This is a genomic window from Hymenobacter piscis (assembly GCF_018760735.1).
GTDB classification, from domain to species: domain Bacteria; phylum Bacteroidota; class Bacteroidia; order Cytophagales; family Hymenobacteraceae; genus Hymenobacter; species Hymenobacter piscis.
Genome location: NZ_JAHHZN010000027.1, coordinates 1 through 52,548, shown reverse-complemented (window position 1 = coordinate 52,548; position 52,548 = coordinate 1). Strand labels below are relative to the sequence as shown.

General features: G+C 62.1%; 46 protein-coding genes and 2 tRNA genes. 31 read left to right on the top strand and 17 right to left on the bottom strand.

Annotation, left to right across the window (positions count from 1 at the left end; genetic code table 11):
* The first annotated feature begins 249 nt into the window (after positions 1-249).
* The 6 genes from KLP40_RS19255 to KLP40_RS19230 all read left to right on the top strand — a co-directional run bounded on the left by KLP40_RS19255 (position 250) and on the right by KLP40_RS19230 (position 6,449).
* On the top strand, positions 250-669 hold the full coding sequence (locus KLP40_RS19255) for a hypothetical protein (protein WP_215595468.1): 420 nt from the start codon (positions 250-252) through the stop codon (positions 667-669).
* A 45-nt stretch (positions 670-714) separates the two neighbouring features.
* On the top strand, positions 715-2,367 hold the full coding sequence (locus tag KLP40_RS19250; RefSeq protein ID WP_215595467.1) for a S8 family serine peptidase: 1,653 nt from the start codon (positions 715-717) through the stop codon (positions 2,365-2,367).
* A gap of 236 nt (positions 2,368-2,603) precedes the next feature.
* Positions 2,604-3,575 carry a YitT family protein gene (locus KLP40_RS19245; protein WP_215595466.1) on the top strand — a complete coding sequence of 324 codons (972 nt, stop codon included), beginning with the start codon at positions 2,604-2,606 and terminating at the stop codon, positions 3,573-3,575.
* Between the two features lie 237 nt (positions 3,576-3,812).
* A complete protein-coding gene (locus KLP40_RS19240; protein WP_215595465.1) occupies positions 3,813-4,640 on the top strand; it encodes an MOSC domain-containing protein in 828 nt (275 codons plus the stop codon).
* 209 nt (positions 4,641-4,849) lie between these two features.
* Positions 4,850-5,659, top strand: coding sequence for a DUF547 domain-containing protein (locus tag KLP40_RS19235; RefSeq protein WP_215595464.1), 810 nt, complete (start codon positions 4,850-4,852; stop codon positions 5,657-5,659).
* Positions 5,660-5,762: 103 nt separating this feature from the next.
* On the top strand, positions 5,763-6,449 hold the full coding sequence (locus tag KLP40_RS19230) for a DUF2461 domain-containing protein (protein WP_215595463.1): 687 nt from the start codon (positions 5,763-5,765) through the stop codon (positions 6,447-6,449).
* A gap of 303 nt (positions 6,450-6,752) precedes the next feature.
* On the opposite strand, the gene KLP40_RS19225 is transcribed toward KLP40_RS19230, so the two are convergent.
* Positions 6,753-7,376, bottom strand: a complete 624-nt coding sequence (locus KLP40_RS19225) for a deoxynucleoside kinase (RefSeq protein WP_215595462.1) — start codon at positions 7,374-7,376, stop codon at positions 6,753-6,755.
* Positions 7,377-7,504: 128 nt separating this feature from the next.
* Here KLP40_RS19225 and KLP40_RS19220 point away from each other — a divergent pair, with 128 nt between their 5' ends.
* The gene (locus KLP40_RS19220) at positions 7,505-7,981 is read left to right on the top strand and encodes a hypothetical protein (RefSeq protein WP_215595461.1); all 477 of its coding nucleotides are present in this window, start codon (positions 7,505-7,507) and stop codon (positions 7,979-7,981) included.
* A 100-nt stretch (positions 7,982-8,081) separates the two neighbouring features.
* On the opposite strand, the gene KLP40_RS19215 is transcribed toward KLP40_RS19220, so the two are convergent.
* Positions 8,082-8,747: a DUF6565 domain-containing protein gene (locus tag KLP40_RS19215; protein WP_215595460.1), complete on the bottom strand. Its 666-nt coding sequence runs from the start codon at positions 8,745-8,747 to the stop codon at positions 8,082-8,084.
* 159 nt (positions 8,748-8,906) lie between these two features.
* On the opposite strand from KLP40_RS19215, the gene KLP40_RS19210 reads away from it, so the two are divergent.
* Positions 8,907-9,431 (top strand): GNAT family N-acetyltransferase, encoded by a 525-nt coding sequence (locus KLP40_RS19210; protein WP_215595459.1) that lies wholly within the window; start codon positions 8,907-8,909, stop codon positions 9,429-9,431.
* A 235-nt stretch (positions 9,432-9,666) separates the two neighbouring features.
* Positions 9,667-9,942 (top strand): CDGSH iron-sulfur domain-containing protein, encoded by a 276-nt coding sequence (locus KLP40_RS19205; protein WP_215595458.1) that lies wholly within the window; start codon positions 9,667-9,669, stop codon positions 9,940-9,942.
* Positions 9,943-10,044: 102 nt separating this feature from the next.
* Here KLP40_RS19205 and KLP40_RS19200 read toward each other — a convergent pair whose 3' ends face one another.
* Positions 10,045-10,296 carry an acyl-CoA-binding protein gene (locus KLP40_RS19200; RefSeq protein ID WP_215595457.1) on the bottom strand — a complete coding sequence of 84 codons (252 nt, stop codon included), beginning with the start codon at positions 10,294-10,296 and terminating at the stop codon, positions 10,045-10,047.
* 175 nt (positions 10,297-10,471) lie between these two features.
* Between KLP40_RS19200 and KLP40_RS19195 the strand changes: the two genes are divergently transcribed.
* Together KLP40_RS19195 and KLP40_RS19190 are read left to right on the top strand one after the other, a co-directional pair.
* Positions 10,472-11,764, top strand: coding sequence for an amidohydrolase family protein (locus tag KLP40_RS19195; protein ID WP_215595456.1), 1,293 nt, complete (start codon positions 10,472-10,474; stop codon positions 11,762-11,764).
* A gap of 61 nt (positions 11,765-11,825) precedes the next feature.
* Positions 11,826-12,503: a hypothetical protein gene (locus tag KLP40_RS19190; protein ID WP_215595455.1), complete on the top strand. Its 678-nt coding sequence runs from the start codon at positions 11,826-11,828 to the stop codon at positions 12,501-12,503.
* A gap of 99 nt (positions 12,504-12,602) precedes the next feature.
* Here KLP40_RS19190 and KLP40_RS19185 read toward each other — a convergent pair whose 3' ends face one another.
* The gene (locus KLP40_RS19185) at positions 12,603-13,646 is read right to left on the bottom strand and encodes a hypothetical protein (RefSeq protein WP_215595454.1); all 1,044 of its coding nucleotides are present in this window, start codon (positions 13,644-13,646) and stop codon (positions 12,603-12,605) included.
* Positions 13,647-13,832: 186 nt separating this feature from the next.
* Between KLP40_RS19185 and KLP40_RS19180 the strand changes: the two genes are divergently transcribed.
* Positions 13,833-15,086 (top strand): zinc dependent phospholipase C family protein, encoded by a 1,254-nt coding sequence (locus tag KLP40_RS19180; protein WP_215595453.1) that lies wholly within the window; start codon positions 13,833-13,835, stop codon positions 15,084-15,086.
* A gap of 124 nt (positions 15,087-15,210) precedes the next feature.
* A complete protein-coding gene (locus KLP40_RS19175) occupies positions 15,211-15,948 on the top strand; it encodes a peptidylprolyl isomerase (RefSeq protein WP_215595452.1) in 738 nt (245 codons plus the stop codon).
* A 15-nt stretch (positions 15,949-15,963) separates the two neighbouring features.
* Here KLP40_RS19175 and KLP40_RS19170 read toward each other — a convergent pair whose 3' ends face one another.
* Complete coding sequence (locus KLP40_RS19170) at positions 15,964-16,446, bottom strand: hypothetical protein (RefSeq protein WP_215595451.1); 483 nt, start codon at positions 16,444-16,446, stop codon at positions 15,964-15,966.
* Between the two features lie 192 nt (positions 16,447-16,638).
* The gene (locus KLP40_RS19165) at positions 16,639-18,735 is read right to left on the bottom strand and encodes a M13 family metallopeptidase (RefSeq protein ID WP_215595450.1); all 2,097 of its coding nucleotides are present in this window, start codon (positions 18,733-18,735) and stop codon (positions 16,639-16,641) included.
* Positions 18,736-18,904: 169 nt separating this feature from the next.
* On the opposite strand from KLP40_RS19165, the gene xseA reads away from it, so the two are divergent.
* The 7 genes from xseA (at position 18,905) to KLP40_RS19130 (ending at position 24,347) form a co-directional block, all read left to right on the top strand.
* Entirely contained in the window at positions 18,905-20,404 is a 1,500-nt protein-coding gene (xseA, locus tag KLP40_RS19160) for an exodeoxyribonuclease VII large subunit (RefSeq protein WP_215595449.1), read from the top strand.
* A gap of 36 nt (positions 20,405-20,440) precedes the next feature.
* Positions 20,441-20,674 (top strand): exodeoxyribonuclease VII small subunit, encoded by a 234-nt coding sequence (gene xseB, locus KLP40_RS19155; protein WP_215595448.1) that lies wholly within the window; start codon positions 20,441-20,443, stop codon positions 20,672-20,674.
* A 90-nt stretch (positions 20,675-20,764) separates the two neighbouring features.
* The gene (locus tag KLP40_RS19150) at positions 20,765-21,130 is read left to right on the top strand and encodes a hypothetical protein (protein ID WP_215595447.1); all 366 of its coding nucleotides are present in this window, start codon (positions 20,765-20,767) and stop codon (positions 21,128-21,130) included.
* 717 nt (positions 21,131-21,847) lie between these two features.
* Positions 21,848-22,255 carry a hypothetical protein gene (locus KLP40_RS19145; protein WP_215595446.1) on the top strand — a complete coding sequence of 136 codons (408 nt, stop codon included), beginning with the start codon at positions 21,848-21,850 and terminating at the stop codon, positions 22,253-22,255.
* 10 nt (positions 22,256-22,265) lie between these two features.
* Positions 22,266-23,057 carry a hypothetical protein gene (locus KLP40_RS19140; RefSeq protein ID WP_215595445.1) on the top strand — a complete coding sequence of 264 codons (792 nt, stop codon included), beginning with the start codon at positions 22,266-22,268 and terminating at the stop codon, positions 23,055-23,057.
* Positions 23,058-23,142: 85 nt separating this feature from the next.
* Positions 23,143-23,925 (top strand): sensor histidine kinase, encoded by a 783-nt coding sequence (locus KLP40_RS19135; RefSeq protein WP_215595444.1) that lies wholly within the window; start codon positions 23,143-23,145, stop codon positions 23,923-23,925.
* Positions 23,922-24,347 (top strand): response regulator, encoded by a 426-nt coding sequence (locus tag KLP40_RS19130; protein ID WP_215595443.1) that lies wholly within the window; start codon positions 23,922-23,924, stop codon positions 24,345-24,347. The genes KLP40_RS19135 and KLP40_RS19130 overlap by 4 nt, the downstream gene beginning before the upstream one ends.
* A 157-nt stretch (positions 24,348-24,504) precedes the next feature.
* On the opposite strand, the gene KLP40_RS19125 is transcribed toward KLP40_RS19130, so the two are convergent.
* Positions 24,505-24,858, bottom strand: coding sequence for an MGMT family protein (locus KLP40_RS19125; RefSeq protein WP_215595442.1), 354 nt, complete (start codon positions 24,856-24,858; stop codon positions 24,505-24,507).
* Between the two features lie 346 nt (positions 24,859-25,204).
* On the opposite strand from KLP40_RS19125, the gene KLP40_RS19120 reads away from it, so the two are divergent.
* From KLP40_RS19120 to KLP40_RS19110, 3 genes are all read left to right on the top strand, one after another.
* Positions 25,205-26,350: an efflux RND transporter periplasmic adaptor subunit gene (locus KLP40_RS19120; protein WP_215595441.1), complete on the top strand. Its 1,146-nt coding sequence runs from the start codon at positions 25,205-25,207 to the stop codon at positions 26,348-26,350.
* A gap of 77 nt (positions 26,351-26,427) precedes the next feature.
* Complete coding sequence (locus tag KLP40_RS19115; protein WP_215595440.1) at positions 26,428-29,511, top strand: efflux RND transporter permease subunit; 3,084 nt, start codon at positions 26,428-26,430, stop codon at positions 29,509-29,511.
* A 51-nt stretch (positions 29,512-29,562) separates the two neighbouring features.
* Positions 29,563-30,993, top strand: a complete 1,431-nt coding sequence (locus KLP40_RS19110; protein WP_215595439.1) for a TolC family protein — start codon at positions 29,563-29,565, stop codon at positions 30,991-30,993.
* A 69-nt stretch (positions 30,994-31,062) separates the two neighbouring features.
* Here the strand turns inward: KLP40_RS19110 and KLP40_RS19105 are convergent, their stop codons facing one another.
* Positions 31,063-32,319 (bottom strand): zinc dependent phospholipase C family protein, encoded by a 1,257-nt coding sequence (locus KLP40_RS19105; RefSeq protein WP_215595438.1) that lies wholly within the window; start codon positions 32,317-32,319, stop codon positions 31,063-31,065.
* A 300-nt stretch (positions 32,320-32,619) separates the two neighbouring features.
* Here KLP40_RS19105 and KLP40_RS19100 point away from each other — a divergent pair, with 300 nt between their 5' ends.
* The 4 genes from KLP40_RS19100 to KLP40_RS19085 all read left to right on the top strand — a co-directional run bounded on the left by KLP40_RS19100 (position 32,620) and on the right by KLP40_RS19085 (position 39,107).
* Positions 32,620-33,039 (top strand): hypothetical protein, encoded by a 420-nt coding sequence (locus KLP40_RS19100; RefSeq protein WP_215595437.1) that lies wholly within the window; start codon positions 32,620-32,622, stop codon positions 33,037-33,039.
* Between the two features lie 218 nt (positions 33,040-33,257).
* Positions 33,258-36,419 carry an efflux RND transporter permease subunit gene (locus KLP40_RS19095; protein WP_215595436.1) on the top strand — a complete coding sequence of 1,054 codons (3,162 nt, stop codon included), beginning with the start codon at positions 33,258-33,260 and terminating at the stop codon, positions 36,417-36,419.
* 157 nt (positions 36,420-36,576) lie between these two features.
* Entirely contained in the window at positions 36,577-37,821 is a 1,245-nt protein-coding gene (locus tag KLP40_RS19090; RefSeq protein WP_215595435.1) for a TolC family protein, read from the top strand.
* Positions 37,822-37,958: 137 nt separating this feature from the next.
* Positions 37,959-39,107, top strand: coding sequence for an efflux RND transporter periplasmic adaptor subunit (locus KLP40_RS19085; protein ID WP_215595434.1), 1,149 nt, complete (start codon positions 37,959-37,961; stop codon positions 39,105-39,107).
* A 116-nt stretch (positions 39,108-39,223) separates the two neighbouring features.
* Here the strand turns inward: KLP40_RS19085 and KLP40_RS19080 are convergent, their stop codons facing one another.
* From KLP40_RS19080 to mltG, 7 genes are all read right to left on the bottom strand, one after another.
* The gene (locus tag KLP40_RS19080) at positions 39,224-40,465 is read right to left on the bottom strand and encodes a PAS domain-containing protein (RefSeq protein WP_215595433.1); all 1,242 of its coding nucleotides are present in this window, start codon (positions 40,463-40,465) and stop codon (positions 39,224-39,226) included.
* 36 nt (positions 40,466-40,501) lie between these two features.
* Positions 40,502-40,861, bottom strand: coding sequence for a hypothetical protein (locus KLP40_RS19075; protein WP_215595432.1), 360 nt, complete (start codon positions 40,859-40,861; stop codon positions 40,502-40,504).
* Between the two features lie 208 nt (positions 40,862-41,069).
* A tRNA-Ser gene (locus tag KLP40_RS19070) sits at positions 41,070-41,154 on the bottom strand.
* A gap of 77 nt (positions 41,155-41,231) precedes the next feature.
* A tRNA-Ser gene (locus tag KLP40_RS19065) sits at positions 41,232-41,318 on the bottom strand.
* Positions 41,319-41,432: 114 nt separating this feature from the next.
* Positions 41,433-42,419, bottom strand: a complete 987-nt coding sequence (locus tag KLP40_RS19060) for a YihY/virulence factor BrkB family protein (RefSeq protein WP_215595431.1) — start codon at positions 42,417-42,419, stop codon at positions 41,433-41,435.
* Positions 42,420-42,557: 138 nt separating this feature from the next.
* Positions 42,558-43,058, bottom strand: coding sequence for an acyl-CoA thioesterase (locus KLP40_RS19055; RefSeq protein WP_215595430.1), 501 nt, complete (start codon positions 43,056-43,058; stop codon positions 42,558-42,560).
* A gap of 115 nt (positions 43,059-43,173) precedes the next feature.
* Entirely contained in the window at positions 43,174-44,250 is a 1,077-nt protein-coding gene (mltG, locus tag KLP40_RS19050) for an endolytic transglycosylase MltG (RefSeq protein ID WP_215595429.1), read from the bottom strand.
* 134 nt (positions 44,251-44,384) lie between these two features.
* Between mltG and KLP40_RS19045 the strand changes: the two genes are divergently transcribed.
* Both KLP40_RS19045 and KLP40_RS19040 read left to right on the top strand, forming a co-directional pair.
* Entirely contained in the window at positions 44,385-45,368 is a 984-nt protein-coding gene (locus tag KLP40_RS19045) for a T9SS type A sorting domain-containing protein (protein WP_215595428.1), read from the top strand.
* Between the two features lie 208 nt (positions 45,369-45,576).
* The gene (locus KLP40_RS19040) at positions 45,577-46,206 is read left to right on the top strand and encodes an L-threonylcarbamoyladenylate synthase (RefSeq protein WP_215595427.1); all 630 of its coding nucleotides are present in this window, start codon (positions 45,577-45,579) and stop codon (positions 46,204-46,206) included.
* Positions 46,207-46,313: 107 nt separating this feature from the next.
* Here KLP40_RS19040 and KLP40_RS19035 read toward each other — a convergent pair whose 3' ends face one another.
* Both KLP40_RS19035 and KLP40_RS19030 read right to left on the bottom strand, forming a co-directional pair.
* Entirely contained in the window at positions 46,314-47,204 is an 891-nt protein-coding gene (locus tag KLP40_RS19035; protein WP_215595426.1) for a lysophospholipid acyltransferase family protein, read from the bottom strand.
* Complete coding sequence (locus tag KLP40_RS19030; protein ID WP_215595425.1) at positions 47,201-48,235, bottom strand: hypothetical protein; 1,035 nt, start codon at positions 48,233-48,235, stop codon at positions 47,201-47,203. Before KLP40_RS19030 ends, KLP40_RS19035 begins: the two co-directional genes overlap by 4 nt.
* An 86-nt stretch (positions 48,236-48,321) precedes the next feature.
* Here KLP40_RS19030 and KLP40_RS19025 point away from each other — a divergent pair, with 86 nt between their 5' ends.
* Both KLP40_RS19025 and KLP40_RS19020 read left to right on the top strand, forming a co-directional pair.
* Positions 48,322-48,960 (top strand): WbqC family protein, encoded by a 639-nt coding sequence (locus tag KLP40_RS19025; protein ID WP_215595424.1) that lies wholly within the window; start codon positions 48,322-48,324, stop codon positions 48,958-48,960.
* Between the two features lie 122 nt (positions 48,961-49,082).
* Complete coding sequence (locus KLP40_RS19020; protein WP_215595423.1) at positions 49,083-51,695, top strand: ATP-dependent Clp protease ATP-binding subunit; 2,613 nt, start codon at positions 49,083-49,085, stop codon at positions 51,693-51,695.
* Positions 51,696-52,548: the final 853 nt, after the last annotated feature.

The window sequence follows — 52,548 nt, the reverse complement described above, 5'->3', positions numbered from 1 at the left end:
GTTGCAAAAGGGTCGTAAGTTTGGCTTTGAGGCGTTGCTTCACGGGGCGGAACGGATTTGGATGGTGTAGGAACCCCAAAGGTCGACCGCCCCGTTTTAGCCCTCAAAATTTAGTAGGGTAGAGTAGCCCCGGCTTACACTCTGATTATCTTTTTTTTCACAGCAGTTTACCCGCCTTTTCTGCCGGCTCAGCCCGTTTTTTGGCCGGTAGTGCCGGCGCCCGTTCCATCCCTCTGGCTTTTTTCACGCATGACAGACCCTACGGTACCTGCCTTGCCCCCGTCCTCGGTAGTAGACCTGCTCACCCAGCGCATCCGGCAGCGCGAGGAGCCGGCAGTGGTGCTCATGACTCCCGAGGCCATCCGGGAGCGACTGGGCCGGGTGCTGGGCGAGCAGCTGCGCACCCGCGACCCGCGCCGCCGCCGTACTTTGGCGCATTTTGTGTACGCGCTCATGGCCGTTCCGGAGCTTCCCAACGCGGCCCTGGCCGAGGCCGCCGGCATCACGGCCCAGGCCGCCCAGCGCGTGGTCGACGGGCTGGTTCGGGCGGGCCTGCTGCGCGTGCATTACCACAAAAATGTGCGGTATCAGGGCCTGAGTCTGGCCGGAGAGGCGCTGGCGCTGCGCGCGGCCCAGGGACAGCCCGAAAATTCCCGGCACCATTTATGACCGTCGCCGTGTTTCGGGCGTACCATCCGTTTCAGCCTTTTCTGCATGCGTAGTTCTTTCCCTTCCCGGCTCCGGTTGCTGGGCTTAGCGTTGTGTTTTCCTTCTCTGGCCCTGGCCCAGTCGGTGCTGCCCGCCGCCCCCGACCCCGTGACGCCCGCTGCGGCGGCCCTCCAGCAGTGGTATCTGCTCGATCCTGCCACCGACGGGGTGATGGGGGTGAGCGTAAACCGGGCGTACCAGGAGCTGCTGGCCGGCCGGCCCACCACCCCGGTGGTGGTGGCCGTCATCGATGCCGGCATCGACACGGCCCACGCCGATCTGCGGCGCGTGCTCTGGCGCAACCCCCGGGAGGTGGCCGGCAACGGCCTCGACGACGACCACGATGGCTACGTGGACGACGTGCGGGGCTGGAACTATCTGGGCGGGGCCGATGGCCGCAACATCCACCTCGAAACCCTGGAAGAAACCCGCCTGGTGGCCCGGCTCCAGCCCAAGTACAAGGGCAAGAGCCGCACGGCCGTACCCGCCGCCCAGCGCCCCGAGTTCGACCTCTACCAGCGGGTGAAGAAAAGCTACGAGGCCAAGGTGCAGGAAAATACCGAGCGCCTCCAGCAGTACGGCCAGGCCTACGCCGACAACGCCCAGGTGGCCGACCTGCTGAAGCAGACCCTGCAGGTGGAGCGCCTCGATACGGCCGTGCTCCGCAACCCGCCCACCCGCGACCCTAAGCTGCGCGAGCTCACCGGCCAGCTCTACGCCATGCTCCAGCCCACCGGGTTTGCCTCCCTGGAGGATATCCTGGCGGAGATGAAAAACGGCCTCAAGGAAACCCAGAACCAGCTCGACTACGGCCTCAACCTCCAGTACAACCCCCGCCCCCTGGTGGGCGACGAGCCCGACAATGTGCAGCAGCGCCACTACGGCAACCGCGACGTGGCCGGGCCCGACCCGCTGCACGGCACCCACGTGGCCGGCATCATCGGGGCCGACCGTGAGAATAGCCTCGGCATTATGGGCATTGCGCCCAGCGTGCAGCTCATGGCCGTGCGCGCCGTGCCCGACGGCGACGAGCGGGACAAGGACGTAGCCAACGCCATCCGCTACGCCGCCGACCACGGGGCCAGCATCATCAACATGAGCTTCGGCAAGTACTACTCGCCCCAGCGCCCGGCCGTGGAGGAAGCCATCCGCTACGCCGACAGCAAGGGCGTGCTGCTGATTCACTCGGCCGGCAACGAAAACAACAACCTCGACCAGACCCTGCAGTACCCCGCCCCGGTGTTCCAGAGCGGCCAGCGCATCCCGAACCTGATTACGGTGGGCGCCTCCTCCCGCGACAACGACGCGGGCCTGGCCGCCGACTTTTCGAACTACGGCAAAACCCAGGTGGACGTGTTTGCGCCCGGCAACCAGATTTACTCCACCCTGCCGGGGGGGCGCTACGGCAACCTGAGCGGCACCAGCATGGCCGCCCCGGTGGTGACGGGCATGGCCGCCACGCTCAAGGCCTACTTCCCCCAGCTCACGGCCTACGACCTCAAGCGCCTCCTCCTGGCCTCGGCCCAGCCCACCCATACCCAGGTGCGCCAGCCCGGTTCGGGCAAGCTGGTCGATTTCGCCGACCTCTCCAGCACCGGCGGCATCGTGAACCTGTACCGGGCCGTGCAGCTGGCCCAGCAGCCGGCGGCGGTGAAGTGAGAACTTGGAGATTAGAATTTAGAGCGTAGAGATTAGAACTTAAAAGGAACGTCATTCCGAGCGCAGCCGAGGAATCTCGCGTGCTGATGTTGCCAAAGTAACCCTATCATCAGGCTACCGTTGCAACGTCAGCAAGCGAGATTCCTCGGCTGCGCTCGGAATGACGTTCTTTTCGTTGTTCGGTATTTCTGCGCTTCGATAGTACCCCTACTTACCGGCTCCCACAAGTACAAGCTATGCTCTTCTCCCAACTCCTGTTTCTGCGCAAAAGCCAGGCCGCTGACCAGCCGTCGAAAACTCCGCCCCGCTTCCGGCGGCCCCGGCCCGGCCGCCGGCCCATCCGCGACCAGCGCTGGTGGCGGCGGCAGGTAGTGAGCACGCTCTGGCTGGGAGCGGGCGTGCTGGCGGCGGCCTTCGGGCTGGAGAGCTTTCTGCTGCCCGGCGGCTTTCTCGACGGCGGCGTCACGGGCGTCTCGCTGCTGCTGCGGCAGCTGTTCGGGTTTCCCCTGCCGGTGCTCATTGTGGCCCTCAACGTGCCGTTCGTGCTCATGGCCTGGCGCCAGCTCGACCGCACCGTGGCCCTGCGCACTTCCCTGGGGATTCTGGCCCTGGCCCTGGTGCTGGCTACGGTGCATTTTCCCATCGTCACGCAGGATAAGCTGCTGATTTCGGTGTTCGGAGGCTTTTTTCTCGGGGCCGGCATCGGGCTGGCTATGCGCGGGGGCGGCGTGCTCGATGGCACCGAAATCATGGCCATCTACCTGAGCAAAAACTCCAGCCTGACGGTGGGCGACATCATCCTGTTCTTCAACATCCTCATTTTCGGGGTGGCGGCCTACGTGCTCTCCATCGAAACGGCGCTCTATTCCATTCTGGCGTATCTGTCGGCGGCCAAAACCATCGACTTCGTGATTGATGGGGTGGAAGAATACACCGGCGTGACCATCGTATCGGGCCGCTCCGATGCCATCCGCCGCATGATTACCGAGAAGCTGGGCCGCGGAGCCACCGTCTACAACGGCAAGCGCGGCTACGGCACCCACGGCGCCCCGCCCAGCCCCGTCGACATCGTGTTCACCGTCGTCACCCGCCTAGAACTCTCCCAGCTCAAGGCCGAAATCGAGCAGATTGACCGCCAGGCCTTCATCGTCATGCACAGCGTGAAAGACACCAAAGGCGGCATGATCAAGAAGCGCCCGTTGCATTAGGAGTTGTTGGTTGGTTGTTGGTTGTTGGTTGTTGATTGTTAGGGAAAAGGAACGTCATTCCGAGCGCAGCCGAGGAATCTCGCGTGCTGACGTTGCCAAAGTAATTCCGTCATCAGGCTACCGGTGCAACGTCAGCACGCGAGATTCCTCGGCTCCGCTCAGGATGACGTTCCTTTTTCCTGACGCCCAACAACCAACAACTACCGTCCAGCAACCAACAACCGGTATCTTTGCCGCATGGCTGCTCCCCTTCTGCTCTCCGACCTCTACATCTACCCCGTGAAATCCCTGGGCGGCATCCGCCTCACGGAGGCCCGGGTGGAGGCCCGCGGCCTGCGCCACGACCGGCGCTGGCTGATTGTAAACGAGCGTAACCAGTTCATGACCCAGCGGCAGACCGCCGCCATGGCCCACCTGAAAGTAGCGGCCGCCTACAACGGCTTTCTGCTCACCCACCAGCAGCGGCCCGAGCTGCTGCCCCTGTTTGTGCCCTTCGTGGGCACCCCGGAAAAAACGCTGTTCGTGACTATCTGGGACGATATGGTATTCGCCTGGCGGGCCCGTCCCGAGTGCGATGAGTGGCTCACCCAGGCCCTGGGCCAGCCCTGCAAGCTGGTGTACATGTCGGATATGGTGCGCCGCGACGTGGAGCCCGAGCGCAACCCCGAGGGCCAGCTGGTGAGCTTCGCCGACGGCTACCCCTTTCTGCTCGTCGGGCAGGAGTCGCTGGCCGAGCTCAACGGCCGCCTCGTCCAGCCCGTGGTTATGGACCGGTTCCGGCCCAATCTGGTGTTCAGCGGGGGCGAGGCCTTTGCCGAGGATGGCTGGGCCGATTTCCGGGTGGGCGACGTGCTGTTCCGGGCGGTGCGGGCCTGCGGGCGCTGCGTACTCACCACCATCGACCAGCAAACGGCCCAAAAAAGCCCGGCCGGAGAGCCCCTGCGCACCCTGGCCACCTACCGCACCGAGGGCGGCAAGGTCATGTTCGGCCAGAACGTAACCGGCCCCGGCCGGGGCGTGCTGCGCGTGGGCGACGCGCTGACCGCCCTCAGCCGCAAGCCCTGATTTGGCCGCTTTCCGGGAAGCCTGGTTCTGCGGAAGGACGCAGAAGAACTTGTGTTTTGTCAAGCTCCGTTCTTTGCAATACCTTTGAAGGAACAACGTCTTCTTAGGATAGTACACAGAAAGCCACCCGGGTTTGCCAGGAGTATTCGGTGTTATGCCCGGTTACCACCGGATTCCCGTTGTTGCGCCTTTTCTGCTCCTCTTTCTTTATGCGCCCAGCCCTGCTTGCTTTTTTCCGTCCGCTGATTGTGGTATTTGGCCTTACGCTGCTGACAGCGGCCGGGCCGGCCGCGCAGTCCCAGCCGCTGGCGGAATTGCAGCAGCCCTGGGGCGCGCTGCTGCGCCACTACGTGACACCCGACGGCCGCCTGGACTACGAGGGCTTGGTGGAGGAGGAAGAGCAGGTGTATGCCTACCTGCAAAGCCTGCGCAAACTCAAGCCCGCCGAGCAGGGGTGGTCGGCGGATGACACCAAAGCGTTCTGGCTCAATACCTACAACGCCGCCGCTACCAACCTGGTGCTGGAACACTACCCCGTTGCCAGCATCAACGACATCCGCATCAAGGTGGTGGGCGGCTATAAGTCGCCCTGGGATGCGCCGGTAGTCAACGTGGGGGGCCAGCACTACTCGCTCAATCAGATTGAGCGCGAACTGCTGCGCGACCAGTACCACGACCCCCGCACCCACTTCGCCCTGCTGTACGGGGCCGCGTCCCAGGCTCCCCTGCTGGCCGAAGCCTACGACGGGGCCCGCCTCCACCAGCAGCTCGAAGAGCAGACCCGCCGCTTCCTCAACGATGCGGCCTTCAACCAGCTCAGCCCCCAGCGCGTGCAGCTTTCGGCCCTGTTCCAGTCGTACGCCTCCGATTTCGGCACCGAGCCCCAGATTATCGAGTTTATCAACCGCTACGTGAGCGTGCCGGTACTGCCTACGGCCCGGGTAGAATACCTCTCCTTTAGCTGGGCCCTGAACAACCGGACCGGCCTGAGCACCGGCCAGGCCCTGGGCCGCCAGTAGCGGCCCCGCCCAACCCCGGCGCATGCGGCCCCGTACCGACTGGCGGTGCGGGGCCGCATGGGTACTGGAGCCCGCCGCCGCTTCCCCTGCTTCTGCTGCTCCTATGAATCTCACCCTCGTTCTGAACTTTCTCCGCGACCTGGCCGCCAACAACAACAAGGCCTGGATGGACGCCAACCGCGCCACCTACCACCAGGCCCGCGCCGAGTACACCGCCTTCGTGGCCGAGCTGCTGCGTTTGGCTTCCGCCGACCTCGAGCCCGGCCTGCGCGGCCTCTCCCCCTCCGACGTGATGTTCCGCATCAACAAAAACGACCGGTTTCAGCAGAGCACCGAGCCCTACAAGCACCACATGGGCGCGGGTTTCAAGCCCGGGGGGCGGCACAGCGGCCGGGCCGGCTACTTCGTGGCCGTGCAGCCCGGGGGCGAAACCTACGTGGGCGCCGGCCGCTGGATGCCCGAGCCCGAGCAGCTGGCCCGCATCCGCCAGGAAATCCATTACAACGGCCCCGCCTTCCACGCCCTGCGCCAGGATGCCACCCTGCTGCAGCACTTCCCCGCCGGCCTCGACAGGTCGCAGGCCCTCAAAACGGCTCCCAAGGGCTACGACCGCACCGACCCCGACATAGAGTGGCTGCGCCTGAAAAGCTTCTTCGTGTGGCAGGCCTTTCCCGACGCCGCCGTGCGCCGTCCCGATTTCCCGGCCCGCGTGCTCGAAGCCTGGCAGGCCGCCCGCCCTTTCGTGCAGTTCCTCAATGACGCCATGAGCGGGGAGGAAAGTGGGGAATGAGTGAAGTAGTGAATGAGTGAAGTAGTGAATGAGTGAGTTGTTCGGGCATTGTGAGGCACAACTGCTCACAGGCCTTCCTTTTACCTCGGCGCATCCCTCTGCGCATCCTTCTGCAAGAAAACGAATCGGAGGAAGAAGCCCCATGAAACACAACGCCCCTGACGCGTGGACGCCAGGGGCTTTTGCCTTGGTGGAAGTGGTGCGCTTTGTCCGGAACAGTTTACCGGCCCTGTTTTGAAGGTACTGCGGCGGTTTTACTTCGTCACAGGAACACGACATTCACTCATTCACCAACTCACTCACTTAAAACAGCCCGAACAGGGTGCTGTTGATTTTTTCGATGACCACGCTCAGGTCCTCGGGGTTGTTGACGTAGTCGAGGTTGTTCACGTCCACAATGAGCAGCTTGCCGTGGCTGTAGCTGCGGATCCACTCCTCGTAGTGCTCGTTGAGGTGCTTGAGGTAGTCGATTTTGATGTTGTTTTCGTAGTCGCGGTTGCGCTTCTCAATCTGCTGCACCAGCTTGGGCAGGTCGGCCCGCAGGTAAAGCAGCAGGTCCGGCGGATCCACCATGCTGATCATCGACTCGAACAGGCCCAGATAGTTCTGGTAATCGCGCTCCGTCATCAGGCCCGACTGGTTGAGGTTGGCCGCGAAGATGTGGGCGTCCTCGTAAATCGTGCGGTCCTGAATCACGCCCTTGCCCGATTTCTGGAGCTGCTTGATGCGCTGGGTCTGGCGGAAGCGGCTGTTGAGGAAATACACCTGCAGATGGAAGGCCCAGCGCGGCATATCGTCGTAAAAATCCTTCAGATACGGGTTGTGGTCAACATCTTCCAGGAACACTTCCCAGTTGAAGTGGTGGGCCAGTTTGTTGGACAGCGTGGTTTTGCCGGCCCCAATGTTGCCGACGATTGCAATGTGCATGAGCGAGGTGCGAAAAAATGCGGAGCCTCAAAAATAACAGTTCCCCGCCGAACCCAACATCGGCCCGAACTCAGCCGTTACAGCATAGACAAAACGCTATATCATTCCGCTCCCTCTCTTTCTCTCCCATGCCCACAACCAGTATACACCTGGAGCCCCTGGGTTCCCTTACCGATGACAGCGGCAATCCGCTGGTGGAAGTGCAGCATGCCCCTGCCCACGGCCTGCTGTACGTGAAATGGTTCGGCAACCTCACCGGCCGGGAGGTCATCCACGTCGCCCGCCACGACCTCAAGCTCCAGGCCAAGCTGCACCACCCGTTGCTGCTCAACGACAAAAGCCACGCCACCGGCGACTGGAGCGAGGCCATGGAGTGGCTCGAATACGAATGGCTGCCTCAGGCCATGCTGGAGGGCCTGCGGGCCGTGGCCTACGTGTTCTCCCCCGACATGCACAATCAGCTGGCCAGTTTCGAGTTCTTCGAGCGGGTGCGCCAGTACCTGCCCATTCAGATGTTCTACGACGTGCCCACGGCCAGCCAGTGGCTCCAGCGCCAGCCCCGGGCCCACCGTCCCATTCCGCCGCCCCAACCGGAAACCACCTGAATCAGCGGCGGCGGTTTATGCGCCGGCCCGGTTGCTGCGGCACAGTATGTGTGCCGCAGCAACCGGGCCGGCGCAGGTTTACAAGCCACTGTATACGGTGCTATTCGCGGATGACGTCCTTCACGTCGCGGGCTTTTTCCAGGGTCCGGAATTCGCCCTGCAGGGTCCGGATGCGCAGCCGTTCTTCCAGCGAGAGGTCGGTGCGCACCTGCTCGTAACGGGTATTGAGGCGGGTGAGCACGGCGCTGGCGGCACTCCAGTCGGCCTGGGTCCAGTTCTTCTTGTCGGCCCGCATGGTTTCCACCAGCCGGAAGTACAGGTCGGGTAGTTCGCTGGCCCGGGCCCGGCTGATGGTCACGTCTTCGTTGAGCAGGCGACGCTGCGCCTGGTCGGCGGTGGTGGGGCGGCGGGCGGCCGCATCAAGGCTATCCTGGCGGGTGGCCCAGCGCTGGTAGCGCGTCTTCTGGGTGCTGTACTCGCGCTTGCCTTCCACCGTGAGGCTGTCCACGGCCCGGTCGAGGCGGGCGCTCTGCCGATCAAACTCGGCCGATACTTTAGGCAACTCCCGGCGGGCCGTAGTGGCGGCGCGGTCTACTTTCTCATTCACCCAGTTGCTGAAGGCCTGCAGGTCGCGCTCCAGGCCGGCCGTGGTGGCGGTGCCGACGGGCTTCTGGGTGGTTTTGGTGGTCTGGGCCGAAGCCGCCGGGGAAGCCAGCAGACCGGCAGCGGCCAGCAGCAGCGTACGCGAAAAAACAATCGGTTTCATAAGGCAGGGTAGTTAGGGTCGGAGTGGTGGCAGAAGGAAGGCAATCGGGCGGGTGTCGGCCCCGACTTCCCCACGGGCCCCGGCAATTTCCGACCCAAAACGTGGAAAACGAGGTTTGGGGTTCGGTTTTGCGGTGAATAATGCCGTTTTTTGCCGGCTATGTCCGCTTCTGCCTCCTCGTCCGTCCGCATCCGCCCCGCCACCCTGGCCGATGTTCCCCTCATCATGGAACTGGCGGAAGCCACCTGGGAGCCGACGTACCGGTTCATCATTTCGCGGGAGCAGATTGAATACATGTACCGGGTGATTTATACGGCGGCCTCCCTGCAACGGCAGATAACCGAGCAGGGCCACACGTTTCTGCTCGTATACGTGGCTGACCAGGCCTGCGGGTACGCTTCCTTCTCCGCCCAGCCCGAAGACGGCCTCTACAAGCTGCACAAGATTTACGTGCTGCCTTCCCACCAGGGCCAGGGCCTGGGCCAGCAGCTGATTACGGCCGTGCAGCAGGCCGTACGCGCCGCCGGGGGCCAGACCCTGGATCTGAACGTGAACCGCCACAACCCCGCCCTCGCCTTCTACGAGCACCTGGGCTTCCAACGCCACCGCGAAGAGGATATTGCCATTGGCCCCTACTGGATGAACGACTACGTACTGCGGAAGGAGTTAGGAGTTAGGAGTTAGGAGTTAGGAGTTAGGAGTTAGGAGTTAGGAGTTAGGAGTTAGGAGTTAGGAGTTAGGAGTTAGGAGTTAGGAGTTAGGAGTTAGGAGTTAGGAGTTAGGAGCGTACTTGCCCCCGGCCGGTGGGGTTACGGGCTATAACTTCTTTTTCAGCCATTTACCAATCCAGCCATCCGCCAGTTCAGCCGTTCACCAGTCCAACAAGTCAACCATTCACGCATTCAACCGTTCACGTCCCATGGCTACCAAACTCACCGTCCTCAGTAATGGCTCCCTCCGCGTGGAGGGCACCGAAATCGAACTCGTAGATGCCCAGGGCAACGCGTACGGCCTCGGCGGCCGGGAGCGGATCAGCATCTGCCGCTGCGGCCTCTCGGCCAATAAACCCTTCTGCGACGGGTCGCACAAGGGTCACTTTGAGCACGATGCCACCGCTTTCGACCTGCCCGCGCCCGGCACCGCCCCGGCCAAGCCTACCACCCCGCCGGCGGCTCCCGCGCAGCCCCTGGGCTAGGTTACGGGCATCACCCGCACACGCAAAACGCGCCCGTTACATCCGTAACGGGCGCGTTTTGCGTGTGCCAAGGCGTAGTGCCAACAGCTAACAGCCAAAAGCCTAGAACAGAGAGTTTACGAAATCCACGTACTCCTGGCGGGCGTCGTCCTGGCTTTTGCCGCGCAGGCCGGCCCAGGCGTCGTACTTGGCAATGGCTTTGAAATCGAAGCCCCCGGGCCGGTCGCCGGAGATGTCACCCTCGCTACCCTGCTTGTAGAGGGCGTAGAGCTTGAGCAGGGTCATGTTGTCGGGCTTGGCGGGCAGCTCTTTGCTGCGGGCGGCGGCGGCTTCAAATTCTTCGGGCGTGGCCATAAGTGGAATGTGCAGAATGTGGGGAATGGGAGGAAGGTAGCGGCCGGCAGAAATAACCTACTGCCGGTCCCGTTGGCAAAAGGTACGGATTGCGGCGGAATTAGGCGGCATGCAGCGTTTATTTTGCGCGTATCTTCCGCCCTCCCACTCACTTTTGCTTTCTTCTGCCCCGCTTATGTTTCACCGCTACCTGCCCCTGCTGCTCGGCAGCTTCCTGCTTTCGGCCCCCGCGGCCCTGGCCCAGAAAACCTACCTGCACTGCGGCCGCCTGCTCGACATGCGCTCCGACCGTGCCCAGACCGCCGTGACGCTGGTGGTGGAAAACGGCCGGGTGCTGGCCGTGGAACCGGGCTACTCCGCCCCCGCCTCGGCCCGGGATAAGGTCATCGACCTGAAGAACCGCACCGTGCTGCCCGGCCTCATCGACTGCCACGTGCACCTGGAGGGCGAAACCAGCAAAGACAACTTCCTGCGTGAATTCACCGAAAACCCCGCCGACGTGGCCTTCGGCTCCCTCGACCACGCCCGCAAAACCCTGCTGGCCGGCTTCACCACGGTGCGCGATCTGGGCGGCTCGGGCGTGAACGTGGCCCTGCGCAACGCCATTAATCAGGGCAAGGTGGTGGGCCCGCGCATTTTCACGGCCCGCAAAGCCATTTCCGGCACCGGCGGCCACATGGACCCCACCAACGGCTACCGCCTGGATCTAATGGGCACGGCCGGCCCGGCCGACGGGGTAATCAACAGCCCCGACGAGGCCCGGCAGGCCGTGCGCGAGCAGTACAAGCGCGGGGCCGACCTCATCAAGATTGCCAGCACCGGCGGCGTGCTCAGCGTGGCCAAGGACGGCTCGGCGGCCCAGATGACGGAGGCCGAAATCCGGGCCGTGGTGGAAACGGCCCGGGATCTGGGCCTGAGCGTGGCCTGCCACGCCCACGGGGCCGAGGGCATGAAGCGGGCCATCCGGGCGGGCGTAACCAGCATCGAGCACGGCACGCTCATGGACGACGAGACGATGAAGCTGATGGCAAAAAACGGCACCTGGTACGTGCCCACCATCACGGCCGGCAAGTCGGTAGCCGACTCAGCCAGAATCCCGAACTACTACCCGCCGCTGGTAACGCCCAAGGCCCTGGCTATTGGTCCCAGGCTGCAAGGCACCTTTGGCCGGGCTTACAAGGCGGGTGTTAAGATTGCCTTCGGCACCGACGCGGCCGTGTTCCGCCACGGCGTGAATGCCCTGGAATTCCGCTACATGGTAGAGGCCGGGATGCCGGCCGCCCAGGCCCTGCGCTCGGCTACGGTATCGGCGGCGGAGCTGCTGGGCCAGACCGCCAACCTGGGCACTCTGGAGCCCGGTAAGCTCGCCGACGTGGTGGCCGTTGAGGGCGACCCGGTGCAGGACATCAACGCCATGCAGCAGGTGCGCTTCGTGATGAAGCAGGGGGTAGTATATCGGCAGGATTAGGCATGGTGTTTGAAGAACTGTTTTTAGTTCCATCTTTGGCAAAAAAATTATTCCTTATTCCATGGTTAACATCTCTACGCTTGCGCTGGCCGGTGGCCTCGCCCTCGCCGCCACGGGCCAGGCCCTGGCCCAGACCGAACTGAACTCCGCCCCGCAGCCCGGCAGCACGACGGCCCCGGCCACCATGGCCGCCCCGACGCCCGCGGCCGCTCCGGCCGGGTATCGCCCCGCCCCCGACACGGCCCCGCGCTACCGCTCCAGTCTGATGCTGGAGCTGGGCTGGGGCGCCCCCTACGGCGGCCTCGGCATCTCGTACGCCGGCCACCTGACGCCCAGCTTCGAGCTGAATGGCGGCATAGGGTTTGGCGTGGGCGGTAAAATCGGGGTGGGCGCGCGTTACTATATCACGCCCGAAAAGCCGTTCACGCCCTACGTGGGCGTAAACCTGGTGCGCACCGGCCGCATTGACGATGCCACGGTAGAACTCGACGGGGAAGAGGCCCGCTTTACCTTGTCGCCGAGTGGGGTGCTGCACCTGCGCGGGGGCCTGCGCTGGCAGCCCGGCCGGGTGGGTCTGCTCGGTACGCTGGGCTACGGGGCCCGCTTTACCGGCGACCCGGTGACGTACGACAACTTCGTTAACCCCAACCCTTCCGACCGCCTCCGCGACCTAGTGCAGACCATCAGCCCCGGCGGCGTGGAGTTTTCCGTGGGCTTGGTCATCGGCCTGGGCCGGTAAACCGGTGCTTGCTCCCGGTACCCGGCTCCGGCAGTAAAAAATATGCCCGCTCACCGGTTTGGTGAGCGGGCATATTTTTTACTGCCGGAGCCGGCGCGCTTAGCCTTCCAGGGCCTTGTTGGGGGCCAGCAGCATGAGTTTGAGGTTGAGGCGTACCACGTCGCCCATGCTGCGGCAGCGGCTGAACTGCCGGGTAGCGTGGTGGCGGTTGAGCTCCGTTTTGAGCTGCTCCACCTTCTCGCGGGGCGAGACTTCGTCGCGGCGCAGGCAGTCGATCAGGTCCTTGAGGCGGCGACGCTCCGAGCGGACCCGGCGGGCCATGAGGGTGCGCTCCTCGGCCTGGTACTGGCGGATGGTTTCGGGTTCGAGCAGGCGCCCGCACAGCTGCACGATGGCCCGGTTATCCTTGAAGAACTGGGGCAGGTACATGTTCTTCTTGCCCTCGTAGCACTGCTGGTCGAAGTCGATGGCCCGTACCCGGTACTGCTCGTCCTCAAAGTCCAGGGTCACGTCGATGACATAATTATAGGCCCGCATATCGCCCAATAAACGGGCAAAACACCGCTCGTTGAACTTGACGAACTCCTTGGCAATGCGGACCTGGTTGAGGTGGGGCCGCTGCAGGTGTTTCTGGATGAAGTCGTCGCCGGGGATACCGGCAATGTGCTCCTCCAGGAGGGTTTCGCCGCTGAGCAGGTAGTTCATGCTGTTGGGCGAAAGCAGGTGTTCCAACTCCAGGCCGTACACGCGGGAGGCATCGGCCCGCTTCACGTAAAAATAATCGTAGTTGTCGTTGAGCTGATTAACGATGCGCACCCGGAAGGGCTGGCTGTTGCCAAAGCGGCAGTAATCGATGCGGTCGGCAATAAGGTGGTCGGTAAACGACAAGTCGCCGGCCGTTTTGAGTAGGGCGTACACCTGCGTCAGGCCCAGGCTGAGCTCGCGCAGGGCATTGGGCTCGTAGTACACGGTTTCCCAGAGCGTGTCGCGGCCCTGACGGTCGAGTAGCGGGAAGGCGCCGGTGAAGCGGGCCAGGTCGCGGTAGGTAACCGGCAGCTGGGCCTCGCGGTCGTAGGCGTGCAGGTACTCGCGCAGGGGCGGGCTGATGGCGTAAATAATTTTCTTGCGGGAGATGAGCGTCACGGGCGGGCGGGCAGGCAGGTGGATGGGGGCGGGCCGGCCCCCACGGGCCGGCTGTGCATAATACGCAGATGGCCCCGGTTTCGCCCGCCTCCCAGGCTGACCCGGCCCGAAACCGGCAAAAAATGAGCGTATCTTTCTGTTGAATTGTATCTTCGCTATCCGCCGACTCACTGCCGGGTTCTCGTCATGAAAAAACTGCTAGTCACCCTCTTTATTGTGCTGTTGTGCCCGGTACTCTCGCCGGGCTGGGGCTTTTTCGGACACCGCACCATCACGCAGCTGGCCGTGTACTCGCTGCCCGCGGGCATGCGCCCCTTCTACTACCGCCACATGCTGCGGCTGGTGAAGCTGAGCACCGACGCCGATGAGCGCCGCGACCAGGACCCGGGCGAAGCCAGCAAGCACTTCATCGATATCGACCACTACGGCGACGACCCCTTCGGACTCATGCCCAAGGCCTGGGACAAGGCCGTGGCCAAGTACACCGTGGACACCCTGCGCAAGTACGGCACCCTGCCCTGGGCCGTCATCGAAACCAAGGAGAAGCTCACCAAGGCTTTCCGCGAACAGGACACTACCGCCATTCTGGCTCTCTCGGCCGACCTGGGCCACTACGTGGCCGACGCCTACGTGCCCCTGCACACCACCGAAAACTACGACGGGCAGCTCTCCAAGCAGGAAGGCATTCACGCCCTGTGGGAAAGCAAGCTGCCCGAGCGCAACATCGCCAAGTACAAACTCAAGAACGACCCCGGCCGCTACCAGAAGGACCCGCTCAAGGACATCTGGCAGGTGATTCAGGAATCATACGGCTTCCTGGGAGCCACTTTTGACCTGGAAGAGGAAGTAACCCGCAAGTACACGCCCGAAACCAAGTACGTATTCAGCCACCGCTACGGCAAAACCCGCCGCGCCTACTCCGACGCCTTTGCCGATGCCTACCACGAGAAAGTGGGCGGCATGGTGGCCTTCCGCCTGAAGCTGGCCCCTACCCTGGTGGCCTCCATGTGGATGACGGCCTGGAAGGATGCCGGCTCGCCGGAGTTGGACAAGCTGCTCAAAAAACCCGTTACGAAGGAGGAAGAGGAGAAGCTGGACCTGGAACTCGACGCCTGGAAGGATGACCTGCTGGTGGAGCAGCAGACCCTGCTGGCCCTGCAGCCCATGAAGGAAGCGCCCCGCCCCGACCTGATCAACGCAGCCCGGGCCATGCCCACACTCTCGCCCGATATTGAGGCCAAAGCCCCGGCCCCAGCTCCCGCCGCCCCGCCCACCCCGGCCCCGGTGGTGCCGGCCGCGCTGCCCGAGGGCACCACCAAGGTTAAAACCAAGGTGAAGCCCGCCAACGGCCCCGCCCGTAAGGAGAAAACCAAGCCGGCCGCCAAACCCAAACCCAGGGCCGACGACGGCTGGGGTACGCCCGCCGGCTCGGGCTGGTAATTGGGCTGATAAGCCGGGTTCCGTTTCGCTTTTTACCTTTGAAGGGTGGCCCGGCCGGCAGGCGGGGCCACCCTTTCAGTTGGTTTGCCTGCCTTTTTTCATCCCTGCCCCCCCCCCCGCCGCCATGATGCTTCGTTTCCTGTACCTGCCGCTGCTGGGCCTGCTGGCCGCCTGCGGGTCCCGGCAAGCCGCCGACACTGTCCCCGCCGACGCCCCCGCCGCTTCCGCAGTGCCCGGCCCCGACCTCATGGCCCTGGCCGATTCCAACGCCGCCCGCCTGCTGCTCGACTACGGCCGCGCGTACCCGGCCCAAGAAGTGGTGCTGCACACCCGTCTGGGCGACATGCGCATCCGCCTCTACGACGACACGCCCGTACACGCCGCCAACTTTCTGCTCCTCAGCCGCAAGGGCGTGTTCGATGAGTCGGTATTCAACCGGGTGGTGAAGGGGCTAGTCATTCAGGGCGGGGGCTCGGAGCAGCGTACCATTGCCATGCGCAGCTACCGGCTGCCGCCCGAAATCCGGCCCCAGCACTTCCACAAGCGCGGAGCCTTGGCCATGGCCCGCTACGACGGAGCCATGAACCCCGACCGCCTTTCCTCCAACAACGACTTTTACATCGTGCAGGGTGAGGCCATGACGGCCGAGCAAGCCCGCGCCGCCGCCGGCCGGCCCCTCACCCCGGAGCAGGCCCAGACCTACGCCACCATCGGTGGGGTACCCGGCCTCGACGGCCAGTACACCGTATTCGGGGAAGTAGTCGAAGGCCTCGACGTCATCGACAAAATAGCCAACGAACCCGTCGGCATGGACAACTGGCCCACCACGGACGTGGGTATTAAGGTGGAGGTGGTGAAATGAGTCACTCATTCACCACTACTCCCGGCGGACGCGGATGAGGCGGGTGTGCTGCACGTCGCCGGACTGCTCCTGCAGCAGTTCCAGGGCTTCGGCGCGGGTGTAGGTCAGGGCCTTGTCGGTGAAGAAGCCGGCGGCGCTGACGTCGGCGGCCGGGTCGGTGGACTCCTGGCGGGCGGGCAGCAAATCCACCGATTCGGGCCTCACGGCACTTACGCGGTAGAAGAAGAAGCGCTGCTCGGGGCTGCCGGCGGGCTGGTAGGCCACCACATACACGTCGTTCAGCCGGGGCTCCTGCACCTGCTGCATCAGGGCCGAATCGGGCGGGGCGGGCAGCGGAGCCGAGTCGGGCGTATCGGTGGCCACGGGGGGCGCGGCCTTGTCGGCCGCGGGCTGCGTACGCAGGGCGGTACCGGCGGGCTGGTCGGCGGGTTTTTGCTGGCAGGAAACGGCGGCGGCCAGCAGCAGCCCCAGTCCGGCATTACGAAGCGAAGAAATCATAGCGCAAGTGTACGCAGATGCCGGCCGGCGGCGGCGACTATGGGGCCTTTTTTTTTCCAAAACGCGCTCCGTCGGCCCGCTTTGCGCCAACGCAAAATCGGGCATAAAAAAAGCGGCCCGCATAATGGCGGGCCACTTTTTTTAACAGTTTCAGGCCAACAGCTGGCGGCTATCAGCCAGCAGTCAGCAAGGCTACCACACCCGGGCGCGGTCGGCCTGGGCGCGTACCATTTTCGCGTCCTCTTTGCAACCAAAGGCCTCGTAGAACTCGGGCATGTTCATGAGCGGACCCACCGTGCGGTACTGGGCCGGGGAGTGCGGGTCGGTCATGACCTGCTGGCGCAGATACTCGGGCCGGGCGTTGGTGCGCCACACCTGGGCCCAGGCCAGGAAGAAGCGCTGCTCGGGCGTGAGGCCGTCGTACTTGGGAATGTTCTTACCGGCGTTGGCTTTCTGCAGGGCCGAGTAAGCCAGGGCCAGCCCACCGAAGTCGGCCAGGTTTTCGCCCATGGTCAGCTTGCCGTTCACGTACACCGAATCCAGGGGCGAGAAGGCGGAATACTGCTTGTCCACCATGTCGGCGCGCTGCTGGAACTTGTCGGCGTCCTCCTTGGTCCACCAGTCGCGCAGGTTGCCCTGGGCGTCGTACTGGCGGCCCTGGTCGTCGAAGCCGTGGGTGATTTCGTGGCCGATGACCGCGCCCATGCCGCCGTAGTTCACGGCGTCGTCGGCGTTGGGGTCGAAGAAGGGCGGTTGCATGATGCCGGCCGGGAACACGATTTCGTTCATGCTCGGGTTGTAGTAGGCATTCACCGTGGGCGGCGTCATGCCCCACTCCTGGCGGTCAATGGGCTTGCCGAACTTGCTTACGTTGTCGTTGTAGCCCCACTCGCGGGAAGCCAGCACGTTCTGCAGGTACGATTCGCGGGAGATGTTCAGGGCCGAGTAGTCCTTCCACTTATCGGGGTAACCGATTTTCACGGTGAAGGCGGCCAGCTTCTTGAGGGCCTCCGTTTTGGTGGCATCGCTCATCCAGTCGAGCTGCTGGATGTGCTCGCCCATGGCGGCCTTGATGTTGTTTACCATCACCAGGGCCTTCTGCTTGGTTTCGGGCGTAAAGGCCTTTTCCACGTACACCTGGCCGAAGGCTTCGCCCAGGGCACCGTCGGTGGAGCGCAGCATGCGCTTCCAGCGGGGCTGCTGGCGCTTGGCCCCGGTGAGTACCTGCGCGAAGCGGAACTGCTCGTCGCCGTAAGCCTGGGGCAGCGCCGAGGAGAACGACGTGACCAGGTGCCAGCGCATGTAGGTTTTCAGGTTGGCCAGGGGCTCCTTTTTCATCAGGTCGCTCAGCTCCTTGAAGAACTCGGGCTGGCCCACAATCACCTGCTTGGCCGCGCCCAGATTCATCATCTTGAGCGAGCCGGCCAGGTTCAGGTTGGGGAACTGCTTGCTGGCCTCAGCCAGGGTCATCTTGTTGTAGTTGGCGTTGGGGTCGCGCAGGGCCACGCGGCTCTTGGAAGCCTTGGCCAGCTTGGTTTCGAAGGCCAGCACCGCCGCCGCGTTCTTGGCCGCGGTGGCCTCATTGTCGCCCAACATCTTGAACGTGTTGGTCAGGTAGGCGGTGTAGGCCGTGCGGATGCCCTTGGAACGGGCGTCGTCCTTGAGGTAGTAGTCGCGGTCGGGCAGGCTCAGGCCGCCCTGGTACAGGTTCACGGCGTACTCGTCACTCTTCTTGTCGTCCTGGCCCACGTAGCCGTTGTAGAACGCGCCGGTCTGGATTTTCTGGGCGTGTACCACCTCCTTCTGCAGGTCGGCGAGGGTTTTGATGGCGTTGATGCGGTTGAGCTCGGGCTGCAGATACTTCAGACCGGCCTGCTCAATGGCCATCGAGTCCATGGCCGAGGCGTAGAAATCCCCCACCTTCTGGGCGTTGGAGCCCTTGGCGGCCGAGGTATTGGCGGCCGACTCGTCCAGAATCTGGCGCATGACGGCGTTGTTCTTGTCGGCCAGCTCGTTGAAGGAGCCCCAGCGGACTTCGGCCGCCGGAATCGGGTTGTTCTGGAGCCAGTTGCCGGAGGCGTACTGGAAGAAGTCGTCGCACGGATTTACCGCCGGATTCATGTTGGCCACGTTCAGCCCGACGCCCTTGGGGTCGGCGGGAGCCGGGGCCGGCTCGGCGGGGGCCGTGGTGGTCGCCGTGCTGGCTACCGGCTGGCTGGTGGCGCAGCTGCCGAGCGAGAGGCCCGCGGCCGCCACGGCCAGCAACGTGAGGTTATTACCTTTTTTCATAGAGCAGGAAAGATGGAGGGGTAAGGTGGAAGGGTAAATCTACCAAATCATCCGGAAATGATTCATTTTTCGCTACACTCCCGCTGCGCCGGCCGGCGGCCCGCCCCTTTGCCCGGGGCCCGCGTTGCGCCGCGCGGGAGCCGGCCCGCGTGCGTATCTTGCGGGTCTGATGCCGCTCTACAACCGCCGCCCCGAGCCGGGGCTACCCTCGCCCACCCCGTCTGCCGGGGCCGCCCTGCCGCCCGCCGCCCTGCCCCTGAGCGAGCTGCTGGCCCGGGTGCGCCAGACGCTGAGTGAGCGGTTTGCCGACTCCTATTGGGTGGTGGCCGAAATTTCGGACCTGACCCTGCCCCGCACCTACGGGGCGCACTGCTACCTCACCCTCACCGACCAGCACACCACCGCCCGCGGGGCCCAGCTCAAGGCCCAGGCCCGAGCCACCATCTGGAGTGCGCGCTACCAGCAGCTGGCGGCGGCTTTTGAGGAGCAGACCGGCCTTACGCTGCGGCCGGGGCTCAGAATCATGCTGCGGGTGCAGGTTAAGTTTCACGAGCAGTTCGGCCTGAGCCTCGACGTGCTGGCCCTCGACCCCACCTACACCGTCGGCGACCTGGCCCGGCTCCGCCTCGAAACCCTGCGCCGCCTCCAGGCCGAAGGGCTGCTGGACCGGCAGAAGCTGCTGCCCCTGCCCATCGGGATTCAGCGGGTGGCCGTTGTTTCCTCGCCCACGGCTGCCGGCTGGCAGGATTTCGTGCAGCAGCTCCGGGAGGCGCCCTACGATTTCGCCCTCACCCTGTTCCCGGCCACCATGCAGGGCGAAGGCGCCCCGGCCAGCATCCGGGCTGCCCTCGACGCCATCCGGGGTCGGCGCAGCCAGTTCGAGGCCGTGGTGATTATCCGGGGCGGGGGCTCCAAAACCGATCTGCTGGCCTTCGACGATTTCGGGCTGGCGGCGGCCGTGGGCGCGTTTCCGCTGCCCGTGCTCACCGGCATCGGCCACGAGCGCGACGAGGCCGTGGTGGACCTCACGGCCCACCTGGCCCTGAAAACGCCCACCGCCGTGGCCGCTTACCTCATTGAGCGCCTCGCCCGTCTCGAAGCGGCCCTGGAAGGCTACGGCAGCCGCATCCGGGAGCTGGCCCAGCAGCAGGTGCAGCAGCAGGCCGCCCTGCTCGGCCGCCTCCTGCACCAGGCCCACCGCGCTGCCCGGGAGCAGTTGCAGGAGCATCGCCAGACGCTGCACCAGCGCATCCGGGTGGCGGCGGCGGCCCCGCGGGCTCAGCTGCGCCAGCAACGCCAGGGCCTGGACCGCCGGCGCCACCAGCTCCACCGTGCCGCCCGCCACGCCCTGCGCCACCAGGAGCAGCATCTGCGCCAGCGGGGCCGCCTGCTGGCCCAACGGTTCCGGCGCCTGCACCGTCGCCGCCGCGAGCAGCTGCTGCGCCGCCGCTACACCCTGCAGCTGGCCGCCCTGCGCCTGCTGCACCGCCAGCAGCTGCGCCTGGCCAGTCTGCCCACCCCGCCGCCAGCTGGCACGGTGCGCCTGCTCACGCCCAAGGGCCGCCCGCTCACCGGGCCGCTGCGCCCGGGCCAGGAGCTGCTGCTGCGCCTGCCCGACGCGGTAGTGCCGGCCCGCGTTGGCGGTCAACTCCCGTTGTTTCTACAGTAGGCCGAATTTGCTTCACTCATTTTTTACCGCTGCCCCATGCCGCCCAAATCAACCGAACCCACCTACCGCCAGGCCATCGAAGAACTCGAAACCATCCTGCGCGCCCTCGAAACCGACGCCGTGGACGTGGACGACCTGACCACCCGCGTGCAGCGCTCGGCCGAGCTCATCCGCCTCTGCAAACTCAAGCTCCGTTCGGCCGAGCAAGCCATCGACCAAGTGTTTGAGAACCTGGACGAGGACGAGCAGGACGAGCTGACCGCAGAATAATACAGTTGCATAAAACCATCGTTATAGCCGGATTCATAGTCTTTCACTTATATTTGACCACTCTGCTGTCCTTCTTTTCTACCTGCACCTATGACCAACGACGACCTGCAACAAGCCAGCGCCTGGACCCGCAATTACCGCACCCAGAATCCCGACAGCATTAATGCTCACTGCCTGCCGGCCGAAACCCTCCAGGGCATTCTGGCCCAGGACGGCTGCGTCGGGGTGCGCGCTTATTATGGAATAGACGAAGCCGGGACCCCCAAACTGGTGCTGGTTGGTTATGACGCCAACGACAATGATATTTTGTCCGCTCCGTCGGCTGTAGTGCAGCGCAGCATGGTTGATGATGCAGAGACAGACTCGTCAGGGATGAAAGCAGCTAGCGTGCAGATGGCTATAAATCCTCCCCCATGCCCACCTTGCTGCAGCATCCAGAATCCCCTCAATAGCTAGAATGCCTTCGTGGTTTATCACCTTCTGCAAGTCAGTTGATTTTGCAGCATACATAAGTATGCTCGTGCCATTTTATTTGGCCCGGAAGCGTCGTTCAACCCTGACCGGAGGCTTGGTTATGTTACAATGGGTGCCCGCCTTTCTTTTCACAATTTATTGTTGTACGCTCGTGGCCAACAAGATCTGGCACAACAATCTACCGCTTCTTCATTTTGGCATATTCGGTGAATCTTTATTATACATAAAAATATATTATGACGAATTTCAAAACAAAGCCATTAAACACAGAATTAAATTACTATCCATATTTTTTACCGTTTTTGCATTAATTGACTCTTTCTTTATTGAAGGATTTAAAGGAATTAACTCATATACGAATTTAGCAGAAAGCATTATCATTATAGCCTTATCCTTACTATTTTTTGAAAAGAATATGTCTTACAATAAATTTACTTATTTCAGAAGAACACCAATGTTTATCGCCAGCATTGGCATCGTCATTTACTTGTCTGGCACCATTCTGTTATACCTAACAACTAACTACTTTATCGACCTCAACGACGAGTTCACATTACGATTCATATATTTGATAAACTCTGTGCTTTTACTACTAATGTCCGTACTTTTCAGTTGGGCTTTCTCATTGGCAAAGTTCAATAAGGCAGTTGCCTTCTGACTGCTATTTTATATTATCCGCTTTTTTCCTGAATCACTCCCATGCAACACACCGACCCTATCCCCGGCTTCAACCCCAACGCCGGCGCCCCTATCCCGCTCTCGGAGGCGGAACAGTGGACGGCCAACTACCGCAACGAGCCGCTTACCGACGCGGAAAAAGGCGGCCGCAAACGTATTAACGCCTACTATTTCGGCAATGAGCTACTGGACAAGATTCAGAACCAACCCGGCTGCGTAGGACTACGGTTTTACATGGGAATCAGCAAGTCAAAAGAGGCAGATAGCCAAGACGAATCACAAATAATGGTGGTAGGCGTCGATAAGGACGGCCGGGATATTGTAGCACGCACCGGACAAAGTGGAGAAGATGTGTACGAGGAAGGAATTGTAGGAGACAGTGCTGGGAAATGCCCTCCCGTGTGCGACACGACTAGCCCACTATCTTAATCATCATGCTGTGACTGATGACTGGCAGAGTATAACTGACTTGCTTCTCAGCACAGGCAAAAGCACCAGTGTTTTACTGTTGGGTATTATATGGGGTCGAAAGATAAATTTCGGATTCATATTTCGACCTTTACTTACTTATCTAGTATGTGATGCCGCCCTATATATCCTTGATGCTATTGCAAGAAAAATATTTCATAATAATATTTTCAATTTCCACCTTTCTACCTTCCTGGATGTCACGTGGCTGACCCTGATATTCATTCACTTAGCCTCTGAAAAAGCAAAGAAATTGTTAAAAATAAGCTGGCTGATGTTCTTTTTTAGTGCAGTTGCCAGTGCGCTATGGATTGACGGTTTGACTGCCAATATGAACACACTCAGCCGAATGGTTGGCAATAGCTTTCTGGTATTCATGGCTTTTCGTCAGTTGACCCAGATGGTCCATCGGGAACACCTGCTTCCTCCGGCTGAAAGCCCGGCATTTATTCTCTGCATAGCCGTGGCCATTTACTATTCCTCCTCGCTTTTAGTATTTATTGGGCAGGATTTACCCCGTTACGGCTGGCTTAGCGGTTCGGAAAATAATTTTAGCGAGCAGTATATTGTCCGTACACTTCTAGAATTCTACCCCTTCCTGCGCGCCATCCAATTTGGCCTATTACTACACCTTATCACGCTCTTCCCGATGGGCATTACGCCCCGCCACGCCCTGCCCCGGTGGCTGCGGTTCCGTGTTGGGTGGCGGCCGCCCACCAAAACGTGGCACTACCGGGTACTGCCGCCGCACCTGGTCGGCTAAATCCTTATTATCTTGACCCGCTCAGCCGGCGGGCTGGCCGGTCCGCCTTATTCCTATGCCCGACGCGCTTCTTCCGTTAGTTCTCGTGACGCCTATCCTGCTGCTGCTGGCCCTGGGTATCGTGGGGTTCGTGGTGCGCTACCAGCGGCGGCTGATTCAGCAGCAGCAGGAAATGCAGGAAATGCACGAGGCCGGCCAGCAGCAAGCCCTGGAAGCTGCCCTGCTGGCCCAAGAGGAGGAACGCCGCCGCATTGCCGGCGACCTGCACGACGGCGTGGGCACCACCCTGGCCATCGTCAAGCTCCACCTCAACACGCTCAACCAGCCCGAGCTCACCCAGGAAGCCACCCTGCTGCTCGACCAGGCCATCAACGAAGTGCGGCGCATTTCGCGCAACCTGCTGCCGGCGGCCCTGCAGAAGTTCGGGCTTTCCTTTGCCCTGGAGGCCCTGGCCCGCACTATTCCGGCCGACGGCCCCACCCAGGTGAGCGTGGAGCAGCACGGCCAGCCCCACCGGCTCGATGCCAAATACGAGCTCATCGTGTACCGCGTGGTGCAGGAGCTGCTGGGCAATGGCCTCCGCCACGCCCACGCCAGCCAGATCCACGTAATAGTCGAATTTGGTCCTGAGGCCCTGGCTTTGCGCTACTCCGACAACGGCATTGGCTTCGACCCCACGCAGCCCGACCAGCCGCCCCTGCCGGGTTCCCGCACCGGCCTGGGCCTGACTAATCTGCGCAGCCGCGTGGCCGTGCTGCGCGGCACGCTGCGCCACGAATCGGCACCCGGGCAGGGCACCCGGGTTTGGATTTCCCTGCCGCTCCCGTATCTTGTTACCAATCAGCCCCCTAGTTCACCCTTGGCATGACCGTACCTTCCATCCGCCTCGCCGTAGTCGACGACCACATTCTGTTCCGAAAGGGCCTGCGCGCCCTCATCAGTGGCTTCCCCGGCATGGAGGTGCTTTTTGAGGCCGGCGACGGCCAGGAGCTGCTCGAACACCTCGACCGCGGCACCATTCCCGACGTGATTCTGATGGACCTGCAAATGCCCGTGCTCGACGGTTTGCAAACCGTGCGCCTGCTGCGGGCCCAGTATCCGCAGGTACGGTCCATCATCATCTCCATGCACGATGAGCCCGAGCTCATCGACTCGCTGCGGGCCGAAGGGGCCCACGGCTACCTGCTCAAAAACGCCAGCCCCGAGGAAGTACTGGGCGCTATCCAACACGTCATTACCATAAAAACAGGTCCGACCCCGCCCCGCCCTTTGCTTTCGGTTTCTCTCTGAACAGCAGCCGGCGCCCGGATTGCCTCGTCCTGCCCATCTGCAAAGAGCCGCCCCGCTACCGGTGCGGCTCTTTGCAGATAGGAGACACTCGGCTGAGTATAGCCCGACCAATATACCAGGGGCAAACGCGCGCCCCCGGTTGAACAGACTCCGCCGCCTACTCCAACTCGGCCGCCGGGTCCCAGAACAGGGTATTGAACGTCTGCACCTGGTCTTCCACTACCCGCACGCCTTCTGCTTCCAGGGCTTCCTGCATGGCCGTGGGCGTGGCAAAGTGCAGGCGGCCCGTCAGCTGCCCGTGGCGGTTGATGACGCGGTGAGCCGGCACGTACTCGTTGGCGGTGTGGGCGGCCATCATGGCCCAGCCCACCATGCGCGCGCCGTGCCGGGCGCCCAGGTAGTGGGCAATGGCTCCGTACGTGGTCACCCGGCCCGCCGGCACCAGCCGCACCACCTCGTGGACCTCCTGAAAGAAATTACGCTGGGCTTCGGTCGGGTTGCGGGGAATCATGGGCGGAGGAGTGAGGAGTGAGGAGTGGGAAGTGGGAAGTGAGTAGTAAGTAAAATATTCGATACGGGAGATGAGCGGAAAGCCGGCTTGATGGCTGAGATACTCTGAAGTACTAACCAGGTGCGCAAGTAGGACAAACCGCCCGTCAAACTCACCATTTCACCACCTCCCCATTTCACCACTCCACCACCTCCCCATTCCGCCATCGACGCAACCCGGCCCTATTTTCTGTGTCTTACCCCCGTTATCCATTCCGATACCGCCGGACTCCAACCTGCGACCGGGGCCTTGCGTTGTGAAAACTACCACGGGCTCCGCCGCCCGGCAACCAACCCCGACACGCTCCATGCAAACCCAGGAATATACTGAATCAGAAGTAGCGGAAGAGCGCTCCGGCAAAGCCGGCCGCCGCATCCTTTGGCTGCTAGTGGCCCTGGCGGTGGTTGGCGGTCTGGTGTTTGCCAAAATGAAATATTTCCCTTCCCCCGAAGCCAAGGGCGGCAAAGGCGGCGCGGCCAAGGGCGGCAAAAGCAACGGTGGTCCTGCCCAGGCTGGACCGGCCCTGCCGGTGGAAGTATACGTGGTGCAAGCCACCAACCTGGCCGACGCCGTGGCCGCCACAGGCTCAGTGCTGGCCGAGGAATCAGTGGTGATAAAAAGCGAAGTAGCTGGCAAAATCACCCGTCTCAACCTGCGCGAAGGCCAGCCGGTGCGCCAGGGACAGGTGCTGGTAACCATCAACTCCGCCGAAATTCAGGCCGCTTTGCGCAAGCAGGAGTACAACATCAAGCTCTACCGCGACCAGGAAAAGCGTCAGCGCACCCTCCTCGACAAGGAATACATCAGCGCCCAGGAGTACGAGCAGGCCAACAACCAGCTGCTCACGGCCCAGGCCGACCTGGGCGCCCTGCGGGCCACGCTGGCCAAATCCACCATCCGGGCCCCCTTCGATGGGGTGCTGGGTCTGACCACCGCCACGGTAGGCACCTACGTAAGCCCCGGCACCGACATCACCACGCTTTCCAAGGTGAAGCCGGTGAAAATTGAGTTTGCCGTACCCGGCCGCTTCGCCCGCCTCGTGAAACTCAGTGACCCCATCACCATCACCGACGAAGCCTCCAACCAGAAATTCAAAGCCAAAGTATACGCCCTCGACCCGCAGATTGACCCGGTGAGCCGCACCCAGACGGTGCGCGCCCGCTACGCCAATACCCGGAACGAGCTGCGCCCCGGCGCTTTCGTGAAGGTGAACCTCGAGCTCGGCGAAACCCAAGGGGCCCTGCAGGTGCCTACCGAATCGGTGGTGCCGGAAGCCGCCGGCTACAGCGTGTACACCGTGAAGAACGGCAAAATGGAACCCCGCAAAATCAAAATCGGCATGCGCTCCGACAAGCTGATTCAGGTCACCGACGGCCTGGCCGTGGGCGACTCCGTGATTCGCACCGGCATTCTGCAGGTGAAGCCCGGCGACGCCGTGCGCGTGACCAAATAGCCTTTCCGCGGGCGGCCACAGCCGCTTTTTGCTGCCAGCCCCTGCGCCCCACCCCGAGTTCCTGCGTGAAATAGCCCATGAGTTTATCATCAACTAGTATCAACCGGCCGGTTCTCGCTCTTGTGATGAGCCTGGTGATTGTCATTTTCGGGGTGATTGGGTTTCGGTACCTGAGCATCCGCGAGTATCCGAGCGTGGACCCGCCCATCATCAGCGTGTCGGCCAGCTACACCGGGGCCTCGGCCGACGTGATGCAAAGCCAGGTAACGGAGGTGCTCGAGGAGGCCATCAACGGCGTGCAGGGTATCAAAAACCTGACCTCCAACTCCCGCGACGGCCGGGCCAGCATCAAGGTGGAATTCGACCTTGACGCCGACCTGGAAACGGCCGCCAACGACGTGCGCGACAAGGTATCGGGGGTGCAGGGCCGCCTGCCGCGCGACATGGACCCGGCCACCGTGAGCAAGGCCAACGCTGACTCCCAGCCCATCGTGCTGACCTACCTGAGCTCCAACCGCCGCACCCTGCTCGAACTCACCGACTACGCCAACAATACCCTCAAGGAGCGCCTCCAGACCATTCCGGGCGTGTCGGAAATCCGGGTGTACGGGGAGCGGAAATACTCCATGCGCCTCTGGCTCGACCCCGTCAAGCTCGCGGCCCTGAGCGTGAGTCCGGTGGAAATTCAGCAGGCCCTGGCCCGCGAGAACGTGGAGCTGCCCAGCGGCACGGTGCAGGGCCAGGCCACCCAGCTCACCCTGCGCACCATGGGCCGCCTCACCTCGGTGGAGGACTTCAACAACCTCATCATCCGCCGCGACGCCTCGTCGCTGGTGCACATGTCAGACATTGGCTACGCCGAGCTCTACCCCGAAAACGACCAGACGATTTTCCGGGTGAACGGGGTGCCCGGCGTGGCCCTGGCCGTGATTCCGCAGCCCGGCTCCAACCAGATTGATATTGCCGACGAGTTCAACAAGCGCATCGAGCAGTTCGGCAAGGACCTGCCCGATGACTTGGAACTACGCCAGGCCATTGATTACTCCATTTTCATCCGCAAATCCATCAGCGAGGTCGAGCACACGCTCATCGAGGCCTTCGTGCTGGTGGTCATTATCATCTTCCTGTTCCTGCGCGACTGGCGCTCCACGCTCATCCCCATCGTGGCCATTCCGGTGTCGCTGATCGGGATTTTCTTCGTGATGTACCTGATGGATTTCTCCATCAACGTGCTCACCCTGCTGGGCGTGGTGCTGGCCATCGGGCTGGTGGTGGATGACGCCATTGTGGTGCTGGAAAACATTTATTCGCGCATCGAGGACGGTGAGGAACCGCGTGAAGCTGCCATCAAGGGCTCGGAGGAAATCCTGATGGCCGTGGTGAGTACCACGGTGGTACTGGCAGCCGTGTTTCTGCCGGTAGTATTCCTGAGTGGGATTACCGGCCGCCTGTTCCGGGAGTTCGGCATTGTGGTGGCCGGCTCGGTACTGATTTCGGCCTTCGTGTCGCTCACGCTCACGCCCATGATGTGCTCGCGGCTGCTCAAGCGCCAGGAAACCCATAACTGGTTCTACCGCAAAACCGAGCCCTTTTTTCAGCGCGTTATCAACGGCTACCGCAGCAGCCTGCAAACCTTCCTGCGCAACCGCTGGCTGGCCTGGCTGGTGGTGGCGGGCACGGGCGTGGGCATCTGGTTTTTCCTGGGCGCCATTCCCTCGGAGCTGGCCCCGGTGGAGGACCGCAGCCGCGTGAACATGAACGCCACCGGCCCCGAGGGGGCCTCCTACGAGTTCATGGACCGGTACATGGATCAGGTGACCCAGATGGCCCGCGACTCGGCTGGCGACGACCTTAGCAGCCTGTTCACGGTTACCTCGCCGGGCTGGTCGGGCAGCTCCAACTCCGGCATTGCCCGGGTGCTGCTCCAGGATGCCGACGACCGTACCCGCACGCAGAGCCAGATTGCCGATGCGCTGAGCGCGGGCGTGAAGGGCCTGACGGCAGCCCGCACCTCCGTCAGCCAGGACCAGAGCATCGGCTCGGGCGGGGGTGGCGGGCTGCCGGTGCAGTTCGTGATTCAGACCCAGGACTTCGAGAAGCTGCGCACGGCCGTGCCCCAGTTCCTGGAAGCCGCCCGCCAGAACCCCACTTTCCAGTACGTGGACGTGGACCTGAAATTCAACAAGCCCGAGCTGCGCGTGAACATCAACCGCGACAAAGCCCAGAGCCTGGGCGTCTCGGTGCAGGATATTTCCCAGACCCTGCAGGCTGGCCTGAGCGGGCAGCGCTACGGCTACTTCATCAAAAACGGCAAGCAGTATCAGATCATCGGGCAGGTGGCCCGCGAAGACCGCAGCCAGCCCCTGGACGTGCGCCTGCTCTCGGTGAAAAGCCGGACCGGCGAAATTGTGCAGCTCGACAACGTGATTACGCTCACCGAGAGCAGCACCCCACCCCAGCTCTACCGCTTCAACCGCTACAACGCGGCCACCTTCTCGGCCTCCCTGGCCCCCGGCCAGACCCTGGGCGACGGTATTGCCGCCATGCAGGCCATTGCCGACAAAACCCTCGACGACACCTACTCCACCGAGCTGGCCGGCGCCTCCCGCGACTTCCAGGAAAGTTCCTCCTCCCTGCTGTTCGCCTTCGGCCTGGCCCTCATCCTGATCTATCTGGTGCTGGCGGCCCAGTTCGAGAGCTTCCGCGACCCGGTTATCATCATGGCCACGGTGCCGCTGGCTTTGAGCGGGGCCCTGCTGAGTTTGTGGTACTTCAACCAGACGCTCAACCTGTTCTCCCAGATCGGCATCATCATGCTCATCGGGCTGGTAACGAAAAACGGCATTCTCATTGTCGAATTTGCCAACCAGCAGGTAGAGCAGGGCATGGATTACATGACGGGCCTGGTGGAAGGCGCCACGGCCCGCTTCCGCCCCATCCTGATGACCAGCCTGTGCGCCATCCTGGGCATTCTGCCCATTGCCGTGGCCACGGGCGCGGGTGCGCTCAGCCGCCGGGCCATGGGCATCGGGGTGGTGGGCGGCCTGTTTTTCGCCACCGTGCTCACGCTCTACGTCGTGCCGGTGATGTACTCCTACTTCGCTACGGCCAAAAAGCACCGCCAGCCGACCCCTGAAGAACAGGAGGCCGTGCCTGCCTAGGGCCGCTGGCGGGCCGCCGTTTCATTCTCGCTTTCGCCGTTGATAACCTCCATGCGTTTCCTGTCCCTTTCGGTTTTCCTGCTGACGGCCGCCCCGCCCCTGCTGGCCCAGCAGCCGGTGCTGCCTTCCCGCAGCGAGACGACCACCCAACCCCAGAGCAAGCCCCAGACGGAGAAGCCCGCCACCGTGGCCCCTGCCCCACCCCTCTCCCTGGCCGAGGCCATCCGCCTGGGGGTGGAAAACAACTACGCCATCCGCGTTTCCCGCCAGGATGAGCGCGTGGCCGAAAACGAAGTAACCCGCGGCAACGCCGGCCAGTTGCCCGTAGTGGCCGGCAACTTCGTGCGCAACTTCAACCGCAACAACCTGCGCCAGGAGTTCAGCCAGGGTGACCCGCGCACCAACAACAACGTGCCCACCAACCAGCTCCAGGCCAACGTCGCGGCCACCTGGACGATTTTTGATGGCCTGGGCATGTTCATCGCCTACGACCGGCTCCGGAGCCTGGAGCAAGGGCAGCGCCAGCTGACGCGCGCCGTGGTGGAGGAAACCGTGGCCAGCATCACCGATGCCTACTTCGTGGTGGTGCGCGAATCCGGCAAGATTTATTCCATCGAGGAAGCCCTCAAAATCGGCCAGGCCCGCATCGACCTGACCCAGGCGCGGGTGGACGTGGGCGTGAGTGCCAAGGTGGAAGTGCTGACCGCCCGGGTCGATTACAACGCCGACCGCTCGGTCCTCATTCAGCAGCAGGAAGCCCTGAAAACGGCTAAAATTAACCTCAACAACCTGCTGGGCCGCAACCCCAATCTCGACTTCCGGCCCCAGGATTCTATTGTGGTGGCCCGCAACCTGGAGCGCGAGAGTGTGCTGGCTGCCATCCGCCAGAACAACCCCCGCCTGCAACAGGCGCTTACCAACACGGCCGTGGCCACCTACGACCGGCGGCTGGTGCGGGCCTCCCGGTTTCCGCAGGTGGGCCTCACTTCCGGCTACAGCCGCAACAGCAACTTCAACGGGGCCGCCTTCCTGCCCGGCACCCGGGAGCTGGGCACCACCACCACCCTCACCAACGGCTTCAACTACGGTCTGGTGGCCTCCATTCCCATCTTCGACGGCTTCAACAAGAACCGCCAGGAGCAAAATGCCCGCATCTACGAAGACCAGAGTCAGCTCCAGCTCGAGCAGGTTCAGCTCCGGCTCGACGCCGAAGCCGAACAGGCCTGGGCCCAGTACCTGAACCGCTTGCAGCTGCTGGAGCTGGAGGAATCGAACATTCTGCTGGCCCGCGAAAACGTGGCCATTGCCCTGGAACGCTACCGCCTGGGCCTGCTCACGCCCCTGGCCCTGCGCGAAGCCCAGCGCACCCAGCTCCAAGCCGAAACCCGCCTGCTCGATATCCGCTACCAGGCCAAGCAGGCCGAAATCATTCTGCGCCGCCTCAGCAGCGGCCTGGTGCGCGAGCCGCAAACGCAGCCCTAGTATCTCCCCGGTTGCCTCGGCGGGGCAGCTTCCCAGCAAGCCGTTACGGCCCCGGCTCTGGACCCGGACTCAGGGCCTGCCGGCCGCCGGCTCGGTAGCCTGCAGGGCCCGGAGCGCCGCCTGAGTTTCCCGGCGCTTATCCTGCTCCTTTTCATCCTCATCCACCGGAGCCTGGGCTGCGTTCTGGAAAAAGGCCAGCAGGTTGCTTTTCTGCGCGGCCGACAGGTACTCAAACTTCTTGTCGGCCAGTTTGCGCAGCCACTCGCCGTATGTGGCGTCGGTGAGGGCGTACTCCCCGATTCTGGTAGGGCGGCCGGTATCGAAATCGGTGTTGGGCAGCGGGGACGCGGGGGCAGCCGTATCGCGGGGCTGGGCCTCCAGGTGGCGGCAATAATCCTTGAGCACCTCGCGGAAGCTGGCCCGAAACAGTTGCTGCGCCTCCGGGGTCGGCAGTTTGAAGGCGAAGGGCTTGAGGGGTCCGATTTTGGGCAGTACCCGGATGAAGTACGACAGAATGCGGGCCCCGGTGCCGGGGTGCTCATAGTCGCTGCCGTAGCGCTTACGGTATTCCCGCTCGCTCTCCTTGTACACGTACTCGCGGCGGCGGGCCTGGGGCACTCCCTTGCGGATATCGCCCTTCTTCGACTGCCACGCGGCCCGGCTGGCAATGGGAATGAGGCTGCGCACGGCAAACCGGAACGAGCTCACGGCCAGGTCCACATTGAAAATCACCTGGCCCAGCTCCAGCCCGTAGGTCTTCAGAAAGGCCCGCTCCAGCACCGGCTTATCTACCTTAAAGCCGATGGAGCGCTGGTAGTCGGCCGTGCGGTAGCGCCCCGAAGCTACCTGCACCACATCGAAGGCAAATTCCAGCTGGGTATGCTGAATAGGAGCCTCCTCGTAGGTGATGCTGTTGCCGAATTTTGCCTGGAGCTCGGGGTACACGCTGGGCATGGCCTTGTTGGTGCCGGCAGGGTGGCCGTTGATGTCGGCCGCGTAGTGGGCCAGGGCACCCAGAGCGAAGGCGTACTCGTTGCGCCCACGGGCCTCCTCGAGCAGGTTGCGCACGAAGTCGCCGCTGCGCACGTAGTGCGTGAGGTTGGTGAACAGCTCCGAGCCGAAGGGATAATAGCCCATGTCCTGCAAAATGGAGCCCCCGTAGGCGTAGGCCTTGGCCTCGAGCAGTTCCTCGGCGGTAGCACCGGGGTAGCGGCTCTGCAGCAGCGGCAGCAGGCAGGGCTCCCAGGTGGAATCTACGTTGGCCTGGTGGGTGAGCACCGAGTAGGCCGAAGCCGGATGCGTGGCTAGGCTCAGCAACGCAACCACAACAACAATCCATTTTAACATAGACAAAGCGCCCGGCCGGGCGCATAAGCTCTGCCGTGGGTGCCCACACGTACGCACCCGCCCCGCCGGTGGTTGTGCCTCCGTTGGGATGGAGGCGTACGTGCGGGCACCCAGGGCGGCTGCCAGCGGCAGACCGAGCCGCGGCGGCTCCGGCCCTGGGACTAACAGCCTGGCAGACGAGTGGCCGGATTCGGGGTGTCTAAATTCAGATCAGTTCCAAATTTCGCCTTGCAGCGGTTTTTTTACCTGATTCCGCAGCCGGGCCGCTACCTTTGCGCCATGAAACCGGTGGTAGCTTTTTTCCTGGGCCTGCTAATGCTTGTGAGTGGCCTGGTGCCCCGCAACGACTTCGCGGAGCTGACCAAGCTGCCCGAGCTGGCCCGCCACTACCGCTACCACCGCGCCCTGGCCGGCGGCCGCCTCTCGCCCCTGGCGTTTCTGGCCCTGCACTACGGCCCCCAGGGTGCCCGCCACCACCGCAACCCCGTCTCCTCCCGCGACGCCCAGGACCACCAGAAGCTTCCTTTGGAGCACCAGCATCATAACTGCGTGCCGGTGAGCTTTGTGGTGCCGAATCCGGCCCTGACGGTCACGCGGCCCCGGCCCGTAGCGTGGCCCGCCCGCGCCTACCGCCCCGCCCCCGGCTCCCTGTATGCCTTCCGCGGGAGCCGCACCCTGCTGCAGCCGCCCCGAGCTTAGCCCCGCTGGTGCCCCCGGGCGCCGTGTGTTCTTATTGCTCATTCCTTTTTGGTTTTTTGTTGCTGGTTTTTGGTTTTTGGTGATTAGTCGGGCGACACTACCGGCTAACCGCTGAAATTGCGCTACTACTACTCCTGGTCATTGCTCGGGTTGAAACTGCCTGATCAAAAACCACAAACCAGCCCCTAAAAACCGAAAAAAGGCTTCTCCTTTTTTCTATGCTTTCCCGCATTATCCGGGCCAGCATCCACAACAAGCTGTTTGTGGTGCTGCTGCTCGTGGCCCTCGTGGTCTGGGGCGGCTATTCGGCCGCTCACCTGCCGCTCGATGCCATTCCCGACGTGACCAACAACCAGGTCCAGGTCATCACCCAGAGTCCGGCCCTGGCCGCCCAGGAGGTTGAACAGCTTCTCACCATTCCGCTGGAGCTCCAGCTGCGCACCATTCCCGGCGTAACGGGCGTGCGCTCCATCTCCCGCTTCGGCCTCTCGGTCATTACCGTGGTGTTCGAGGACGACGTGCCGACCCTGCAAACCCGCCAGCTGGTAGCCGAGAAAATCCGCACCGCCGAGGGCGACCTGGGCCCGGGCCTGGGCCGCCCCGAAATGGCCCCCATCACCACCGGCCTGGGCGAAATTTTCCAGTACACCATCGGCATCAGGCCCGGCTTCGAGCAGCAATATTCCCTGCCCAAGCTGCGCGAAGTGCAGGATTGGGTGGTAAAGCGCCAGCTGGCCGGCGTGCCCGGCGTGGTGGACGTGAGCAGCTTCGGCGGCTACGTGCGCCAGTACGAAGTGAGCGTGAACCCCGAGCGCCTCAACGCCAGCGGCGTGAGCATGGCCGAGCTTTACGCAGCCCTGGGAGCCGGCAACGCCAACACCGGCGGCAGCTACCTCGAGCGCGGCCCCAACGCCTACTTCATCCGGGGCGAGGGCCGCGCGGCCTCCCTCCAGGACGTGGGCAGCATGGTGATTAAGCAGGCCGGCGGCGTGCCCCTGCTGGTGCGCGACGTGGCCGAGGTGCGCTTCGGCCACTCGGTGCGCTACGGGGCCATGACCCGCAACGGCGAGGGCGAAACCGTGGGCGGCATCGTGCTCATGCTCAAGGGCGCTTCCTCGGAGCAGACCATCAAGGGCGTGAAGGAACGGGTGGCCCAGATAAACAAGCAGCTGCCCGCGGGCCTGTTCGTGCGCCCCTTCCTCGACCGCACCAAGCTCGTGGACACCGCCATCCATACCGTGGCCCAGAACCTGCTGGAAGGCGGCCTCATCGTGATGCTAGTGCTGCTGGTGCTGCTGGGCAACTGGCGGGCCGGCCTGGTGGTGGCCTCCATGATTCCGCTGTGCATGCTCTTTGCCCTGGGCCTGATGCACACCTTCGGCGTGTCGGCCAACCTGATGAGCCTCGGGGCCCTGGATTTCGGGCTGATTGTGGACGGGGCCGTCATTATCGTGGAAGCCATGATTTTCCACCTCGTGCACTTCCGCGAGCGGGCCGCGCACGAAACCCTGGACCAGGTAGCCGAAACGGCCGCCACCCGCATGATGCGCTCCGCCCTGTTCGGCCAGCTCATCATTCTCATCGTGTACCTGCCCATTCTGGCCCTCACCGGCATCGAGGGCAAGATGTTCCGGCCCATGGCCCTCACCGTGAGCTTCGCCATTGTGGGGGCCATGCTGCTGTGCCTGACCTACGTGCCGGCCGTGTCGGCCTGGGCTCTGCGCAAGGATATCAAGGAGGAAGGCACGCTCTCCGACCGGATTATGAAGTTTCTGCAGCGCGGCTACGCGCCCATTATCCGGGGGGCGCTGCGCCGGCGCGCACTGGTGGCCGCCGGGGCAGCGGGCCTGCTGGGGCTGGCGGGCGTGGCGTTTGCCCGCCTGGGCGGCGAGTTTATTCCCCAGCTCGACGAGGGCGACTTTGCCGTGAACGTGGCGCTGGCGCCCGGCTCCTCCCTGACCCAGAGCATTGCCACTACCTCCCGCGTGCAGCAGATTCTGCTCCGCCAGTTTCCGGAAGTGGAGCAGGTAGTGGGCAAAATCGGCACTTCGGAAATCCCCACCGACCCCATGAGCCTGGAGGACTCGGACCAGATTGTGGTGCTCAGGCCCCAGCAGGAATGGACCTCGGCCCATTCCCGCGAGGAGCTGGCCAACCGCATGAGCGCGGCCTTGGCCGGCGTGCCGGGCGTGAGCCTGGAGTTTCAGCAACCCATTCAGATGCGCTTTAACGAGCTGATTTCGGGCGTGAAGTCGGATATCAGCATCAAGATTTACGGCGACGACCTGGACCTGCTCTTCGAAAAGGCCAGCGAGGCGGCGGACCTCATCCGCCCCCTGGCCGGCGTGGGCGACCTGAAGGTGGAGCAGATTGCCGCCCTGCCCCAGTTGCGCGTGACCTACAACCGCCAAAAAATGGCCCAGTACGGCCTGCGCGTGAACGACCTGAATACGCTGCTGCGCGCCTCCTTCGCCGGCGACGTGGCCGGGCAGGTGTACGAGGGCGAGCGGCGCTTCGACCTGGTGCTGCGCCTCGACAGCCTGCACCGCCGCGGCATTGAGGACCTGCGCGCCCTCTACGTGGATTTGCCCAATGGCCAGAAAGTGCCCCTGGAGGAAGTGGCCCGGGTGGAGTTCCGCAACGCCCCCACCCAGGTTTCGCGCGATGATGCCCGCCGCCGCATTAACATCGGCGTGAACGTGCGCAACCGCGACGTAGAAAGCCTGGTCCAGGACATTCAGGCCCGGCTCGACGGCGGCCTGCAGCTACCGGCCGGTTACTCCCTGGAGTACGGCGGGCAGTTCGAGAACCTGCAGCAGGCCAAGGCCCGGCTGGCCGTGGCCGTCCCGGTGGCCCTGCTCCTGATTTTCCTGCTGCTCTACCTTTCCTTCCGCTCCCTCAAGCAGGCCGGCCTGATTTTCACGGGCATTCCGCTGGCGGCCATCGGCGGGATTCTGGGCCTGTGGCTGCGCGGGATGCCATTCAGCATCTCGGCCGGGGTGGGCTTCATTGCCCTGTTCGGGGTGGCCGTGCTCAACGGCATTGTGCTGGTGGCCAGCATCAACGAGCTGGCGTTGGCCGGCGTCGAATCAGTGCGCGAGCGGGTGCTCAGGGCCACCCACGAGCGGTTCCGGCCGGTACTGCTCACGGCGGCCGTGGCCTCCCTCGGTTTCCTGCCGATGGCCCTGAGCACCTCCGGCGGCGCCGAAGTACAGAAACCCCTGGCCACCGTCGTTATCGGCGGCCTGCTCACGGCCACCCTGCTCACGCTGGTGGTGCTGCCCGTGCTCTACACCTTCTTCACCAAGGACGGCGAGCCCAGCCCCACTGAACCCAGCCCCGAGCTGCTGGCCGAAATCCGGGACCACCACGAGCTGTAAAGCTGATGCAATGTGCAGAATGTGAGAAATGTGGCGAATGTGCAGGTGTAACGGCTACTCATCAGCCCAATTCCTCTCATTCTGCACATTCGCCACATTTCTCACATTCGCCGCACTCCTCATATTCTACCCATCACCCACCTTCGGCCCAGCTCCCATGCGTATTCTGCTGCTTTTCCTGCTTTTGATTCCCGGCTTCCTGCGCGCCCAGACCACGCCCCGCACCCTGCCCCCGCCCGCCGCTGCCGGGCCGCCGGGCGAAGCGGGCCTCACCCTGGATCAGATCCTGCAAGCCGGCCTGAGCCAGAGTCTGCTCACGCAAAGCGGCCGCCTCGAAATCGAGCGCCAGCGCGCCCTCTCCCGCACCGGCTACGACCTGCCCCGCACCGTGGCCGACTACCAGATAGGCCAGATTTCCGGCCCCCTGCGCGACCAGAGCTTCAACATTGTGCAGCAAACGGCCCTGCCCGGCCTCTACAGCGCCCAGCGCCGCCTGCTGGAAGGCCAGGTGGGCAGCGCCGAGCAGCGCGTGCGCCAGCAGCGCCGCGACCTGACCCGCACCATCCGCAGCACCTATTACGAGCTGCTGCTCAGCTACCGCCGCGTGGCTTTGCTGCGCCGCCAGGACAGCCTCTACCAGCGCGCTGCCCGGGCCGCCCGCATCCGCTACCAGACCGGAGCCACCAACCGCCTCGAGCAGGTGTCGGCCCAGGCCCGGCAGCTGGAACTGCAGAACCGCCTGGCCCTGGCCCGCACCGACCAGGAGGTGCTCCGTCAGCAGCTTTCCGTGCTCCTGAACCAGCCCCGGCCCGCCCGCATCGATACCACGGCCGCCGCCGTGGTGGCCCTGGCCCCTGCCGATACGGCCGGGCTGACGGCCGCCACCAACCCGCTGCTGGGCCTATTGGAGCAGGAAGTGGAAGTGAGCAAGCGCCAGACCCGGGTGGAAGAGCTGCGCCGCCTGCCCGACCTGCGCCTGGGCTATTTCACCCAGACCATCAACCAGGAAAGGGTCTTCCACGTGGTGCAGGCCGGGGTGGCCGTGCCCCTGCTGGGCGGGGTGCAGAAAAGCCGCATCGAGGCCGCCCGCCTTGGCGAGCAGGCGGCCGAAACCCAGCTGCATTACGCCGCCACCCAGCTCGGCGGTCAGCTCGCGAACCTGCGCCGCCAGCTCAGCCGGGCCCGCGCCTCGCTCACCTACTACGAGCAAACGGCCCTGCCCCAGGCCCGCCTCATCCTCGATACCGCCGAGAAAAGCTTCCGGGCCGGCGACATCGACTACGTGGAGTACGTGGTGAACACGGAGCCCGCCTGGCAGATCCGCGCCGCCCACCTCGACCAGGTGCAGCGCTACAACGACCTGGCCCTGCAGCTGCTCTCCCTCGCCGGCCACGACCTGTAAGGGCCCCGGACGCATTTTGGGTCCCAGGGCTGAAGCCCGGGGCTACGGAGCGTTTTGCTACTTTCCTTCTGTTTCTTCCTTGAATTTTTCGCTGACTCGTCCCGGGCTTCCATCCGGGAAAATCCGGCACCCTCTATATGAAATACGCCTTTTTCTTCCTCGCCCTGCTCGCCGCGGCTTGCGGCTCCGACAAAGCCACAGAACCCGAAACCACCGGGAAATCCGCACCGGCGGCCAGTCCCGGCATAGTGCAGGTGAACCCGGCCCAGGAGAAAGCGGCCGGCCTTGAAACCGGCTCCTTTGCCTGGAAAAACATGACTTCCGATGTGCAGGCCAACGGCAGCATCGACGTACCGCCCCAGAACCAGGCCTCCATTTCGGCGGTGCTGGGCGGCTACGTGCAGAGCGTGGCCGTGCTGCCGGGCCAGCAGGTAACCAAGGGCGGCGTAGTGGCCGTGCTGCGCCACCCCGACTACCTCAAGCTCCAGCAGGACTACCTCCAGAGCAAGGCCCGGGTGCAGTTTCTGGCCCAGGAGCTGGAGCGTCAGCGCATTCTCGATGCCGAGGACGTGGGCGCCAGGCGCAAGCTCCAGCAGGCCCAGAGCGAGTACACGGCCGAGCAGGCCATGATGCGCGCCACCGCCGGGCAGCTACGTATGCTGGGCATTTCCATCAGCCAGCTCGACCAAGGCCGCATTTCACCCACCGTGCCGCTGGTGTCGCCCATCAGAGGCTACGTGAAGGCGGTCAACATCAACCCCGGCCAGTTCGTGAATCCCCAGGACGTGCTGGTGGAAGTGGTGGACCGCTCCGACCTGCACCTGGAGCTCAAGGTCTTCGAACGCGACATCGCGCGGGTGAAAGTCGGCCAGCCCATTCTGTTCAAGATTCCCAGCCGGGGCTCCAACGAGGACTTGACGGCGCGGGTGTTCCTGGTGGGCAAGGCCTTCAACGACGACGGCCGCACCGTGAGCGTGCACGCCCACCTGGAGCCCGAGCGCGACGACGTGCTGCCCGGTCAGTACGTGGCGGCCCACATCCAGACGGCCGGCGCCCGCCAGCCCACCCTGCCCGAAGACGCCGTGGTGCAGGCCGGCGAGTTCAGCTACATCTTCGCCCGCCTCGGTCCCGGTGCCTACCGCCGCCACCGCGTGCAAACCGGCCCCAGTGAGAATGGCGACGTGGTCGTCACCCTCCTCGACCCCGGCGCCGATACCACCCGGCTGGTCCGCCACGGCGCCTATTTCCTCGATGCCGAGCTGAAGAAGGGTCAGGACGCGGAGTAGGTTGAGTTTAGAAGTTGGGAGGTTTAGAAGTTAGAAAGTGGGCGGCCCCGGCGAGCAATGTGCTTTTTGCCGGGGCCGCCCACTTTTTAACTTCTAAACTTTCCAACTTCTAAACTCTACCCCTCTCCCAGGCGCTGACGTAGCTCCTGCACTTCGCGCTCCAGATCCAGGGTCCGGAACATGACTTTGGCTTCCAGGTCGGAGTAGGCACGCTCCAGCTGCTCCTGGAGTTGCTTCTGCTCGGTGATATCGGTGTTGGTGCCGCACCAGCGCACGATGTGGCCGGCTTCATCGCGCACGGGCAGGGCCCGGCTCAGAAACCAGCGGTAGTCGCCATCGTGGCGGCGCAGCGGGAAGGTGTCCTCCCAGATTTCGCCCGCGGCAATGGCCTGCCCGAACTTCTCGCGCACGGCCGCCACGTAATCCGGGTGGTGGACCTTCTGCCAGCCCCAGCCGGCCATTTCTTCCAGCGTGGTGCCGGTGTAGCGGAACCACTGCTGATTGTACCAGAAAATGGAGCCGGTTTCGTCGGCCATCCAGGCCAGCTGCGGAATGGCGTTGGCCAGGGTGGTAAAATCGGCTTCGCGCTTGCGCAAGGCCAGTTCCTGCATTTTCTGGTCGTGAATATCGGTGCAGGTCCCGAACCACTTTACCAGCTCACCGGCCTCGTTGCGCACGGGCAGGGCCTGCCCCAGAAACCAGCGGTAATCTCCCTCCCGGGACTTGAAGCGGTACTCGATTTCATAGAACTCGCCGGTGGCCAAAGAGTGGCCCCACACCCGGCGGGCCAGCTCCTGGTCGTCGGGATGCAGCAGGTTGTTCCACATATCCGGTCCCACGCTGTCGGCCAGGGTATAGCCGGTGAAGTCAGTCCAGCGCTGATTGAAGTAGGTATGAAAACCGGCGGGGTCCGTAGTCCAGACCAGCTGCGGAATCAGCTCCACCAGGAAGCTGAAGTCGTGCTCGGGGTCCAGGGCGCTGCTCTCGCGCAGCGCTTCCACATCCACCACGCTCACTACCCACTGCTGCAGCTGCTGCTCATCGCTGAACTGCGGGTGCCCCGTGCTGCGCACCCAGCGGTAGAGGCCATCGTGGCGGCGGAGGCGGAACTCCATCTGATACGGCAGCTGCCGGGCCAGGGCCTGTGCCCAATCAGCTGCCACCCGCGCCTGGTCGTCGGGGTGAACCAGCGTGGGCCACTGCGCACTCAGCTGGGACCGGCTAAGGCCCGCAAATTGCAGAAACTGAGCGTTGGCGAACAGCACTTCCCCCTGGGCGTTGGTGGTGGCCAGTAAAATGGAGCTGGCAAAGGCCGAGTGCGCCGGCCGGCCGGGAATTACGGAATCAGAGGAAGACATATAGAATCGGACAACGGGGCGGACAACGGAACGGGATTACGGCTGGGCCAGCTGCATTTCCATGCCCGATTGAAAATACAGACTTAGTTGGCTCTCGGAGCCGGTACGCGAGCGGCGCAGGCGGGTTACCAGCGCGCGCGTCTGCTCCTGGCCCAGCTCCAGCTCCAGATACGGGCGGTTCAGCAGCTCGTCGCGCTGTACGCGCCAGCGGCCGCTGTCGTGCAGGCCGGGGGCCGAGACCTGCAGGCGGCCGGCCTGCAGACTGAACTGCTCGGCCCGGGCCAGGGCGCTGGCCGGATCAGTTCGGTTCAGCACCCGATCGGCCACCCGCCACACGCCCGTCAGGAAATCGTCCGGCAGCTGCTGCAGATTAACGTCGAAAAGCACGTCAGACATAAAGGCGGGCAAAAGTGTAGCCGGCGGGCAAGCAAAATATGCGCCAGCAGTCCTTCCAAAGGAAAAGAAAAAATTGGCAGATTACTTCCCGGCCATCTAAATGCCTGAGTCATACTCTTCGCCGGAAGCAGTTCGCACCTACAAAAAAAGCTCCCCGGCGGGTACCGGGGAGCTTTTTTTTGACCTGTTGCCGGCCGGGCGGTTTTCGCAGAGGAGGAGGGATTCGAACCCCCGGAGGTTTAACCCTCAACGGTTTTCAAGACCGCCGCAATCGACCACTCTGCCACTCCTCTGGATGAGGTGTTTCAAGTGCGTTGCCGCCCCGGGTAACAGGAAAAAAGGCTTTTTCAAGCGCTGAAAAAGCCTTTTGCAGAGAGGGGGGGATTCGAACCCCCGATACCCTTGCAGGTATAACGGATTTCGAATCCGTCGCATTCGACCACTCTGCCACCTCTCTGTAAGGCCCAAGTAAAGTGGTTTGGGATGGCAAAAGTATCCACGTTTCGGGCAGGAACAAGCGTGGCAGGCAAAATTTTCTTTGCCCGCGCGGTTATCCCCTCATTTTCAGGCACTAATTATTTACGACCCGCCCTGAGCGCCGGACCCGCCCCAGCCAGCCCGGGCGCTTGGCCCCGCCCGTTACGGCATCAATGCTCACGTTTACCTCAAAGCCCAGAATCAGGGTCATGCACACGAAATCCAGCCACACCATAAACCCCACGAGCGTACCTACGGAGCCGTAGAAGTGGTTGTAGCTGTCAAAAATCCGGACGTAGAGAATGAACAGGAACGACACGAGAAAAATCAGCAGCGTGGCTATAATAGCCCCTACCGATATAAAGGGCCATTTATCGTGCACCGGGGGCACGTAGTAGTACACGAGGCTGGTAGTAAGCAGAAACAGCGCCACCACCGAGCCGTAGCGCAGCAGCGTGGTCAGCTGGTCGGTCATGGCCTCGGGCACTACCTCTTTGTACACCAGCGTATCGATGATGTAGGTGCCGAAGAAGATGCCGACCACGGCCACCAGCAGCACCGCCGAGAGCACCACCGTGAGCAGGGTGGCAATGACGCGCTTGCGCACGTAGGTGCGCTTCTTGAAGGAAGGATATTTCTTCTCGAAGGCGTCGAGCAAAGCCATCAGGCCATTGGAGCTCAGCACCAGGGCCGCCCCAAAACCGAACGAAAGCAACCCTCCGTGCTGAATGTTCACGATATCCTCAATGGTGCCCGAAATTGCCCGGTACATCTCCCGCGGAATCAGGTCGGAGAGAAACTGCAGGATGTCGACGTTCAGGTTCGGAACCGGGATGTAGGGAATGAGCGTGAACAGGAAAATGATGGTGGGAAATATGGCAATGGTGAAGTTAAAGGCCATGTAGCTGGCCCGCTTGGCCAGCCCATCGAGCTTGATTTCCTGCAGCAGCCGCGCAATTACATCGTACACCGAGGCCCGCCCCCCCGCAAACCGCAGCCGCTTCAGCAGCACGATGAGGCGCCGGTAACTGCGGCGGCGACGCACATCGGGCAAATGATACCGGCGAACGGGGGACTGCATAGAGCGGAGGAAATTGAAAAGGTGGGAACCGGGAGCATGCCGAGTTAGCAGCGGCCGGTCCGGACAGGATGCGCAAGGTACTGCCCCGGGCCTTGCGGCGCCTGCGGCCTGACTACCCGCTGCCCGTTTCTCTCATTCTTACCCTTTGGCTCCTCCTTTCAGGAAGGCGGCCGGGGCGGGTGCGTCCACCGGGGTTTTGGGCGGGGTAAGCGGGCCGGCCGTTTCGTCGTCGGAGAAGTAGGGCGCGAGTTTGGCCAGGATATCGGGCGGAATGGGTACGGGCCGGCCGGTGGCCATGCTCACGAACACCATCAGAGTGTGGCCTTCGGTGAGCAGCTCGGCGGCTTCGTTGTAGATTTCATACTCGAACATGACCCGGGTGCCCTCGGCGGGCTGCCGCAGCAGCAGGCGCACCGTGAGCAGGTCGTCGTAGCGGGCGGGGCGGCGGAACCGGGTCCGGATTTCGCCCACCGGCATGCCCACGCCCTCGGCTTCCAGGGCCTTATAGCTGATGCCCAGTTGCCGGAACGCCTCGGTGCGGCACACCTCAAAATAGGCCGCGTAGTTGCCGTGATAGACGTAGCCCATCTGGTCGGTTTCGGCATACCGCACGCGGATCTGGGTATCGGAGGAGTACATGGATAAGTTGTCAGTTGCTCGTTGTCAGTTGTTAGTTATTAGATGCCGGATGCCGGTTGATGGTTACTTGCAGCTAACAGGACAGCCTGACAACTAACAACCGACAACTGACAACTTATTTCATAATCCCGGCCCGGCTGAGGGCGGCCTGGTAGCGGCGGGCATTTATCAGGTGCTCCTGCTCGTTGCGGGCGAAGGCGTGGTAGCCGCTGAAGTCCTCCTTAGCGCAGAAGTACAGGTACTGGTGGCTTTCGGGGTTGAGCACGGCGTCGATGCTGGCAATGCTGGGCAGGTTGATGGGGCCGGGCGGCAGGCCGGCGTACTTGTACGTATTGTAGGGCGAGTCCTTGGTCAGGTGCACGTTGAGCACCCGCTTGATGGTGAAATCCTGGTTGGCGTACACCACTGTGGGGTCGGCCTGGAGCTTCATGCCGCGCTGGAGGCGGTTGAGGTACACGCCCGCCACCCGGGGCCGCTCGTCGGCGTGCTGCTGCTGCTCGGCCTCCACAATGCTGGCCAGGGTGCTCACCTCGGCCCGGGTCAGCCCCAGTTCTTTGCGCTGGGCGTCGCGGGCGGGCGTCCAGAATTTCTCGTACTCCTTCTTCAGGCGCTGCAGCACGTTTTCGGCGGAGGCGTTCCAGGGCAGCTCGTAGGTGTTCGGGATGAACATCGTCAGGATGCTGGTCGTGTCGAAGCCCAGACTTTTGGTATACGCCGGGGAGCTGAGCAGGCTGTCGAACCGGGCCGGGCGGGCATCAATGGTGGCGGCCAGCTTCTGGGCCAGGTCCTGCCGCAGGCGGATGTTCTGGAAGGTCAGGCGCAGGGGCAGGCGGTTGCTGCCGGTACGCAGGTCATTGATGAGCTGGCGGTTGGTGTAACCATCCTTGAGCTCGTAGCGGCCGGGCTTCACCAGCTGCTCGTACTTCATGAGCCGGGCCACAAAGTGCAGGCTGAGCTTGTCCACAATCACCCCGGAAGCGTCAATGGAGTCCAGCACCGCCTTGGCCGACTGCCCCCGACGCACCACCACGTAGGTGGGGCGGCCCTTGGTTTCCACGTTGGGCGTGAAGAACACCTGGTAAAAGTAGTAAGAGAAAGTAATGAGAATCAGCCCGAAGATGCCGGTGATGTAGGCAAACCGGTTGCGGCGGCGGGTGGCATTGGCCTTGTAATCGATGCGGGTGTTGGCCATGAGGCGAGGTGGGGTAATATAACGGTAACATACCCTCAAACGACTTCGTTTGCAGAGTCGCTCCTGATTAGGGTATCTTTAGGTGCTCAAAAGTACGCGTTCTGGATTTTCACTTCTCTTTTTTTCTTTCTACCATGCAACACGCTTACAACTCTAAAAATTTGTTTCGCGCCCTGCTGGGCCTGGGCCTGAGCCTGGGTACCGTAGCGGCCTCGGCCCAGGCTGTTACGCCCATCAGCGTTGCATCAGGTGTTATTTACACCCAGGACTTCGACGGCATCGGCCCCACGGGTACTGCTTATCCGGCCGGTTGGTCTGGCCTCCGCTTTGCGGGTACGGGTGCGATTGGTCAGGACCTGAATCTGACAGCTACCGATGGCAGTGCAGGTTCTGGTGGGGTATACAATGTTGGAGCCGCCAACGACAACGACCGGGCGATGGGTTCAATCTCCTCCAACTCCACCACGCCTGCTTTCGGAGCTGCTTTCACGAATACTACAGGAGCCGACGTCACGCAAGTAAACGTAGCGTACCAAGGCGAGCAATGGAAGTCCGGTGCCTTAGATAACCAGAACGAGGTGCTGTCTTTCGAGTACAGCCTAGATGCCACCAGCCTGAATACGGGTACCTGGACGCCTGTTGCAACCCTGAACGTAACGGAGCTGGCCAACGCCAACACATCTAATACTGCTATTAACGGCAATGACGCCGCCAACCGTGCTTCACTGGCAGGTTCGCTCACAGGCATCACCTGGCCGGCCGGCACTACGATGTGGATTCGCTGGAAGGATAACAACGATACGGGCAACGACGCCCTGCTGGCGGTTGACAACTTTGCTCTTTCTACGGGTACGACGCCGCTGAGCACCCGCAAGGCCCTGACGGCCGGCAACGTGCGCGTTTTCCCGAACCCCTCGGCCAACAACCTGACGATTCAGGTGGCCGGCCGCACTGCCAAAACGGCCGTTACGGTAACCGACCTGATGGGCCGCACCGTGCTCCGGGGTGCTTCCGCCTTGGATGGCTCGTTCAGCCTGAGCGCCCTGCCGGCCGGTCAGTACATGCTGCTGGTGCAGGATGGCAACACGCTGACTTCGCACAAAATCGTGAAGCAGTAAGCAGCGCTTATTTTCCTGCATGAAAGAGCCCTGGCCGGTTGGCCGGGGCTCTTTTTTTGTCTCGCCAAGCCGGTTCGCAGGCAGCGTGAAGCAACCCCACTACCCTTTTTACCGAAAACAGTAGCAGGTTACTGACTTCGCTTGTACATTGACCGCCCCGGCGCCGACTGGTACCGGGGCCCACGCTTACTCCATCCTGTTTCTGCTTATGTCCGCTACGCTGCTTCGCATTCACCCCGATAATCCGCCCCTGAACCGCATTCAGCAGGCGGTAGAAATCATCCGCAAAGGGGGCGTCATCATCTACCCGACCGACACGATTTACGGCCTGGGCTGCGACATCAACAATGCCCGTGCCGTGGAAAAACTCTGCCGTCTCAAGGGCGTACAGCCCGACAAGGCCAACCTCTCGTTTATCTGCTCCGATTTGTCGCATATCACGGACTATGCCAATGGCATTACCACGCCCGTGTACAAAGTGCTCAAGAAAGCGTTGCCCGGGCCGTTTACCTTTATCTTTGAGGCCAGCACCAAGGCTCCGCGCTACGGCGGCGTGAAGCGTAAAACCGTGGGCATCCGCATTCCCGATAATCAGATTTGCGCCCTGCTGGTGAAAGAACTTGGCAACCCCATCATCAGCACGTCCATCCGCGACGACGACGAAATCCTGGAGTACAGCACCGACCCCGACCTGATTTTTGAGAAGTATCGCCCCCTGGTCGATCTGGTCATTGATGGCGGTTTCGGTAACAACATCGCCAGCACCGTGGTCGATTGCACCAACGACGACTTCGACATCATCCGTCAGGGCGCCGGCGATATTGAGCAGTATCTGTGATAGGGCGAGGTGGTGAGATAGTGAAATGGTGAGTGGACGTTCTGGCCGCGCAGGTAGAGCCATGCGAACTTCAACTCACCATTTCACTATCTCACCACCTCACCTTTTCACCGCTTATGCTTCCAGCGGCGGTGGCTCCAGAGGTAGTCCGTGGGACTGGCCTGGATGTCGCGTTCGAGCTGGCGGGCGAAGGCCTCGGTGAGGCGGTGTTCGGTGGGCGGCAGCGTACTCAGGCCGTCGTGGAGTTCCGTGAACGTAATTTCATAATACCCGCGCCGGACCCGCCGGATACCCACGTACACGGCCGCGCACTGGAACTGGGCAGCCAGCTTGTCGGCCCCGGTATAGAAGGGGGTATCCTGGTGCAGGAAAGTGGTCCAGTACGGGTAATCTTCGGGGCCGGCGGCCTGGTCGGAGAGCAGGCTCAGAGTGCGGCCCTGGCCGCGGTGGCGCACCAAATCGCGCAGGGTGCTTACCATGGGCACCAGGTGCGCGCCCAGCCGCCCGCGCAAGGAGCGCATAAACGCTTCAAAAAACGGATTCGTCAGGGGCTTGTACACGCCGCCGGCCCGACCCGGGTACTCCAGCGCCGCTGCCGACAGAATCCACTCCCAGTTGCCGGCGTGGGAGCCCAGGGTGAGCACCTGCCGCTCCAGGGGAAAAAACCGGCCCAGTACTTCCGGATTAGTGAACCTTACGCGCTGCTCCAGTTCCGCCGCTTTAATAGTGCGCAGCTTCAGAATCTCAACAATTACCTGGGCAAAGTGCCAGTAGAACCCCCTGGCAACCTGCCGGATTTCAGACTCCGGCTTTTCTGGGAATGAATTCCGCAGATTAGTGAGCACGACGCTTCGGCGGTAGCGCAGCCCATAAGCCATCAGCCAGTACAACACTCTGGCCAGCCCGTACAATACCGCCAGCGGCAGGCTGGAAACAGCTCTCAGCAGCCCATCCAGCAGGCGAAAATACCACGCATACGTAGCAACGGATGCGTTCATCGGGAAATTGTTGCCCCGGCAGGAGCGTATTCGGCGGGTTCACGGCGCACATTGGTTGTCTGCGAGGCGATTACCTGGTTTCTGGGGTTGCGAACCTCCACCATCAGTTGGTAGTTACCGGCGGGCACTTTGCTCAGGTCCAGCTCGCCGGCAAGCACGGTGGGCTTGCCTTCGCTGCCCTGCACCACTGCCTTTCCGCTTATCAGCTCCGGGGTGCCTTGTGGGCCCCGCAAATAGTAGCGCAGCACCAGGGGCTGACCGGCCGGTACATGGTAAAGTTCGGCGTAGAAAAACAGTTTTTCCTGCCCCCGGGCGTAAAGGCCGGCGGGTGCCCGCGCCAGGGTCAGGCCGTTGCGGATAAAGTTATTCGCCTCCACGGCCGCGCGGCTGGCGGGCTTAGCCAGCAAAACCACGTCGCTCATCATCGGCCCTGTACCAGCAAATTCTACCACCAGCGGCTGCTCCACCAAGGCCGTGGAAGCAGCCCGGTATTGGTCGCGCATGCGGGCCCTTAGCGTGTAGCGGCCTTCGGGTAAATTGATTCGTTTCTGGAAGCTGACAGGATTTTTAATGGCGGCGGTGGTATCGCGCAGTACCGGCGGTTTAAGCGTGATGGTTTCCTGATATTCGGCCGCACCATCAGGCCGAATGGCTTCCAGCGTTACAACGGCCCCGGCCTGGTACAGCTTAGGCCCACGGCGCTGGTATGTCAGCTGCTGGCCCGAAACAGTCACGTATACTTCCACTACCCCGCCCTTCACGCTCTCATTCTCGTTGCGAAAACGGCTAACGTCTAACAGCAACTGGGCCGGGGCAGCCGGAGCGCGCAGGCACAGCAGTAGCAATAAGAGCAACAGACGCTGAAATCCGGTCATCGTGTCAGTATAGCGATATGGGCAAGGAAAGCCGAAGACTTCACCTTGAAAAAACTCCGGCCTGCCGGGGCAAAATTGCCATTTTTCCGGTGATATGCTGTTAGAACGACCACGATTTACTACAGGTTGCCGGACAACGGGCAGATAAGACCGCACCCGGCAATCGGCCGTAAAGCCGTTACTTCGTTATCCATCTTCGTTTTTATGCGGCCCGAACGTATCTGGGCCCTTTCTGCCCGCCCATGCCCGCCGTTCTGTTCGAAACTCAGTACAACCCACCCGCCGCGTTTTTTGCCGAATTGCTCGGGGCCGAAGCCCTTTGGCTGGAAGCGCACGAGAATTACCGCAAACAAACCTACCGCAACCGCTGCCTCATCCTCACGGCCCAGGGTGTACAGCCGCTCACCATCCCCGTAATAGATGGTAACCGCAGCGAAAAAGTCCTGACTTCGGAAATCGAAATCGACTACCGCCAGAACTGGGTGCACCGCCACTGGCGCACCCTGCAAACCGCTTACGGCGGCACCCCGTACTTCGAGTATTACGCCGAGTATCTGCACGATATCTACCAGCAGAAGCCCCGGCGGCTGTTCGAGCTGAACGAGGCCCTGCTCCGGTTCTATTTCCGCTGCCTGCGCCTGCGTCTGCCCATTCACCTGACCTCGGAGTACGTTCCCTTCACTTCCCCATCTCCCGACTTCCCTTCCCCTGTGCTGGACCGGCGCGATTGGCTGACGCCCAAAACAACTGCAACTCCGGAACCTGACAGGAAGTCGGGTCGGCCGTACGTACAGACCTTTGGTAAAGATTTTGTACCGGGCCTCAGCATCTTAGACCTGCTGTTCATGCAGGGTCCGGCCGCCGGCTCTTTTCTCACGTAGTAGCCAGAGTCGCCCCGAACCAACGCCCGACTCAATCTGTTTTCAGATTACATCGGCCAAACCCGCAAAACAGGCCTCCATTCGGCTTGCGGGGTTCCGTTTTTCTTCACTACCTTATCTGCATGGAAGCTAAATTCTCAAACAGAGTCAAGGAGGTCATCTCCCTGAGCCGGGAAGAGGCCATCCGGCTCGGGCACGACTATATCGGTACTGAACACCTGTTGCTGGGTATGATTCGCGAAGGCGAAGGCACGGCCATCGGTTTGCTCAAGAAACTGGGCGTATCCGTGGACGAGCTGAAATATGCCTTGGAGCAGGCCACCCGCAACACGGCCACGCAGGGCACGAGCATCACCGGCTCCATCCCGCTGACCAAACAGACCGAGAAAGTCCTCAAGATTACCTACCTAGAGGCCAAAATCTTCAAGAGCGAAATTATCGGTACGGAGCACCTGCTCCTTTCGATTCTGCGTGATGAAGACAATATTTCGTCCCAAATCCTGAGCAAATTCAACGTGAACTACGAATCCGTCCGCGATTCGCTGGACTACCACGGTAACTCGGCGAACAACCCCACCTCCGGCCCTGAGGCCGATGACGATGACAACGACCGCCTCTTTGGGGGCAGTGCAGGCCGTGGCGGTGCCGGGGCGGGCGCGACTCCCAAAAAAGGCAACGAGAAGTCGCGTACGCCCGTGCTCGACAACTTCGGCCGCGATCTGACCAAGCTGGCTGAGGAAGATAAGCTCGACCCCATTGTGGGCCGCGAAAAGGAGATTGAGCGCGTTGCCCAGATCCTTTCGCGCCGCAAGAAGAACAACCCCATCCTCATCGGGGAGCCCGGCGTTGGTAAAACGGCTATTGCCGAAGGCCTCGCTTTGCGCATCATCCAGAAGAAGGTGTCGCGGGTGCTGTTCGGGAAGCGCGTGGTTACCCTCGACCTTGCCTCCCTGGTGGCCGGTACCAAGTACCGCGGCCAGTTTGAGGAGCGCATGAAGGCCGTGATGAACGAGCTGGAAAAGTCGCCCGACGTTATCCTGTTCATTGACGAGCTGCACACGATTGTGGGCGCTGGCGGTGCCTCCGGCTCGCTGGATGCTTCCAACATGTTCAAGCCGGCTCTGGCCCGCGGCGAAATTCAATGCATTGGCGCGACTACGCTCGACGAGTATCGTCAGTATATTGAGAAGGACGGCGCGCTGGCTCGTCGTTTCCAGATGGTGATGGTGGACCCCACCACGCCCGAGGAGACGATTGAAATCCTGAACAATATCAAGGACAAGTACCAGGACCACCACCACGTGGTGTACACCGACAAGGCCATTGAGGCCTGCGTAAAGCTGTCGGACCGCTACATGTCCGACCGGTTCCTGCCCGACAAGGCCATCGACATTCTCGACGAGGCCGGTGCCCGCGTGCACATCAACAACATCGTGGTGCCTGAGGATATTCTCAAGCTCGAAGAGCAGATTGAGAACATCAAGGGCGAGAAAAACCGCGTGGTGAAGTCGCAGAAGTACGAGGAAGCCGCCAAGCTCCGCGACACGGAAAAGAAGCTCATTGATCAGCTCGAATCAGCCAAGAAGGACTGGGAAGAGGAGACCAAAAAGAAGCGCTACACCGTGAAGGAGGAAAACGTGGCCGAGGTTATTGCCATGATGACCGGCATCCCCGTTTCGCGCGTGGCCCAGAAGGAAAGCTCCAAGCTCCTGAACATGGGCGAAGAGCTGAAAGGCAAGGTAATCGGTCAGGACAAGGCCATCCAGCAGTTGGTGAAAGCCATCCAGCGGACCCGCGTCGGCCTGAAAGACCCCAAGAAGCCCATCGGCTCCTTCGTATTCCTGGGCCCCACGGGCGTAGGCAAAACGGAGCTGGCGAAGGTGCTGGCCACTTATCTCTTCGACAAGGAAGATTCGCTGGTGCGGATCGACATGTCGGAGTACATGGAGAAATTCAGCATCTCGCGCCTGGTGGGCGCGCCTCCCGGCTACGTGGGCTACGAAGAGGGCGGTCAGCTGACGGAGAAAATCCGCCGCAAGCCGTACTCGGTTATCCTGCTCGACGAGATTGAGAAGGCGCACCCGGATGTGTACAACATCCTGCTGCAGGTGCTCGACGACGGTATCCTGACCGACGGCCTGGGCCGCAAGGTGGACTTCCGCAACACCATCATCATCATGACCTCGAACATCGGGGCGCGTGATTTGCAGGACTTCGGTGCCGGCATCGGTTTCGGTACCAAGGCGCGGCAGGAGAACATGGACGAGCTGACGAAGGGCACCATCACCAACGCCCTGCGCAAAACCTTCTCGCCTGAGTTCCTGAACCGTCTCGACGATGTGGTGGTCTTCAACTCGCTGGAGAAAGCCGATATCCACAAGATCATCGACATCAGCCTCAGCAAGCTGCTGGGCCGCATCCAGACGCTGGGCTACCGCGTGGAGCTGACCGAAGCCGCCAAGGACTTCGTGGCCGAGAAAGGCTACGACCCCAAATACGGCGCACGTCCGCTGAACCGGGCCATCCAGAAGTACATCGAAGACCCGATTGCCGAGGAAATCCTGAAGGCAGAAATTGCCCAGGGCGACGTCATCACCGCCGACTACACGGCCGGGGCCGAAGAACTGGTCTTTGCCGTGAGCAAGAGCGGCGAGACGCCCAATCTGGCCAGCGACGAGCGGCCCGAGGAAGCTCCTGAGCCTGACAACGACGAATCCACGGACTCGAAGAAGTAGAGTGAGTAATTCGTCTAAGTTGCAATGAAACCGGCCGGTTCCTGTAAGGGAGCCGGCCGGTTTTTTAGGACCATTTTGAGTGTAATTTAGAATCGCACATGTGAATATATCTTAAAATACTTAGGTGGTAATTACAAAATACACACAATTTATATACGATACGATTTAATTAAATTAAATTTATGTGTTAAAAATCTACTTATACATTTCTAAAATTGATTTAACATTTTCGCTATTTAGACTCTCTAATTTTTTTATCATTTCGTTCTATTTTGTTGAATTAATCATTTTCAGTACGTGAACACACTTCCTTAAAGTAGACTCTAGTTCATCATCGTACCATCTGAAAACTTCTCTTTTGGAGGCAATGTTAAATATTGGTCGCACAAATCGGTCATCAATTAAATTATTTAGGCAAATCAAACTTACTAAGTCCTCATGCTGGGCATGCCAAAGACCTGATAGAGCTTCTGCGATTAACCCATAATGACTTGAATCTATTTTCATCGGCTGATCAAATGCAAGATATTTTTTAAGACTACGTTCATTTCTGTTGAAAACTGCATTCTCCAGAAAATTTATCATTTCATTTGTGCATTATATTGCTTTGCAAACTTAATAATCCATATCAAAACCAACTACTACAATCTCTATTCGCAATTGAGGCGACTATGGAGGTTTCTTGAACGGTGTACGGATGCTATTGGGACCTGAAGTATCTCTTAGCTAGGACTTACGCAAACGGCTTTCTCAGCGTACCAAGCCCATGAAAGTCACCGCTCAATTGTATGGCCAGTTTCTGCTCAGCAGCCAGGTCAACTACACCGGCACTTACTTGGCCGAGCACCTGGCC

Excerpts from the sequence above, each read along its gene's own strand:
- KLP40_RS19255 (WP_215595468.1), top strand. The coding sequence starts at position 250 with ATGACAGACCCTACGGTACCTGCCTTGCCCCCGTCCTCGGTAGTAGAC.
- KLP40_RS19250 (WP_215595467.1), top strand. The coding sequence starts at position 715 with ATGCGTAGTTCTTTCCCTTCCCGGCTCCGGTTGCTGGGCTTAGCGTTG.
- KLP40_RS19245 (WP_215595466.1), top strand. The coding sequence starts at position 2,604 with ATGCTCTTCTCCCAACTCCTGTTTCTGCGCAAAAGCCAGGCCGCTGAC.
- KLP40_RS19240 (WP_215595465.1), top strand. The coding sequence starts at position 3,813 with ATGGCTGCTCCCCTTCTGCTCTCCGACCTCTACATCTACCCCGTGAAA.
- KLP40_RS19235 (WP_215595464.1), top strand. The coding sequence starts at position 4,850 with ATGCGCCCAGCCCTGCTTGCTTTTTTCCGTCCGCTGATTGTGGTATTT.
- KLP40_RS19230 (WP_215595463.1), top strand. The coding sequence starts at position 5,763 with ATGAATCTCACCCTCGTTCTGAACTTTCTCCGCGACCTGGCCGCCAAC.
- KLP40_RS19225 (WP_215595462.1), bottom strand. The coding sequence starts at position 7,376 with ATGCACATTGCAATCGTCGGCAACATTGGGGCCGGCAAAACCACGCTG.
- KLP40_RS19220 (WP_215595461.1), top strand. The coding sequence starts at position 7,505 with ATGCCCACAACCAGTATACACCTGGAGCCCCTGGGTTCCCTTACCGAT.
- KLP40_RS19215 (WP_215595460.1), bottom strand. The coding sequence starts at position 8,747 with ATGAAACCGATTGTTTTTTCGCGTACGCTGCTGCTGGCCGCTGCCGGT.
- KLP40_RS19210 (WP_215595459.1), top strand. The coding sequence starts at position 8,907 with ATGTCCGCTTCTGCCTCCTCGTCCGTCCGCATCCGCCCCGCCACCCTG.
- KLP40_RS19205 (WP_215595458.1), top strand. The coding sequence starts at position 9,667 with ATGGCTACCAAACTCACCGTCCTCAGTAATGGCTCCCTCCGCGTGGAG.
- KLP40_RS19200 (WP_215595457.1), bottom strand. The coding sequence starts at position 10,296 with ATGGCCACGCCCGAAGAATTTGAAGCCGCCGCCGCCCGCAGCAAAGAG.
- KLP40_RS19195 (WP_215595456.1), top strand. The coding sequence starts at position 10,472 with ATGTTTCACCGCTACCTGCCCCTGCTGCTCGGCAGCTTCCTGCTTTCG.
- KLP40_RS19190 (WP_215595455.1), top strand. The coding sequence starts at position 11,826 with ATGGTTAACATCTCTACGCTTGCGCTGGCCGGTGGCCTCGCCCTCGCC.
- KLP40_RS19180 (WP_215595453.1), top strand. The coding sequence starts at position 13,833 with ATGAAAAAACTGCTAGTCACCCTCTTTATTGTGCTGTTGTGCCCGGTA.
- KLP40_RS19175 (WP_215595452.1), top strand. The coding sequence starts at position 15,211 with ATGATGCTTCGTTTCCTGTACCTGCCGCTGCTGGGCCTGCTGGCCGCC.
- KLP40_RS19170 (WP_215595451.1), bottom strand. The coding sequence starts at position 16,446 with ATGATTTCTTCGCTTCGTAATGCCGGACTGGGGCTGCTGCTGGCCGCC.
- KLP40_RS19165 (WP_215595450.1), bottom strand. The coding sequence starts at position 18,735 with ATGAAAAAAGGTAATAACCTCACGTTGCTGGCCGTGGCGGCCGCGGGC.
- xseA (WP_215595449.1), top strand. The coding sequence starts at position 18,905 with ATGCCGCTCTACAACCGCCGCCCCGAGCCGGGGCTACCCTCGCCCACC.
- xseB (WP_215595448.1), top strand. The coding sequence starts at position 20,441 with ATGCCGCCCAAATCAACCGAACCCACCTACCGCCAGGCCATCGAAGAA.
- KLP40_RS19150 (WP_215595447.1), top strand. The coding sequence starts at position 20,765 with ATGACCAACGACGACCTGCAACAAGCCAGCGCCTGGACCCGCAATTAC.
- KLP40_RS19145 (WP_215595446.1), top strand. The coding sequence starts at position 21,848 with ATGCAACACACCGACCCTATCCCCGGCTTCAACCCCAACGCCGGCGCC.
- KLP40_RS19130 (WP_215595443.1), top strand. The coding sequence starts at position 23,922 with ATGACCGTACCTTCCATCCGCCTCGCCGTAGTCGACGACCACATTCTG.
- KLP40_RS19125 (WP_215595442.1), bottom strand. The coding sequence starts at position 24,858 with ATGATTCCCCGCAACCCGACCGAAGCCCAGCGTAATTTCTTTCAGGAG.
- KLP40_RS19120 (WP_215595441.1), top strand. The coding sequence starts at position 25,205 with ATGCAAACCCAGGAATATACTGAATCAGAAGTAGCGGAAGAGCGCTCC.
- KLP40_RS19115 (WP_215595440.1), top strand. The coding sequence starts at position 26,428 with ATGAGTTTATCATCAACTAGTATCAACCGGCCGGTTCTCGCTCTTGTG.
- KLP40_RS19110 (WP_215595439.1), top strand. The coding sequence starts at position 29,563 with ATGCGTTTCCTGTCCCTTTCGGTTTTCCTGCTGACGGCCGCCCCGCCC.
- KLP40_RS19100 (WP_215595437.1), top strand. The coding sequence starts at position 32,620 with ATGAAACCGGTGGTAGCTTTTTTCCTGGGCCTGCTAATGCTTGTGAGT.
- KLP40_RS19095 (WP_215595436.1), top strand. The coding sequence starts at position 33,258 with ATGCTTTCCCGCATTATCCGGGCCAGCATCCACAACAAGCTGTTTGTG.
- KLP40_RS19090 (WP_215595435.1), top strand. The coding sequence starts at position 36,577 with ATGCGTATTCTGCTGCTTTTCCTGCTTTTGATTCCCGGCTTCCTGCGC.
- KLP40_RS19085 (WP_215595434.1), top strand. The coding sequence starts at position 37,959 with ATGAAATACGCCTTTTTCTTCCTCGCCCTGCTCGCCGCGGCTTGCGGC.
- KLP40_RS19080 (WP_215595433.1), bottom strand. The coding sequence starts at position 40,465 with ATGTCTTCCTCTGATTCCGTAATTCCCGGCCGGCCGGCGCACTCGGCC.
- KLP40_RS19075 (WP_215595432.1), bottom strand. The coding sequence starts at position 40,861 with ATGTCTGACGTGCTTTTCGACGTTAATCTGCAGCAGCTGCCGGACGAT.
- KLP40_RS19060 (WP_215595431.1), bottom strand. The coding sequence starts at position 42,419 with ATGCAGTCCCCCGTTCGCCGGTATCATTTGCCCGATGTGCGTCGCCGC.
- KLP40_RS19055 (WP_215595430.1), bottom strand. The coding sequence starts at position 43,058 with ATGTACTCCTCCGATACCCAGATCCGCGTGCGGTATGCCGAAACCGAC.
- mltG (WP_215595429.1), bottom strand. The coding sequence starts at position 44,250 with ATGGCCAACACCCGCATCGATTACAAGGCCAATGCCACCCGCCGCCGC.
- KLP40_RS19045 (WP_215595428.1), top strand. The coding sequence starts at position 44,385 with ATGCAACACGCTTACAACTCTAAAAATTTGTTTCGCGCCCTGCTGGGC.
- KLP40_RS19040 (WP_215595427.1), top strand. The coding sequence starts at position 45,577 with ATGTCCGCTACGCTGCTTCGCATTCACCCCGATAATCCGCCCCTGAAC.
- KLP40_RS19035 (WP_215595426.1), bottom strand. The coding sequence starts at position 47,204 with ATGAACGCATCCGTTGCTACGTATGCGTGGTATTTTCGCCTGCTGGAT.
- KLP40_RS19025 (WP_215595424.1), top strand. The coding sequence starts at position 48,322 with ATGCCCGCCGTTCTGTTCGAAACTCAGTACAACCCACCCGCCGCGTTT.
- KLP40_RS19020 (WP_215595423.1), top strand. The coding sequence starts at position 49,083 with ATGGAAGCTAAATTCTCAAACAGAGTCAAGGAGGTCATCTCCCTGAGC.